Origin of the sequence: Flavobacterium ajazii, from assembly GCF_010614725.1 — a bacterium.
In the GTDB taxonomy this organism is placed as follows: domain Bacteria; phylum Bacteroidota; class Bacteroidia; order Flavobacteriales; family Flavobacteriaceae; genus Flavobacterium; species Flavobacterium ajazii.
Genome location: NZ_JAAEHL010000003.1, coordinates 461,374 through 519,044, shown reverse-complemented (window position 1 = coordinate 519,044; position 57,671 = coordinate 461,374). Strand labels below are relative to the sequence as shown.

Below are 57,671 nucleotides of genomic sequence, written 5' to 3'. Positions count from 1 at the left end.
GATTTTGTCTTCGACTAAAATGGCATCGGTAAAACTGGAACGAACGCCTTTTATTTTTGGCAGTTTGTAATTGACAGAAATCAGGGCGAATTCTTCTCCAAGATTTTTAGCATGGATTGTAAAAATGGTGTTTTTGTTTGAGATTCCGTTCCCGCGGTTAAATAAATACCAGTTTTCACCGTCAAAAATAGCGCCTTCGAGATTAAAGTCTTCCGGTTTTATTTCACCGAAATTTTGCATCAAGGCATACAAATCAACCAGATTGTTTTTCTGTAAAACCGTTTTCGATTTCAGATCGAACTCAATCATTTTGTTTCGGTTTTCTGTCGATCCGGAACCAAAAATATACAGCGTATCGTTGTGATGCGTGAGTGATTCAAAATCAGGTTTTAAGTTTTTTGGAATATTTTGCGTCGGATTGTCAATTAAAGCATGCTGGTTTAACTGCTGATTCGGTATATTGTATTCATATAAAAATCCGCTGTTGTCGCCAATGACATAAAGTGAATCATTGTTAAAAAATAATCCAGATGCAGAACCGATTCCGATGATTTGAAATAATATTTCTAATGTGAATTTTTCCATTGATATTAATTATAAGTTTACTTTTTATTACTTTTTTTTGATTCAATAAGTTTTGAAGTTTTTGTATTTACAATTTCCTTAATCTGTTCTAAACTGCTGGAAGAAACGCATTCGGCAATACTTATGTAAACTAAATTATTATCATCATTTAGATTTAGATTTTTTTGAAATGCTTTTTCAGAACTATTCATTCCACTTACTAAATAAACCGGAGTTCTCTGATTATAAAGTAAAAAAGCAATTTCCAATGCTCTTTTTAAAATTGCTTTTTGAATTTTTTCTTCATAATCTTCATAATCAACAAATTTTATACATTGATATAATGAGCAAAAAGAGATATTTTTTAATTCAGTTTTACTTTTAGTTTCTTGAAGTGGTTCTAATTGAGAAAAACATTTTCCAAATGTTTCGATATATGCTCTTTCTATAGTTTGCTCATCTTCGTCTTGACAATACAAAACATTAATTGATAGAAGGAAAAGAATTAAAATTTTTTTAGTCATTGAAATATTGAAGTTCAGATAAAAATAGAATGTTCTTTTGAAATTGAAAGTCTAGCCCTGATAGTAATGAAAATACTTTGAAAAGAAAATGCATTTTTTCCTGACAGAACGAAGCGACCAGCGGAAGCTTTGTTATGGCTTTGGAAAAAAGCAGTTTATTGATAAGTATTGCAATGAATAGCAGGAATATGCTTCGTAAAAATACTATATTTCGGAGGATAAAAAATTAGAAAATGAAGTAATTGGCTAATTCTATAAAAAACTAAACCCGACAGAGGGGAAATTCTGTCGGGTTCTACCAAAAAAAATAAAAATAAACCTGAATTTTAATTTTTATAACTCAAAACCATACGCTAAACGAAGCGCGATCTGGTTGGTATTGAATTTGTCATAATCTTCATATCGTACACTAATATCTAAGTGTTTTGTGGCATACCCGATACTTGGCGCCCATAATAATGAAGTATTATTGTATCCGTTGGTTACTGCAAAACCGGCACCAACTTCTCCCATAATATAAAACTGGTCTTCCCAAACGAATGCTTTAAAACCGGCTTTTGCAGGAATAAAACCTAAATCTGGAATATTATCTCCAACAAATAAATTAGTAAACCCTGTTGTTAAGGTTAGAGAAGTTCTTTTGGATAAATCATATTGAAGTCTTACGTCGCCACCTAGTGCCCAGTCATAATCGTCACTGTCTGTCGGAAGTCCACCGCTCACACCAAAACCTAATTTGAATTTTTGATCATAGTTTTGTATTTCATCATTCTGCTGTGCAGTCGAAGTTGTCGTGTACATCATTGCAATTGCTGCAATAAATAGAATTCGGAGGTTTTGTAAATTTTTCATGCGTGTATTTTTTTAATTACTATGTTGTAAAATTAGTTTTGAGGTGCTGCTGTATCGTTATATAATTTTTGAGATTCGTTACATAATGTGAATATTGTTAAAATTTTTGTTATTGTTCTAAAGATGTAAACCCTTGTATTTACTGGTTTTTTACTAAAAAAAAGACAAAATATGTCTCGGTCTTTTTATATTTAAGATTTGATTAAAATGTTAAAATAATGTAGGTATTTTATTTCTTTTTGTTGAAGGAATTCATTTAACTCAATATTTTTAAAGAATAGAAAGCAACTGATTATCTTTGCAGGCTAAAAAGAATACAAGTGAATTTAAAGCAGTACACAAAAGAGTTTTCATACAATTTAAGACTGGCATATCCTGTTATTTTAGGGATGGTAGGCCATAACTTAATAGGGATGGTTGATAATATAATGGTAGGCAAATTAGGAAGTACTGAGCTGGCGGCAGTTTCGTTGGGAAATAGTATGATTTTTATTGCGATGTCTTTGGGAATTGGTTTTTCTACAGCTATTACGCCTATTGTCGCAGAAGGTGATGCAGAGAAGAACGATGGTAAAATCCGTTCTGCCTTTCATCACGGATTGTTTTTGTGTACCATTTTAGGATTAGTGCTTTTTGGAACTATCGTTTTAGCAAAACCAATTATGGAAATGCTGCATCAGCCGAAAGAGGTTATTGCGCTTGCAAAACCCTATCTGGACTGGGTCGCTTTTTCTCTGATTCCACTAATTATGTATCAAGGGTACAAACAATTTGCTGATGGATTATCATTGACCAAATATTCAATGTATGCCATGGTGATGGCAAACGTATTGCATGTGGGTATGAACTATGTTTTGATTTACGGAATCTGGATTTTTCCGAAGATGGGAATCATTGGTGCAGCTTTAGGAACCGTAATTTCAAGAATATTCCTGGTGATGTTCATGCACATTATGCTTTCGCGAAGAAATGACTTAAAACAGTTTTTTAAAAATTTTAGTTTTGAGGAAATCAAAAAAGAAACGATAAAAAAAATAATCAATATAGGATTTCCTTCTGCAATGCAAATGCTTTTTGAAGTAGTATTGTTTACGGCTTCAATCTGGTTGTGCGGAAATATTGGCAGAACGAGTCAGGCAGCGAATCAAATTGCGCTGAGTCTGGCTTCGATGACTTTTATGTTTGCTATGGGGTTAAGCGTAACGTCTATGATCAGGGTGAGTAACCAGAGGGGACTTCAGGATTATAAAAAATTGGTGGTTGTGGCACGTTCTATTTTTTTACTGGCCATCATCATAGAAACTGTTTTTGCTGTTTTGTTTGTGGTTTTTCATCAGTTCATGCCTCATATCTTTTTGAATATGGAAAATACAATACAGCTTACAGACAATACAGAAGTTATTGAAATAGCTTCAAAACTATTACTGATTGCGGCTGTTTTTCAAATCTCTGATGGAATTCAGGTTGTGGTTTTAGGCGCATTACGTGGTTTGCAGGATGTAAAAATTCCCATGTACATTACCTTCGTGGCTTATTGGGTTATTGGTTTTCCGATTTCATATTATTTAGGCGAATACACTCAATTGAAAGCAGCTGGTGTATGGATTGGGCTTTTGGCAGGGTTAACGGCTGCGGCTTTATTTCTCTATTTTCGCTTTCATTACTTAACAAAAAAATTAATCAAAAATTAAGTTTCAAATACCTACATTTGAGCCATTAAAAAACATACTGAACATGGAACTACCTAAATTTTTACTTGGAGATAATACTGATTTTCCGGATGATATTTTCATCATTCATCTTGATTACCCTCGATTCATTATCAATTTAAAAGATGATGAGGTTGAGTTTTTGGAAGAAGCAGAAGATCTTGACGAAGCCGAATTAAATGCAGAAATGGAAGATTTAATTGAAAAGGCAAATGACTTTTATGACAGAGAAATAAATCGTTACGAAGAGTAGAGACGCACTGCAGTGCGTCTCTATCCGGCATCAATCAAAATTATCTAATGAAAAAATTAAGTTTTTTAAAACCCGTTTTTAATTTTATTTTAATCGGATTGCTAATCACTACTTTAAGTAGAATATTTTTATTTTTTATTTTTAAAGACAGAGTAGTCGAAACACCAAATTTCTGGTATATTTTTCCAATCGGTCTTCGAATGGATTTGATTTTACTGTGTTATCTGTCTTTCCTTCCGGCACTTTTGATTACTTTTTTACCTAATAAATGGCTGAAGTTTACCAATTCATTTCTGGTAATTTACAGTTTTTTATTTCTGTTTCTGATTCTTTTTGTAGAATTGGCTTCACCGGATTTTGTAAAACAATACGATACACGTCCGAATAAAATTTTCCTTGATTATCTGATTTATCCAAAGGAAGTTGTCGGAATGCTTTTGAAAGGGTATCTGACTTCTATCATTATCACTTTCCTTATTTTAGGAGTGGTTATTTATTTCGCTTTCAAAAAAGGGAAACAATTCTTTCATACAACCAGCACCGAATATAAATTTAAATTAATGGTTTTTCCATTAGTGGCTTTTTTATTGTTTTTCGGAGCACGTTCAAGTTTGACTTCAAAACGACCGATTAATGCAAGCAATGCTGTTTTCTCTACAGATCAGTTGACAAATTGTCTGGGGTTAAATTCTTTTTACACTGTTGCTTTTGCTGCTTATTCGATTAAAAACGAAGGAAACACTAAGATGTATGGCAAAATGGAAGAAGCAGAAGCCATTGCACGTGTAAAAAAGTATATGATTGCCGGGCCTAGTGATTTCACTGATGCTGAGATTCCGTTTCTGCATGTGCAGCAGCCTGATTCTGTTTTGAAGAAACCTTATAATTTGGTTATATTTCTTCAGGAAAGTTTAGGAGCAGAATATGTTGGAATCCTTGGCGGCAAACCTTTAACGCCGGAGTTTGATAAATTATCGAAAGAAGGTTTGTTGTTTACCAATTTATATTGCACTGGAACGAGAAGCGTTCGTGGAATTGAGGCGGTTGTAGCCGGATTTTTACCTTCTCCGTCTGAAAGTGTAGTAAAGTTAGGAAATTCCCAGCAAGGATTTTTTACACTTGCCGATGCCTTAAAACATAAAGGTTACGATACGAGTTTCATTTACGGAGGAATGGCCAATTTTGATAATATGGCTTCGTTTTTCAACGGAAATGGTTTTACAGATATCGTAGACCAAACCGATTTTGAATCAGACGGAAATAAATATGTTTTTAAAGGAACCTGGGGATACTCTGATGAAGATTTAGTAACCAAAGCCAATAATTATTTTAAATCAAAAGGAGACAAACCTTTCTTTTCTTTGATGTTTTCAACTTCAAATCATGAACCGTTTGAATATCCTGCGGGAAGAATCAAACCTTATGATAAAAAACCTGCAACGGTTAATAATGCGATGAAATATGCTGATTTTTCGATTGGAAAATTCTTCGAAATGGCTAAAAAAGAAGCATATTTCAAAAACACTATTTTTATCGTTATTGCTGATCATAATACCAGAACTTACGGAAAAAATTTAGTACCGATAAATAAATTTCATATTCCTGCCTTAATTATGGGGCCGGGAGTTCCGAAAGGAGTTTCATATAGCAAGTTGGCAAGTCAGATTGATATTCCGCCAACCTTATTGAGTTACTTGGGACTTTCGTTTGAAACGCCAATGGTAGGGCGAAATTTAAATCAGTTAGATGTAAAAACGCAGGGTAGATCTATTATGCAATTTAATGATATCAATGCGTTCAGAGTCGAAAATCAGGTTGTAATTATGCAGCCAAATTTGAAACCGCTGCAATTTGAAATCAAAAATGATACAACTTTGATTCCTGTAAAATTAAATGAAGAATTGGCAAAAGATGCTTTGGCGCATGTTATAACTGCGGGTAATTTGTATAAGGAGAATAAATATAAGCTAAGAGATGTAAAAAAATAATTTACAACTCATTTTGATAATGAAAAGCTGCTAAAGAAAAATACCTTCTTTAGCAGCTTTTTTGTTTAGTGTCTGAATTTTAAACAATAAGAAAATCACAATTTATATCAAATTGTCGTAACTTTAATGGTTTGATTTTTAGTTTCTTATAAAACGTTTGCCCTGTAAGTAAAATAAGGTAACAAAAAATAAGTTTTGTTTATCTGTTTATAAATGATTAAAACTAAATCGATATGAAAAATCTTAAAACAATCACTTTTACAGCAGCATTCCTAATATGTTGTTTAGCAAATGTAAAAGCACAGGAAGGTAAAGTTGTTAAAGAAAAAGCGATTAAATCCGGTCCGGTTTCAGAAAGCACTTTGGATGTATCTGCACAAAAAAGCAGTATAAATGGTATAAATAATGGAATGCCAAACAGAATTTCAATGAATGTTACAGTTGCCAAACAGACTCAGGGAGCAACTTTTGGAGAGAAAGTAAATTCAGGTAAAATAAATGTAGCATTAGTCGAAGGCGGATGTGTTGTTTTATTTTCTTCTAATGAAGGATACAGAGTCAATACGACAGACAAAAGTATTAAGGAACTGAGCAAAAATGAATCTGCTGCATTTGGTGAAAAAGTCAATCAGGGTCTACATGCGGCAGGTAGCGCAGTTTCTCAGGGAGCTTCTTTATTGGGCGGTGCTATGCCAGGCGGATCTATTGTTTCGGCTGCGGTTTCAAGTGTAGGCAATTTAGGAGGAGGAGGAAGTGGAGCTGCTTCAGCTTCTTATGCAGCTACTGGTAAAATGGCAAAACCTGATTCAGAAAATAAAGTTTTGAAAATTCAGGATAACCAAAATGAAACGGTGTTTGATTTGGCTGATGGAGAATATGAATTAAGTTTTGTTGTTGTCGAAAAAGCAACTTCAGGATTAAAAGATACTTTAAAAACTCAGGTCAGAATGGCTTTTACAATAGAAAAAGGCGTTTTGAAAACCAAACACGATACAGCTAAAAATTCCGTGGGCAATATTCGTTAAAACGCTTAAACATACAGAACTGTAAAAAGGTAAAATTTATCTTTTGCAGTTTTTTTGGGTTTAAAAATATTTTTTTAGTTCAAAAGGGTAACAAAAAACAAACCCTGTTTATCTATTGTTAAATATTAAAACTCAATCAATATGAAAAATTTAAAAAGAACAATGTTTACAACCGCATTTGTATTATGCTGCTTAACAAACGTAAAAGCTCAGGACACTAAAAATATAAAAGAAAAAACAGTTAAAACTACTTCGGTTTCAGAGTTGAAAGCTGCATTAGAAACACTGGCTCCAACTGTTGTTGCCTTAGATAAAAGACGTTTGAAAACCCGGCATGAAACGGCTAAAAACTCAATTAACAATGTTCGTTAAAATAAATAACAGAAAGATTATGCTTTAAAATACTTTTCTAATAATAACTGAGCGGCTGCAAAAGGTGATATTTCATTATTTTGCACCGCTTTTTTAATTTGCTCCAATTGCGAAACAATTTCAGGTCTATTGTAAAAGTTTGATTTCAATTGTTCGTTGATGGTTTCCATCATCCAAAACTGATTTTGTTCTGTTCTTTTTTCCTGAAAGAAGCCATTTTCATGAGTCATTTCAAAATATTTCAAAATCGTCTCCCAAACTTCTGGAATGCCTTCTTTGGTAACAGAGCTGCAAGTTGTGACTTTTGGCTGCCAGGTTGATTTTTTGGAAGGGAATAAATGCAAAGCTCTATTGAATTCGACTTTGGCTAAGTTTGCTTTTTTGATATTGTCTCCGTCAGCTTTGTTGATGACAATCGCATCTGCCATCTCCATAATACCGCGTTTGATACCCTGAAGTTCATCACCGGCACCTGAAATTTTGAGTAATAAAAAGAAGTCAACCATACTGTGAACGGCTGTTTCACTCTGACCTACACCAACGGTTTCAATGATAATGGTATCAAAACCTGCAGCTTCACAAAGGATAATCGATTCACGTGTTTTTCTTGCGACTCCTCCTAAAGTTTCACCGGAAGCACTTGGACGTATAAAAGCGTTTTCGTCTTTTACCAATTCTTCCATTCGGGTTTTATCTCCTAAAATACTCCCGTGAGAAAGTGAACTGCTGGGATCAACGGCAAGTACAGCAACTTTTTTTCCTAATTGGGTAAGGAAAGTTCCAAAAGCTTCAATAAAAGTGCTTTTTCCAACACCCGGAACACCAGTAATTCCTATTCGGATTGATTTATTGGCTTTAGGTAAACATTCTTTAATGATTTTATTTGCTTTTTCAGTATGCTCAGGATTTGTGCTTTCGATTAGAGTAATGGCACGGCTTAGGGCTGTTCGGTTTCCGGAAAGTAATCCTGAAACAAGTTCTTCAGCGGATGGTTGTTGCCTGCGTTTGTTTTTAATTTGGCAGATTGCCGATGCATTGGTGATTTCGGGAGATGAAATTCCAGCTTTTTCGTTTAAACTGCCGGCCTGCTTATTTGAACTTGACAAAACACATTTTTTAGAATTGTAAAAGTACTGAAAACAAAAACAGTTTCAAAAGCAGAAAATTGCCTTGGAAACTGTTTTTTGTTAAAACACGAATTAATTATCTCATCTTTAAATTCGTGCTAATTTGTGAAATCTGTCTTTGATTAGTATGCTGCAGTAAATCGTACCTGATGGTGTTTTGGAGTTTCTGTTTCATCAGCAATCACAACGGCTAAATCTTCTACAGACAAAATACTTCTTTGCTCTTCATTAAAAACAGGGTTTTCCAGACCTAAACGATATTTTCCGGTTCTTCCGGTTTTAGTTCCCTGATGCATTTCAAAAGCCGGGCTAAAAAATGCCCAGTCCAGTTCTTTTTCTTCCTTAATGATATTCAGATAATGCCTTGCTGCGTTGGCGCCCGGGTAAATTTCTTTTGGAAAATCAGGCGTATCTACAGCTTGTAAATCAGGAGCCACGAATAAACTTCCTGCGCCGCCAATAGTAATAAAACGTTTTACACCGGATTTCTTTACGGCTTCCTGAATAGCTTTTGAACCTGCTAAAAAGTCATCATAAATGTTCGGATTTGTCCAGCCTGGATTATAAGCATTAATAACGGTATCATGGCCTTTTAAAATTTCTGCCAATGCATCAACATTAAAAATATCAGCGGCAACCCAGGTCGCTTTTGAGTTGTCTTTTGGAGTTCTGGCAATAGCCGTGATTTCATGTTTTCTGTCTGCTAATTCGTTTAAAATAGCTGTTCCAACGAAGCCTGTAGCTCCAATAAGTGCGATTTTCATAAGATATAAATTTATTTAGTAATAAAAAAAGTTACAGTTTTGATTAAAAAAATAGTTTTAAAACTGAGCCGAAAAATCTTCCAATGTGACATCATTCAATTGTAAACTAACTTTTTGATTCATTTCAGCATATAATACAGCTAAATTTTCATTGATTTTTTTTCCAACCGGACAGTCAGGATTTGGCTGGTTTTTAGCATAACCAAGACCTATCTTTTCAAATGTCATTTCAAATACTTCTTTTAAAGTGAGTTTTGAAGCATCTACAGCCAGTTTAGTACCACCGTTTTTGCCTTCTTTGCTTTCTACAATATGATGTGCTTTTAGGTTTGCTATTTCTTTTCTTACCAAAACAGGATTAAGATTCATACTTCCGGCAATAAACTCTGATGACAAATAATCATTCGGGAATTTAGTGAGCAAAGTAAGAATGTGAACCGAGATGGCAAATTTACCTGAAAGCATACTGTAATAAATTATGTTACAAATATAAGGTGTTTTATAAAGCAAAAACTAATTTTAACGTTTTTTTTGATGAAAAGTAAAAAGTAACTAGTAATTAGTATTTTGATGTAAAAATGAATCTATTAAAGTGCTATGACTTTTCTTTGAAATATATCTGTTTTTGACGAATCATTTGGACTAATTACTATTCACTTTTCACTAATCACTAAGTAATAAATGCCTACTTTTGTACGCAACTCTTGATATGAACAACTTTATTTTAATATTCTTCTTTTTATTTTTAGGATTGCTTTTGCAAAAGGTGAAAGGTTTTCCGTCTAATACTTATAAGATTTTAAATAAGATTGTCATTTATTTATGTCTTCCCGCAATTACCTTATATCATATTCCGAAAATAAAATGGAGCAACGAATTGTTGTTTCCGATTGGAGCAGGCTGGATTACTTTTATTCTGGCATTTGTATTTTTTCATTTATTAGGAAAGAAGTTAAAATGGTCCAATAAACTGATTGGCTGTCTTATATTAACTGCAGGATTAAGCAATTCATCATTTTTGGGTTATCCTATAATTGAAGCTTTATTTGGGAAAAAAGGTTTAGAAACTGCTGTTTTGGTTGATCAGCCGGGAACATTTGTGGTGGTTTCAACATTAGGGGTTTTTGTTGCTGCGTTTTATTCTAAAGGAAGTCCGGATACGTTGAGCATCATTAGAAAGGTATTATTATTTCCTCCTTTTTTAATGTTCGTCCTGGCTTGTTTGATGAATGTCTATGACTACGATTTAGATTCAAATATTCAATCCATTTTATTAAAAGTAGGAAGCTTTGTAACACCACTTGCTTTATTATCCGTAGGATTACAGTTGAGTTTTGACAGAAAAAGCCAGCACTGGAAATTTTTAAGACTTGGACTTTTTTTTAAACTTATTCTGGTGCCATTTGTAATTTTAGTTTTATACGTCTTTATTTTCAATCAGCATTCTGAGGCTATCAAAATAACGATTATGGAAACCGCTATGGCACCGATGATTACGGGAGCAATTCTGGCTTCGACTTATGGTTTGAAGCCAAAATTAAGCAGTATGATGGTTGGTTTCGGAATTCCAATTTCCTTTTTAACTCTCGCAATATGGTACTTTATTGTGAGTTTTATTTAATTATGAATTAATTATATAGGGAAAATAGAATTTTAACTAATTTTTAAATTTTGATTGTCTTCTGAATGCATTTTTTAGTTAATTTTAGAGGAACTAAAAAATATAATTATGTCAACATTAAGATTAGGCGATATAGCTCCGGATTTTCAGGCCGAAACTACACAGGGAACAGTTAATTTTCATGAATGGTTAGGAGATTCATGGGGTGTTTTATTTTCGCATCCGGCAGATTTTACTCCGGTTTGTACAACTGAGTTAGGGACAGTGGCGAATTACGTTCCTGAATTTACCAAAAGAAATACTAAAGTTATTGCTTTGAGTGTTGATGGTTTAGATTCGCATAAAGAGTGGATAAAAGATATTAACGAAACTCAAAATACAGAGGTTAATTTTCCAATTATTGCAGACGAAGATAAAAAAGTAGCGAATTTGTATGATATGCTGCACCCAAATGCAAGCGACAAATTTACAGTTCGTTCTGTTTTTGTAATCGGACCTGATAAAAAAATAAAACTGACCTTGACGTATCCGGCTTCGACAGGAAGAAATTTTGACGAATTACTTCGTGTTATTGATAGTTTGCAGTTAACAGCAAATTATAGTGTCGCAACTCCTGCAAACTGGAAAGACGGACAAGATGTTGTAATCGCTCCTGCAATTCCGGATAGTGATATTCCGGCAAAATTCCCAAAAGGGCATACACCAATCAAACCATATTTACGTTTGACACCGCAGCCAAATAAATAAGTTTTTTTAGCTTCTAGATAATGAGGTGCTAAGTTTCTAAGATTATGATCTCGGGAAATTAGCACCTTAATCGTTTATATCTCCTTAGCGGCTTTTCAATAACTCAGCCATTTTTTTCTTTTCTCCAACGACCCATATAATATCATTTTGCTGTAAAATCAAACTAGACTCAGGATTTAGGATTCGGTTTCCGTTTCTTTCGATTCCAACCACCATTCCGCCGGTTTTTCCTCTAAACTGACCAATGCTTTTTTCTATAAAGGATTCATTAGAAACCTCCAACTGACGCAGTACGACTTCGGATTCTTCAATATTTTTAGCAGCTTCAATCTCATTCTGGTTTAAATATTTAGTAAATTCAGTAATTTGAGCATCAGTACCAATTACGCAAATTTCATCACCTGGAAATAAACGTTCAGTCTTAGTAGGAATTGGAATTGTGATTTCACCGCGTCTTATATAGGCAATATTGATACCCATTTGTTCACGGATATGTAGTTCTTCCAATGTTTTTCCGGCCAGATTCGATTCTTTTCCAATATCAAAAATAGACATGTGGCCGTCCCAGGGCATTAAATTGGCATATCTTCGGTCTATTTTTTTATTTTCACGATCGTTTAAATTCTTCAAAAAGTGATTTTCGATTTTATGATATTGTTCATTTAATTTTTTCGGAAAAATCTGGTATGCTCCAATAGCGATAATAAGTGCGATAAAAGCCACTAAAGGAGAGAAGAAAATATTCAGCAAGAATCCAACAAAAAATAATCCCAAACTCATTCTGATTAAGATAAGCATTAAAAGTGCTCCACGATATTTGCGTTCTTCCCAAAGTACTTCAACTTCATCAACTTTTACACGACGCAGCGAAAGTGCCCATAAAAAAGGCGCAATTACGATTAGAGTTATGAATGCTGCTAAAGTATTTCCAAATCTAGTATCGGCAACTAAAGGTGCTACAAATTTGGATGACAATAAAATAATTGCTGTAATAATTATAGTATGAAGGATAATTTGAGTTATTGAAGAACGCAGTACAATCTGCCAGGTACTTACCGATTTTATTGCCTGGGCATTTACACTATAACGGTTGATGTTTTTAACCCATTTTTTAGGTAATTTTTGTTCTAAAGCATGAGCAAACGATTCTGAATATTTAATTAAAAAAGGTGTTGTAAAGGTTGTAATGGCTGAAACTGCCACAATTATAGGGTAAAGGAATCCGCTTGTAACTTTTAGTGTCATGCCTAATGTGGCAATGATAAAAGAAAACTCCCCGATTTGCGCCAGACTCATTCCGGTTTGTACAGATTGTTTTAAAGGCTGACCTGATAATAAAGCTCCAAATGAAGAACTGAATGCTTTTCCAAAAATAGTTACTAAAGTGATAATCAAAACGGGAAGCGCAAAATCAACCAAGGTTATCGGATTAATTAACATTCCTACAGATACAAAGAAAACTGCTCCAAACAGGTCTTTTACCGGCTGAATCAAATGTTCAATTTTTTCTGCCTGAGTGGTTTCGGCAATAATTGACCCCATTATAAAAGCACCTAATGCAGGAGAAAAACCAACATTTGCAGCAAAAATTACCATCATCAGACACATGGCTAGTGAAATGATAAGCAGCATTTCATCTGTTAAAAGATGTTTGGCCTTTTTGAGAATGGTCGGAATAATAAAGATTCCACCCAAAAACCAGATAATTAAAAAGAAAATTAATTTTAAGACGGATTGTAATAATTCTCCGCCCGAAACTTCATTACTTACAGCAACGGTAGATAACAATACAAGCATCAAAATGGCCACGATATCTTCTACAATCAGAGCACCGAAAACAATTCCGACGAATTTTTTTCCTTTAACTCCCAATTCATCAAATGCCCGGATAATAATGGTTGTAGATGAAATAGAAAGTGTTGCCCCAAGAAAAATACTGTCCATTTTGCTCCAGCCCATCCATTGTCCTACGCAATACCCAATGAGTGTCATGAATACAATCTGGGTTATGGCAGTCACAGATGAGGTCCCGCCAACCTTCATTAGTTTCTTAAAACTGAATTCGAGTCCCAAACTAAAAAGTAAAAATATAACTCCAATTTCAGCCCAGACTTCAACACTCTTCATGTCGGTTATCGAAGGAAAAAAATCAAAATGGTTTCCGGCTAAAAAACCTGCAATCAGGTAGCCCAAAACCAAAGGCTGTTTCATTTTTTTAAAAATAAGTACAGCAATTCCGGCAGTCATCAGGATTAATCCCAGATCACTGATCAAAGGTTGTAAATGGTGTGTATTTTCAGCAGCGGCGGTTAAGGCAATCATATAAGGTGGTATTTTTTTTCAGGAGCTAATCCAGCTTTTCTTTTAAATGGAATTCGCGGAATTCCTATAAAAGGAAAAGTTAAGTAATCTGGTCTAATAACTCCGGGTTAAATAAAAAAAGCTATCCCGATAAAGATAGCTTTTTTTGACAAAATATTTTAGGTTTTCTTTAAATTCCTGTGTAATTGCTAGGGGTAATTGCTAATAACTCTGCTCTTACTGAATCAGAAACTTCTAAAGTTGCGATAAAATTATGAATGGCATTTTTATCAATTGCTTCATTTGTTCTTGTTAAACCTTTTAGAGCTTCATACGGATTTGGATATGCTTCGCGACGTAAAATAGTCTGAATTGCTTCTGCGACTACGGCCCAGTTTTTCTCTAAATCTTCAGCAAATTTAGCTTCATTCAAAAGTAATTTGTTCAAACCTTTCAAAGTAGCTTCAAAAGCAATTACAGTGTGGCCTATAGGAACTCCAACGTTTCTTAAGACAGTACTGTCAGTTAAATCACGCTGTAATCTTGAGATCGGTAATTTAGCAGCCAAGTGCTCAAAAATAGCATTAGCAATTCCTAAGTTTCCTTCTGAGTTTTCAAAGTCAATCGGGTTTACTTTATGTGGCATTGCTGATGAACCAATTTCACCCGCTTTGATTTTTTGTTTGAAATAATCCATTGAAACATACGTCCAGATATCACGGTCTAAATCTATAATGATATTGTTGATTCTTTTTAAACCATCAAAAAACGCAGCAAAATGATCGTAATGTTCTATTTGAGTAGTCGGAAACGAATGCTGTAAACCTAAACTCGTTTCAACAAATTTAGTTCCAAACTGCTTCCAGTCAATTTGTGGGTAAGCTACATGGTGTGCATTAAAATTTCCAGTTGCCCCGCCAAATTTACCTGCAAACGGAACATTGAATAACAAACGCATCTGCTCTTCTAAACGCTCTACAAAAACTAAAATTTCTTTTCCTAAGCGGGTAGGAGAAGCCGGTTGTCCGTGCGTACGTGCCAGCATTGGAATGTCTTTCCATTCCACACTTAATTCTTTCAATTTTGCAATTAAAGAAACTAAGGTTGGCATGTAAACCTGCTCAAAAGCTTCTTTAGTAGAAAGCGGAATGGCTGTATTGTTTATATCCTGAGAGGTTAATCCGAAATGAATGAATTCTTTGTGTTGAGATAAACCTAATTTTTCAAAAGCATCTTTAATGAAGTATTCAACCGCTTTTACATCATGGTTGGTTACTTTTTCAGTTTCCTTAATCCAAAGCGCATCTTCAGTAGAGAAATTTTTATAGATGTTTCGTAAACTGTCAAATAAATTTGAATCTACGTCTTTTAGCTGCGGTAAAGGAATTTCGCATAAAGCGATAAAGTATTCAACTTCAACTAATACACGATATTTTATTAAAGCTTCTTCAGAGAAGAAAGGTGCTAAATTTTTGGTTTTACTTCTATATCTTCCATCGATTGGCGATATAGCATTCAATTCGTTTAGAGTAGTCATCGTTATGTTGTTTTTCGAATGGTGCAAATATAAGGTATTGTTAAAACTTCTGAAAATTACTGAAGCTATATTATGCCTTAAATTATGGTTTTGAAAATTTTATCCCAAATCGTAAAGTAGAAACCATAATTACGAGATTCATTTTTGTGATGGTTGTTATGGAATTTTGTAGTTGAAATCCATTTGGTGAAATAATTTCTGTACCAAAAATCAGGAAAGATGTCTTTTTTTAAATGACCGAATATTCCGTATGATAAATTTAAGATGAGGTAAATAATGATACTCAAATAGTTAAATCTTAAAATCGTAATTAAAAAAAGCCAGATAAAGCCGAAGCCCAAAGTTTCAATCGGATGAAGCACATAAAGACTGTAAACATTAGTTTCAACATGTGTGTGGTGAAGCCGATGAATAGAGTTCAGCCATTTTATACGATGCGTCAGGAAGTGAAAGCAGAACATTAAAAAGTCCATCAAAATAATCAGCAGTAAAGTATCAAATAAGAAAGACACAATGGATGCTGAAAAATCTATTTTCAGGATTACCAGTCGATACAATTCGAAACCCGATATTGTTATAAATGTATTACAAATGAGAGTTGAAAATACCCATTTACGATCAGACTCTTTCAAAACAGTATTCTCAGGTTCAATTATTCGTCCGATTAAAACTGAAATATAAATTAAAACTAAGTTTTCAATCAGGAAGAAAAGAGCCAGATAACCCAGATTGAATTGCGATAACTGCTGTAGCCAGCTTTCAAAAATCATTTTGCCTTTTCTAAATTCAATAGTTTATCTCTCAAATCAGCTACTCCTTCTGAAGCAAATTTTGCAATCGTTTCAACCTTGTTTCTGATATTCGGAATTGAAATTGGTTTCGGATCAATATAAAAAACCGGTGTAATGCTATAGGTGTAACTGATTAATCCCGCAGCGGGATAAACTTGTAGGGAAGTTCCGATTACGGCGAAATAATCAGCGGTTTCTGTTATGGTAATCGCTTCTTCAAGTGCAGGAACATCTTCGCCAAACCAGACAATATGAGGCCGCAGCTGGTATCCGTTTTTATCCAGATCTCCGGTCGCTAAATCTTCGGTCCAGTCTAAAATCAAATCGCGATTTTTGGTACTTCTGACTTTCAGTAATTCTCCATGCAGATGTAAAACTTTAGTACTTCCGGCTCTTTCGTGCAAATCGTCAACATTTTGAGTGATGACGTAAACATCGAAATCTTTTTCTAATTCGGCTAAAATTTTATGTCCTAAATTCGGCTCAACCTCTTTAAGCTGTTGACGTCTTTTATTATAAAAGTCTAAAACAAGTTCCTGATTTTTATGCCAACCTTCTGGAGTTGCTACTTCCATTACGTCGTGGCCTTCCCATAATCCATCACTGTCACGAAAAGTTTTGATACCGCTTTCGGCACTTATTCCGGCTCCGGTTAAAACCACTAATTTCTTTTTCATTGTTTGAATTGTAATTATTTGGGTAATTGATTCACTTCTAATATGCGTACCATCGTAGGCTTTGATTTTGCCAGACCTTCACCGTCAACCTGATTTACATTTTGAAGAAAGATATGAAGTTTTTTTTGCTTTTCCCAAAGTGAAATGTCATAATTAGGTTCCCATTCGCCTATTGATGTTGTTGTTAAATCTGTTACTTTCCAATTGCTGTCTTTACTTAAATTCGTATAAGCCATTGAAACTTTGTTTTCTCTTTCACTGTCTCTAAAAAGAAGGTACAAATAGCGATTTTTTCCCTCTTCCTTAATTAATAAATCAGGTCTGGAAATCGGGATTTTTTTTGTGCCTCCGCCTCCTAAAGAAAAAGGTGTGTTTCGAAAACCTGTATTTGATTTTTTCCAGATGCCATTTTCTAAATAAACAATCTGAAACTGTGGTATATTATTTTCGCTCCAATAATTAGCGATATGAGGATTTCCGTTTTCATCAGCCGTCATCGAAGTTTGATTGATTAAACTCGATTTTTCTGGAATTTCCCATGCAATTTCTGCTGATGCAACAGTTATTGGTAAATTGTATTTTTCTCCGTTTGATTTTTCCCAAGTCAAACCGCCATCTAAAGAGCGGGCATAACAGATATCATGATTCGTCGAAACATCCCAGCTTTCTCTCCAAACCCAAGAAAGATGTATTGTGCCTTTTTTATCTACTTTTGCTTGCCAGTAGGCACTTCTTTTGTCTTCACCGTTTAATAGATTGCTTTGAATTTGCGACCATTTTTTATCTTTTACGGAATAGGAATTGATAATCATATTGCCTCTTCCCGAAGCACCGGAACGATAAAAGAATAATAAATTTCCGTTTGGTAAATTATAAAACTCAGGATATGTTACTTTTTGTTCGGCAACGCCGGTCATTGGTTCTTCTTTGTCCAAATCTAAACTTAATGATGATTTACTTTTTGCATATCGAAGTTTGGTGTCGTGATGATCCCAGCTTACATGAAGATATCCGTCTCCGTCTATAGTAATACTAATACTGTTATGAGCATCTTTTGAATTACCGGAGTAAGGTGTTTTTACGACTTCCCAGTTATCGGTATTTAGTTTTCTTTTGCCTAAAACTACTGTTCCATTTTCATCATAATAGGCAGTAAACTGAAATTCTTTGAAAGTAGTTACAGCATTTTTTCTGAATTTAACGGTATTGACAGAATTATTGCTCCATCCGTATCCAACAGGAATTTCTTTGGGAGTTTTTGTTGCACAGGCAAAAAGAGTTAGGCATAGAGTACACAAAATGCTTTTGTAAAAATGCTTCTTCATTAAGGTTAATTTTATGAGGTAGTTAGTAATTCGTAAAAATAACCGATTTTAAGAATAGTAGGAATTAAAACATACCAGTTTAGATTGATAAAGCTTTTGAGGTCTTTTGGTCATTTTGCCTGATATTATAAAATATTATTATTTTTGCCGCAAACAAAACCAAAATGATTGATTTAGATTACCTCGCTTTTCTTGAAAATATATTGACTGACAACCGAAAGGAACGATTTCTGCATGTTCTGGAAAATCGTACCAAACATTTTACAGTTGCAGTAGAAGATGTGTATCAAATGCATAATACAAGTGCGGTAATGCGCAGCTGTGAGGTTTTTGGAATTCAGGAATTGAATGTTATCGAACAGCGTTTTGGGAAACGAATTGATAAAGAAATTGCTCTTGGTGCCCAGAAATGGGTTGATATTAATCGATTTGATTCGGTTTCAGGATGTCTTTCAGATTTAAAAAGTAAAGGTTATCAGATTATCGCAACAACGCCTCATGAACAAGACTGCATGCTGGAGGATTTTGACATATCAAAACCAAGTGCATTATTTTTTGGAACAGAAAAAGAAGGATTGTCAAAAGAAATTATGGATAATGCCGATGGTTTTTTAAAAATACCAATGGTTGGTTTTACCGAAAGTCTGAATATTTCGGTTTCGGCAGCCATTATAATTCAAAACCTAACCAACAGACTACGAAGATCGGATATAAACTGGCAGTTGTCTGATGAAGAAATTTTAGCGAAACGTTTGGATTGGGCGAAAAACTCTATAAAAGATATTAAACGTATTGAAGCGCGATATTATCAGGAACATTAGAAATTTATCTGGCTTAGTGATTTCACATCTTTGATGTCATTAACATTTAATTCGTAATGATAAATTCCGTTATCGCCAATTGCAAACAAAGTATTGTTTTTAACGATTACATCAAAACATTCCTTGTCTATCGAATGAACTAATATTGGTTCAGCAGGATTTTGAATATTGAAAATTTTTATAACGTCATCGCACACCAATAAATAATCGGTATTAAAAAAGCCAATTCCTTTAGGGTGCATCAATGTTCTGCTGTGTATTAATTTTGGATTTGCAAGGTCTTTAGTGTCATAAACCTGTAATACGTTAATGTTATTTCCACAAAAGGTATTTGAATTTAGAGTTACAAAAGAGTGAGTTTCATTGGCAATTACCGGATCACAAGCTGTAAAATGTTGTACTGCGGATAATTTAGTGGGATTTTCAGGATTTTTGACAGAATAAATAAACATTCCGTTTCTCGATCCTATATATAGATTTTCTCCATAAGAGAACAAGGTCTCAATATTAAATCCAATTGAAATTTCATTTACTTTTACAGGCTTTTCTTTGTCAATTAAAGAAAAAACATTCAGTTTCATTTCATCCACACTATAAAGATAATGGCCTTTTATAGCAAAAACAGCTAATGAACCTCCTTGGCCAATATCTCCACTTCCTGATGAATCTGAATCGGAGCAACCGATTAAAAATAAAGTTGTTAGGACGTATATGAATTTTTTCATTGTAAATGCTGGTTTAAAAATGGGCTATTTTGAATTTCAGAATAGGGGTGATAGTAAATATTTAATGAATTGCTTTAAATTAAATATGAGTTAGAGTAAGTGTCGAAGGTGTATTATTTATATTTCCAGTCAATTACGATTTCGTTCCCCTTAGTTTCTGCAGAAAAACCATTTGGTGATTTCTTTTGAGGAAAGACATTTTTGTTTCTGTTCGTGATTTCAATTTTTTTTGTAGCAGCATTGTATGTTAGCGTTACCAGATCTACAGCCTGATTAATATAAATAACATCATCAATAATAGCCAGATCTGTTGCTCCCGGTGCTTTTATAAATTGTAAACGAACCGGATTTTTAGGATCTGAGTAGTCGTAGACATGAAATCCTTTGTTAACATCATTAATGAACATCAAGTCACCTTTTATATAAATTTTTCCTGACTTCATAATAGTTTGAGGATTTTCTAATACAATCGATTTTTCAAAACTGCTTCTTTCAACTATTACGGGTTTAAATTGATTGTCTTCCGGAGTATTGTCAAGACGTATACAAGAGCTAAAAGCATATGAAATTAATAGTAGAAGTAATGTTTTTTTCATATAAAATGTTTTGATAAAGATAACTACAATAAATTGTTTTTTTTTGAGTATTTTAAGTTTATTGATGGTTTTTTAATACTGATAATTAAAACATTAAAAAAGGAAATAATTCAATTGGATACTGTGATATCAAAATGCCAACTCCCGCAATCTTAAGAAAATCTGCAAGAGTTGGTATTTTGTTAGCTACTTTTGATTTTACTTCTTCAAAAACAAAATAAACCCAAGAACACTAACGATTAGAATCGTCAATGCAGCCAAAACCATTGTCAGGTCACGGATGTTTTTTCCAGCCCAGTCCATGAATAAGAATTTATGGAGAATGGCAAAAGAATAGCCTTCAACCCGGTCTGAATTATTGATAACCGCTGCTAATCTTGATGTTGAAGTTTCGATAAAGTAAGTTGTTTTTTCGGGTGTGTCATACGCTAATTTTACGACCGGAAGTCTTTTATTGACAAAGCCGTATTCTCTGCTTTCAAAGTCAGTCAAAACTTTTGATTCAAGTAATTTTATATTTTCAAACGAAGGCTGAGAATCATCTTCTGACGTATCAATCATTTCGCAGCACGAAGCTTTTGGTGCCCCATCGGTAAAATAATAAGCTAGAAATTCGGCATATTCTAAATCCAGGTTTGGCGCAATTTTATTTGTAGTCGCGTTGATATAAACGATTTCAGATTTTTGATCTTTATTTTTATTCCATTTAGAATCTGATTTTGGTTTTTTGAATCTTTTTGTTTCTTTTTCAGCCAACTGACAACGATAATAAGTCTTGTCGTTTAGTGTAATAATACTCATGTTTTGAAAACGATTCCAGTCTAAATCAAGCTTGTTATTGGCTTCGGGAATTTCTTTGATTTCAAAAGTAGGTTCGTAGATCATTTGTGATAAAGTATAAGGTTCCCATTTGGTAGTGGCATGATAAGCACCGCTGAAAGCAAATGTCAATGTAAAAAGCGAAACCCAGATCCCGATTTGGCGATGGTATTTTCGAAATCCTTTTTTGGGTTGTAAACTATCTGTTTTTTTGAATTGTTTCCAAAGAAAACCGTAAATTAAGATACCGCTCAGTGCAGAAAATCCAATGATTGATAACAGGAAAATCATGGTGATTATCCGGATACTGTTGTTCGAAATAGCATCTATAAATGACCAGTTATGGAATGTGTCGAAAAACCAGATAAACCATTGTCTTGAAGCTGGATTGTAAGTCGCCAGTTTACCTGATGAGGTTTCAACATAAATTTCCATTGTATCAGGACGCTCGAAAGTTAGCTTGTAGACTGGTAAATAGCGATTTACATATTTATATTGCGAAGTAAATTCGGTTACAATTTCACTCTTTTTGACTGAACTTTTTTGATCATCCAAAAAATATCTTGAAAGCCATTCTGCATATTTCTGGTCACCGTTTTTGAGTTTTTTAGCATTCGAAGTATCAAAATACAATAAACTGCCGGTAAGGGTTTTGACCTGATAAAAAGTAGTGTTCTTAAAAGAAACGATTCTAAAGTTTTTAAATTCAGTGATGTTGTTTTTTTCTAAAACTTCCTGAATAGATAGCTGCAGTTGATTTTTATTAATTATTTGTTGTTCCAGTTTCTCATGCGCAATTTCAGGCTTGAAAAAATGCGCCATAAACGGATGCATCAAACCTGATAATGTCCAGAAGATTACCGGAATAATTGTAATTAAACCAATAGCACGATGCCATTTGTACATGTGCTGTTTGATTTTTTTTACTATTTTGGAATCCTTCTTTTTGGACTTTTTGGCTGTTATTTCTTTGCTCATTGTTAGGGTTTTTAGCCCCGATCGAAGCGGCATCCTTTTGTGGCGGGGTTCGCCACAAAAGATACAGCGGAGAGCGGGATTAGCTTCTAATAATTATTTTTTCAGTGAAAAATTATATTGTATTCCGAATACGAAAGTTCTTGGTGCTGCAGCGGTATAGGTTGGCTGAGCGTTTGTGACATTTGTTCTCGAAACATTATAGGCGTATAATTTATCGGTAAGGTTCATTACATTTCCGTAAATCTCAATTTTTCTCCATTCATACCCAATTCGGGCATTGAACAAATTGTAACCGTCATATTTTACGGTATTAATCTGATCCTGATAATAACTGCCCACAAGCTGCCACTCGACAGAAGTCCTTAAATTAGGAAGCCAATCAGGATAATAACTTATCTCTGAATTTCCGGACCATCTTGGAGCAGCCGGCATTTCTTTTCCGTTTAAATTCTGTATTGGATCTGATGGTTTATCAGAAAGTTTAAAATCGATATAAGTGTGTTGTGCGTAAGTTCCGCCAAGACGAATATTCAGTTGTTTTGAAGGTCGATAGGAAGCTCCAAATTCAATTCCTTTATGACGTGTTTCTCCCGCAGAACGATAATCGGTTGAATTATCTGCAAGCTTAATGCTTAAAAGCTCATTTTTGCCTTCCATATAATAGAAAGCATAGTCAAAGTTTAATTTGTTTTGAAAGAAAGAAAGCCATCCGCCAATTTCATAGTTGTCAAAATCTGCCGGTTTTAAGTTGTAATAAAACTCGGCGGGAATGCCTGTTGTACCGCCGGTACCCGGTTTAGCTCTGAAGATAGAAGTAATTCCGGGAGGTGCAAAACCCTGAGAGTAATTGCCATAAAATCCTGCAAAATGAAAAGGATTGTAATTTGCACCGGCTTTGAAAGTCATTTTATCATAGACTTTACTTCCAGAAGAAAGATCGATTGCATTGTCATAATTCACTTTCATGTTGTCGTAACGCCCTCCAAAAGTAATTACTAATTTTTCGATTGGATTAAAACTGATTTGAGCATAACCGGCTGTGTTGAAGATGTCTGCCGTATAATCTGAAAGTTTTGAATCGGGATGTTCGGCAATGATTTCATAAGAATCTACAGTTTGTTTTCCTGCTTCTCCAGGATTTAAATCGGCTTTTAAATCAATTACATACGACCAATATGTAACGGGTGAGTAATCGTATAAAGCTCCCGCTACAATTTTAGTATTTAAGAAATCAAGTTTTTGAGTATGCTGTCCGATTGCACCGTAACTTTTGAAGTTGTTTGAATTTACTTCGCCTTTAGCAGTTGTAGGATTAACAGTTTGACTCCATTTAATTCCGTATGATGGATTTTGACCTAATTTGTTGTCACGTAAATAAGCTGTGATATAACTGCTTGAATTGCTGTTCCAATCGTGTTCTAAAGTTAAACGTGTTCTTAAAGCATCAGATTTTCTATAGGTGAAATCGGTTGTACTTTTATAGGTTCTGTTGTTAAAGGCTTCTTCATTTACACTTCCACTCATGTCAGAATAATATTTTCCGTACATGGTGTTGCTGATCAGTCGGGTAGAAGGAGAGATGTTGTAATCGATTCTTGCATTCAGATTATCTTTGTTATAATCTGAATAGGTCATCCAGCCGTTTTCCTGAAGGCTTGAAATTCCGGCAATATGAAAACCAACTTTGCCAATAGTTGCACCGCCGGCTGCCTGAAATCTTCTGTAACCGTAATTATCGGCCTGAATTCCAAATTTGAATTCAGGATCAACAGGCGGTTTAAGCGAAATTAAATTTATGGTTCCGCCAACAGCTTCGGGACCATATAAAGAAGAAACCGGCCCCTTTACAACTTCAATACTTTGGAGGTTAAATTGATTGATCTCTAGCAAAGCATTATGGTTAAAGATTCCCATTGGGCGAATTGGCAAACCATCTTCAAGGTATAAATAATAGGCATTTGTGGTCATAGGCTGACGGATCGACATCATATGCTGTTCATTTCCTAAATTGACCATTAAAACACCTGGCGTTTTATTTATGATTTCATAAACGGCTGTAGCCTTTGCCTCATTAATAGTTTTGGCGGTTAATTTACTGATTGCAACCGGAGTTTCTTTTCTTAAAGTTGCGGTACGGTTGGCCGTTATATAAACATTTTCGAGTTCCTGAGATTTAGTTGTGTCCTGCTCCGTTTTGTTCTGCGCAAAGACACATTGCCCTATGATTAACAGGGTAAAGTATATTTTTTTCATTTTAAATTATATAAATTAAGGGTAACCAGTTCTTTTTGGCTTGTGCCTAAAAAAAACAGGGTTTCAGTTTTGGCGAAATGCCATCAGAATTTATATAAAATAGGATGGAGGGTGAAAAATTGAATTTGAAACGGAGATAGGCTTCTCGTTTAAAGAATTGAAAATTCTAACTTCAGATTCGATTAGTGTTACTAATTTAAAATTTGCTGTAGGTGTATTTTGAATGTAAACAACTTCTACTTTTTCTTTTAGATTATTTTGCATTCTTTTTTCGTTGTCAGCGTATTTTTTTAAGCTTTTTTGAAGTTCACAACGACCATTACAGGTATTGAAAACCATTTTACGCTGCACACAGATTGTTTTTGAAATTTCTTCCTGATTTAATTTGAATGAGGTATAAACAAAGAAACTGCCAAAAGAAGGAACTAATAGCATGCAGGAAAGAAATATGACGAAAAGTCGTTTCAAAGTGTGTTTCGTTGTTTTCGAGTGCAAAAATACATTTTAAAAATTATTTGAAAGAATCATTTTAGTCATTTTCTAAAAAAAAACAGCTGTAATAACTAAATTACAGCTGTTTTAAATATTTGATAAAAAGATCTTTTTAGAGACCTCTTTTGGAATTTTATTCGTTAACCAAAACCCAAGTTCCGGCTGCTAATAAACTTTCAGCTTTTTTGTACTTCATCGTTTCTGTTTTACCGGTTGAAACTTCCTGAACTGTTACAGTGTCATTTCTGTTGATTTTTGGCATATCTCTTACGATAGTTTCGGTAACCTGACGCTGTTGTGTTTCTCCGGCTTCACGATTGATGTTTTCGCTGTTAGGAATTTCGTCTTTGCTTAATTGTAAATTTTCTTTTGGACGAACTTCTCTTGCTTCTTGAATTTCAGGAGCGTTCTGAGCAGGTAAATCACCTTTGAATAAGAATGAAATAACTTCTTTATTCACGTTGTCTAACATTCCTCTAAACAAGTTGAAAGCTTCTAATTTGTAAATAAGCAATGGGTCTTTTTGCTCGTGAACAGCTAATTGAACAGATTGTTTCAATTCGTCCATTTTACGTAAATGTTTTTTCCAAGCTTCATCCACAATAGAAAGCGTGATATTTTTCTCGAAATCAGCAATTAGTTGAGCACCTTCGCTATCGTAAGCTTTTTTCAGGTCAGTTACAACATTCAAAGTTTTGATTCCGTCTGTAAACGGAACTACAATTCTTTCGAAATGATTGTTTGGCTCTTCAAAAACTCCTTTAATAATTGGGAAAGCTTCTCTCGCGCTTCTTTCTGTTTTTTCTGTATAGAATGCTAAAGCTTCTTTGTATACTTTTCCTGTAACTTCAATGTCAGATAATTTTAAGAAATCTGCCTCAGAGATTGGAGATGTAATTCCGAAATAACGAATTAAATCAAATTCATATCCTTTGAAATCATTTGCTACTTTATTATTGCTTACGATTAATTCGCAAGTATCATAAAGCATATTCGCGATATCTAGTTTCAAACGCTCTCCAAACAATGCGTGACGACGACGTTTGTAAACTACTTCACGTTGAGAGTTCATTACGTCATCATATTCTAATAAACGTTTACGAACACCAAAGTTGTTTTCTTCTACTTTTTTCTGAGCACGTTCGATAGATTTAGTCATCATAGAATGCTGAATAACTTCACCTTCTTTCAGTCCCATTCTGTCCATTACTTTCGCAACTCTTTCAGAACCGAACAAACGCATTAAATTATCTTCAAGAGAAACATAGAACTGAGAACTTCCCGGATCTCCCTGACGACCAGAACGCCCACGTAACTGTCTGTCTACACGACGAGAATCATGACGTTCTGTACCAACGATTGCTAAACCTCCGGCAGCTTTTACTTCTGGAGATAATTTAATATCGGTACCACGACCAGCCATGTTTGTTGCAATTGTTACAACTCCGGCTTTACCGGCTTCTTCAACGATTTGTGCTTCTTGCTTGTGCATTTTAGCATTCAATACATTGTGTGTGATTCCTCTCATTTTAAGCATACGGCTTAATAACTCTGAAATCTCTACAGAAGTTGTTCCAATCAATACTGGTCTTCCAGCGTTTGATAATTCAGTAACGTCTTCAATTACGGCATTGAATTTCTCACGTGTTGTTTTGTAGATGTAATCTTCTTTGTCAATTCTTGCAATTCCACGGTTTGTTGGAATTTCAACAACATCTAATTTATAGATTTGCCATAACTCACCCGCTTCTGTAACCGCAGTACCCGTCATACCAGCTAATTTGCTGTACATTCTGAAGTAATTCTGTAAAGTTACAGTTGCAAAAGTTTGCGTTGCAGCTTCGATTTTTACGTTTTCTTTAGCCTCAATCGCCTGGTGGAGACCGTCAGAGTAACGACGTCCGTCCATGATACGACCAGTTTGCTCATCGACAATCATAATTTTGTTGTCCATGATTACGTATTCTACATCTTTTTCAAAAAGAGCATACGCTTTTAAAAGCTGTGTCAAAGTGTGAATACGCTCGCTTTTTACTCCAAAATCCTGGAATAATCTTTCTTTAGCTTCTGCTTCAGCGTCTTTGTCAAGTTTTTGTTTTTCGATAGCAGCAATTTCAGTTCCAATGTCTGGTAAGATGAAGAAATCTGAATCTGTATCTCCGGAAAGGTATTTAATACCGTTATCTGTTAATTCAACCTGATTGTTTTTTTCTTCAATCACAAAATACAAAGCTTCGTCCACTTTATGCATTTCGCGATTGTTGTCCTGCATGTATTGGTTTTCAGTTTTTTGAAGCAATTGTTTAATTCCTTCTTCACTCAAAAACTTAATTAATGCTTTATTTTTAGGTAAACTTCTGTAAGCTCTTAGTAATTGGAAACCTCCGTCTTTAGTATTTCCTTCTTTGATTAGTTTTTTAGCTTCTGCTAAGAAACCATTTGCTAACTGACGCTGTTGTGCAACTAAGTTTTCGATTTTTGGTTTCAGTTCGTTGAATTCGTGACGATCTCCCTGCGGAACCGGTCCTGAAATGATAAGTGGCGTTCTGGCATCATCAATTAATACAGAGTCAACCTCGTCGACAATTGCAAAATTGTGTTTTCTTTGAACTAAATCGCTAGGCGAGTGCGCCATGTTATCTCTTAGGTAATCGAAACCAAACTCGTTGTTTGTTCCGTAAGTGATGTCAGCGTCGTATGCTTTTTTTCTTTGTTCTGTGCTTGGCTGGTGATTGTCGATACAGTCAACAGATAAACCGTGGAATTCGAATAAAGGAGCTTTCCAAGTACTGTCACGTTTTGCTAAGTAGTCATTCACTGTTACTAAGTGAACTCCGTTTCCTGTCAAAGCGTTTAAGTAAAGAGGAAGAGTAGCAACTAAAGTTTTACCTTCTCCCGTTTGCATTTCGGCAACTTTACCTTCGTGTAGAACCATACCACCAATCAGCTGAACATCATAGTGAATCATGTCCCAAGTGATGTCTTTTCCGGCGGCATTCCATTTGTTAGCCCAGATTGCTTTATCGCCTTCAATAGTAATATAAGATTTTGCAGCTGAGAATTCACGGTCTTTTGCAGTTGCAGTAACTTCAACATGTGAGTTTTCTTTGAAACGACGAGCCGTTTCTTTTACAACAGAAAATGCTTCCGGAAGAATTTCTAATAAAGTTTTTTCTGAGATTTCATAAGCTTCTTTTTCAAGCGAATCAATAGCGTCATAAAGATCTTCTCTTTTGTCTATGTCTTCGATGTTTTCTACTTCTGCTTTAAGCGAAGCAATTTTAGCATCTTTGTCAGCTCTGGCTTCTTTTATTCTGTCTTTAAAATAAACAGTTCTTCCTCTCAATTCGTCATTAGTCAGACTCATTAAGGGAGCTTCGAATGTTTTAATTTTATTTAAGTAAGGTTGTAAAGCTTTGACATCTTTCTGTGATTTATCACCCACAAAGACTTTAATAATACTGTTTATGAAACTCATGATTTATTGTATTTCTTTATTATTTATATGTATTTGAACCAAAAAAAAAGCCTCTGTGATGAGACTTTTTCCTTTGGTTTATTTTTTTAATATTCATCCTCATTCCAAAGATAATCTTCGTCTGTTGGATAATCAGGCCAAATTTCTTCCATTGATTCGTATATCTCCCCCTCGTCTTCAATCGACTGTAGGTTTTCTACTACTTCCAAAGGAGCTCCTGCTCTAATGGCGTAGTCAATAAGTTCGTCTTTGTTAGCAGGCCACGGTGCATCACTTAAATAGGATGCTAATTCTAATGTCCAATACATCTTTTGTCGATTTAGTTTGTGCAAAAATAAATTTTTTACTGAAAAAGACAAGTAAAAATTGATTTATTTTAATAAAATTTAAGAACGTCTCTTTTTAAAATCCAATTTTTAAATTTCAAATTCCAAAATTGAAGCTAAAACCTCCAGTTTTAAAGCTTTTTATGTAAAAATTAAATTTGAAAGATTTTAATTTTTTGTTTGGAATTTGGGATTTAAAAGTTTGAAATTTTCAGAAAATTTATTTTCTGGGAATCCATTTTACTTCCTCCGCTTTTAGATCAGACGACAACTTCCGTGCCAAGACAAAAAGGTAGTCAGAAAGTCGGTTTAAGTACATAATTGCGATTTCTGGAACGCGTTCGTTATGGCTTAAATGTACTGCTAAGCGTTCTGCCCGACGGCAAATACACCTTGCGATATGACAATGTGACACGGTTGGATGGCCGCCCGGTAAAACAAAATGAGTCATTGGTGAGAGGCTTTCCTCCATTCTATCTATTTCATTTTCCAATAATTCAATATCAGAATCAATTATTCCGAGATTTTCTAATCTGAGTTTGCCGTTTTTTAAAACTTCTTTTTCCTGCGGAGTTGCCAAAATGGCACCGACAGTAAAAAGACGATCCTGAACTTCTATTAAAATGGACTTATAATGAGAATTGATTTCCTGATCACGAATTAGTCCTATGTATGAGTTTAGTTCGTCAACAGTTCCGTAACTGTCAATTCTGATGTGATCTTTTGGTACGCGGATCCCTCCAAAAAGAGCCGTTGTTCCTTTGTCTCCGGTTTTAGTATATACTTTCATTTTTTAAAGATGCTAAGTTTCTAAGGTGCTGGGATGCTGAGTTTTTTAGTTTTCTTTGAAACCGAGTTCGCTGTTTAGTTTTTTGAATTCTAATTGGGCTTTGTCGTTAAAATCGCCATTTGTACCTGCAGTTTCTGCAGATGACTGAAATCGTGAACAGCCTATGCAGACTATGGTCTGGCAAATCACTTCGCTATTTTTAAAGTAAACAAATCCAAGTCGGGGTTCATAACAGCCGGCAATGTTCGGATTCTCGAACATTTTTTTATTACTGAAAATAGAATTTAATCTTGAAACCTGTTCTTTGCTGAGTTTTTGTTTTTTAAGAATAGTGTTTATGTGCTGTCCTTTTTCATTAATAGGAGGGTAGAAATTTTCTCCGGAAAATCCAATATAATCAATTCCGATGACTGAATCACAATCAAAACCTTTCAGATAAGATAAATGACCATTGGCTTTTATTTTAACCGTGTTTTCCGTCAGCCATTTTATTTCTGTTTTCGGCGGTTTTGGCGGCAGGGGCTGAGGCTGGGAATTTTTATGTTCTGCCTCCTTTTTGCAGGAAGCCAATGCCAGAAGAAGAAACACAAAATAAAATGGACGCATTTTTATATTTTAGAGTTTATATTTTTGATTTTAGATTGGAATACTATAATCGTAAATTTTAGATTTAGAAAATAATCTATAATCAAAAATCTAAAATTATTTAGTCGTATCACTTTCAATTAAACCATCACGTAAACGAATAACTCGATGCGCATAGGCAGCAATATCTTCTTCGTGAGTTACCAGAATAACAGTGTTTCCTTGTGCGTGAATATCACCAAAAAGCTTCATGATTTCTACAGAAGTTTTACTGTCTAAGTTTCCTGTAGGTTCATCGGCTAAAATAATCGACGGTTTGTTTACCAAAGCTCTGGCAACAGCAACACGCTGGCGCTGTCCTCCGGAAAGCTGATTCGGCTGGTGATCCATTCTGTCGGCAAGGTTTACTTGTTTTAAAACTTGGGTTGCACGGGCAATTCTTTCAGATTTTCCATAACCTGCATAAATCATAGGAAGAGCTACATTGTCTAAAGCAGTTGTTCTCGGTAAAAGATTAAAAGTCTGGAAAACGAAACCAATTTCTTTATTTCTGATTTCAGCCAATTCATCATCTCTCATTTGGCTGACATCTTTTCCGTTTAAAACATAACGTCCGGAAGTGGGAGTGTCTAAACAGCCTAATAAATTCATTAAAGTAGATTTTCCAGATCCGGAAGGTCCCATTAAAGCAACGTATTCGCCTTTTTGTATTTCGAGATTTATTCCTTTTAAAACATAAACGATTTCGTTACCCAGAACAAAATTTCGTCTGATGTCGGTTATTTTAATTAATGGTTCAGCCATTTCTTCTTATAATTTTGGATTTAAAAGTACAAAACACTTTTCAATAAAAATGATAAGTAGTTTAGAATTGGATTTTGTTACAAAAGGTCTTTCGTAAATAAGCTTTTATATATTATATTTTTAAAATAGATTAATGTTATATTTTTTTAAATTGATTTTGCATGATTATCATTATTTTATAGGTTTTACAGATTTAAACTATTTTTAATTTTAAAAACATGATAATAATGTAATTTATTAGGTTGGGCGTTTAGTAAATTTGATTAATCAATTAATTAAAAATCAAGATTATGAAAAATATAAAGATAGTTGCAGGAATTACATTATTAGTATTAGGGTTAACATCATGCAAAGACGAAAAACAAGAAAAAGCTCAGAAAACAGTTGAAAACTATGTAATTTATGTTGACTCTGTTAAAAATGTAGCCGCTGCAGATTTGAAAGATAATTGGAAAAACGTAGAAGCCGAATATGACAGAAGATCTGAAGAAGCCCAGGCAGCTTTGGCTGATGTTAAAGACAATACTGCTGCGACTGAAAAAATAAATGCAAGTAAAATTAAATATGAGGAATTCAAAAACGAAATGGAGGCACAATTTGCTCCTCCGGCTTCTAATCCTAAACAACAATTAAGAGATGCTTTGTTTGGTGCAGGAAAACTTGGTGATGATATGAGTTTTAGCTGGGTAAATGCTCAAAATATTCATAGTGTTTATCAGCAGTTTGTTCATACTGTAGAAAATAATAAAGACAGGTATTCAAGAGAAGACTGGGACGAAATCAAGCTGATGTATGAAGCTCTTGACAGCCGTAAAAATACTGTTGAAAAAGAAGGTCTTACAGCTGAAGATAATAGAAAAATTGCCGGATTGAAAATCAAATTTGCACCTATGTATAAAATAAACAGAATGGGAGCTAAATCTGAAGAAAATAAAGAAGCAAAAAAATAAATAGATTAGTTAGTTTAGATTATTTTGAAAAATGGCAATCAGGAATGGTTGTCATTTTTTTATATCCGAATTACAAAATGTTCTTTTGGCTGTTCGTGTCTGAAAAATACAAATCCCCATTGGAAAGTGTCAATTGTGACTTTTACTTTTGAGTGGTTTTTAATAATTTCCCAGGCTTCTTCCATGTCTTCTGACCAATGAATATCATCAAAAATCCAAACAGAATCATTGTCAATTGTTGGTAGTAAAAGCTCAAAATAAGCTAAGGTTGCTTTTTTAGAATGATTACCATCAAAGTATATTAGGTTGTAATTTGTCGATTGAATGTTTTCGGAAATTAAAAAAGATTCAAACTCAGAAATTACATTTTCAACATTATTACAATCAAATTCAGCCAATTGATTTTGGGCAACATTTGCAGTATTTGGGCAGCCTTCAATTGTGATTACTTTTGCTTTAGGATTTCCCAAGGCTAGAGCCGATGTTGCTAAGCCTAAAGATGTTCCTATTTCCAGTATATTTTCTGGCTGAAAATAATTTGTAACCCGAAATAATAATTCTGCTCGTTTTGTCGAAATTCCAGCTGTCTGTGCAATTTTAGAAATTTGTCTTTTATTGGACTTGAAAACTTTTGAACCTGCTCCAAAATCGGTTACTTCAATAAAGTTTTTATTCTCTAAAAGTGATTTTCTGTGTTTTTTTAGAGTTGTATATTCCGGCTTGGTTTTCTTATCATAAAAACATTTTGTCAGCAAACTAAAAACAAATGGAGAATGAACCGCATGTTCATTTTTAGAATGCCAAAGAAATGTTAGATAAGATTTTATTTGAAACAGCATGTCGGATATCGAAAATGAAATAAATTTAGTTAATAGATAATAATTTTACTTCAAATATCAATACAGAGCCTCCAGGGATAACTTTGTTGCTTTTACTGCCATAACCTAAATGAGAAGGAATCAAAAGTAATCCGCTTCCCCCTGGTTTAAAAAAAGGGATTCCTTCCTGCCATCCAACAATTACTCTGCTTAAAGGAAAAGAAACTCCCTCGGCATCACTTTGATCAAATACTTTTCCGTTGGTAAAACTGCCTTTGTATGCTACAGTTACATTTGATGTTATGAAAGGGTTGTTTCCTTCGCCTTCTTCATTAATAATATAATATAAGCCAGAATTGGTTCTTTGTGCAGTTAGATTATTCTTCGCTAAATATTCTGTGATTTCTTTTTCATTTTGTGCAGTATAATCTTTGGTTTCGTTTTTATCATTTGAACACGAAATAAAAAGCGTTACAGCAAATAAAGTGTAGATAAGTTGTTTCATGGATTGTTTATTGTATGAGTATTTTTTTAAAAGATTTAGAAAGGAATTACTGTATAATAAGTTATCCTTCCAGTTTAGCAGAAAGTTCAAACCAGCGTTCTTCTTTTGCATCAATTTTATTGATTATATTTTGAAGTTCGTTAGCTTTTTTCTCGATATCTCCATCAGCAACTTTTCCGTCAGAGAATAATTGTTCGATTTTAGCTTTTTCAGCTTCAAGATCTTTAATTTCTCTTTCGATTTTTTGATATTCCTTTTGTTCGTTAAAACTCAAATTTCCAGTTGGATTGTTTTGTTTCCAGTCTTTTTTCTCGGCTTTGTTTTCTTCTTTTTGAGCGACATCAGCGCTGTCTTCGTAGGCTCTGAAATCAGAGTAGTTTCCTGGGAAATTTTCGATTTCGCCCTGTCCTCTAAAAACAAATAAGTGATCTACAATTTTATCCATAAAATAACGGTCGTGCGAAACTACCAATAAGCATCCAGGATAATCTAAAAGGAAGCTTTCTAAAACGTTCAAAGTCACAATATCCAAATCATTTGTTGGTTCATCGAGAATCAGGAAGTTTGGATTCTGAATTAAAACCGTACACAAATACAAACGTTTTAATTCTCCACCGCTTAATTTCTCAACGTAATCGTATTGTTTTTTAGCATCAAAAAGAAAACGCTCTAATAATTGCGAAGCCGAAATAATTTTTCCTTTTGCTAACGGAATATATTCTCCGTATTCTTTAATTATATCAATAACACGCTGACCCGGTTTTGGATTAATTCCGGATTGCGTGTAATATCCAATTTTTATGGTATCTCCCTTAACTACGCGTCCGCTGTCTGGAGGAATTGTTCCTGTCAAAAGGTTCAAGAAAGTCGATTTTCCAGTTCCGTTTTTACCAATAATTCCGATTCTTTCGCCACGTTGGAAATCAAAACTGAAATTGTCCAGAATAACACGGTCTTTGAATTTTTTAGAAAGTTTGTGAAGCTCAATAATTTTGCTTCCCATTCTTTCCATATTAATTTCAAGTTCAACTACATTTTCTTTTCGTCGACTTTGTGCTTTTTCTTTAATAATGTAAAAATCGTCCTGACGAGATTTAGACTTGGTTGTTCTCGCTTTTGGCTGGCGGCGCATCCATTCTAATTCCTTTACAAATAAGTTTTTAGCCTTGTCAATACTTGCATTTTCAGAAGTGATTCTTTCTTCTTTTTTCTGTAAATAATAAGAATAATTTCCTTTGTATTGGTAAAGTTTTCCGTTGTCTAATTCGATAATTTCATTGCAAACGCGTTCCAGAAAGAAACGATCGTGCGTTACCATAAACAGCGTGATGTTTTCTTTCGCAAAATAACTTTCCAGCCATTCGATCATTTCAAGATCTAAGTGATTGGTTGGCTCATCAAGAATCAATAAATCTGGACGGTTAATTAAGATAATAGCTAATGAAAGACGTTTTTTCTGTCCTCCGGAAAGATTTTTTACTTTAAGTTTAAAATCTTCCAGTTTTAATTTAAATAAAATCTGTTTGTATTGTGTTTCAAAATCCCACGCATTATGCTGATCCATTGCATCAAAAGCTTTTTGGTAAGTTTCTTCATCTGAAGGATTTTCTAAAGCTTTTTCATAAGCTTCGATAACTTTAAGCGTTTCATTATCAGAAGCGAAAATACTTTCCTCAATCGTAAGTTCATCTTGAAGGTTATTGTCTTGCGAAAGAAACGCCATTCTGATTCCTTTTCTTAGAACAACTTGTCCGGTATCTGGTTCTTCCAAACCATTAATAATGCTCATTATGGTTGTTTTTCCAGAACCATTTTTTGCAATAAAAGCGATTTTTTGATCTTTATTAATTCCAAAAGAAATGTTGTCAAAAAGGATTCTTTCTCCAAATGACTTTGATATATTTTCGACTGATAAGTAATTCACTTTGTAAATTCTAAGTTATAATTATGAGTTATGAATGTTTTCTAAAACATAACTTTTTGCAAAAGTAAACTATTATCTCGCATTTGCGAATTATTTATGGAGATACGAACCCAGAGCGGCGCTCAAATCTAAATAATGAATTTGCTGAGTAACATTTATTACTGGTTTTCGAATCAGCGATTGCCTGCTTCCTTTCGTTTAGTGGTATACTTTGAAAATTACGTAAAAAGAGCCGTTTGCAAAGCTTTTCATTACAAGATTTTGGAGGAGTGGGGTACGAGATTTTTTCATGCATTATTCATGCACTATCTATGCTTTATCCATACTTTATCTATGCACTATGACCCGTCCTTGACCCGTCCTAAAATAACTATACAGATTAGATAAAGTTGAGTATCTGGAAAAATTACTAAAAAAATAGAATATACTTTTATTATAAAAATTACTCAAAAAAAGCTGCAAAATATTCTTGCAGCTTTTTTTTGTTTTATGTCCACTCATTGATTTGCTCACTTCGTAACGTTGTCTTGTTTTAAATAATAGTAAACGAGCGCCCAATTTCATTAAATTAAGTGACGGCTGAAAAATTGTTAACTTAATGATATTGTGTCTGCGTCAGGGAAATTGTTTATGGAGATAGGGATTCAATATTATGCTCAAATCCAAATAATGGATTTGCTGCCGGATATTTAAAACAGGTTTCCGAACCAAAGATTCATTCGTAATAAAATAATGAAGTCCGTCTTTCGTAGCAATTCCTTCAATTTGATGAAAGGGAAGTTTTAAATCGATTCTTCGTTTATTTCCAGATAAAAAATCATAATCTTTAAAATCATAGAGCAGATACAAAAAAGGTTTTCCAACTTTGGTATAGCCACACAAAACAATTAGTTTTTTGTTTTCCAAATAAGTTGCGCCAGTGACCAAACCTTTTGTGTCTAATGTAGATTTTAATTTCGCAATCTGAGTTCCAGATCCTTTCGAGAGTGCATAAATATTGGTTTTAGACGTTTTCCATTGTTTGGTAAAGAAATAAATACTGTCTTTGGAAACAACAAAAGCTTCGCAGTCAAAATTGGTTTTGTTAGGTTTTGATGGAGAAAAATCAGTTTGATCGGAATAAGTGAATGAAATGGTTTCAATTTTCGGATTTTCTTCTAAAAAAGATCTTTTTTCAATTTTAAGGATTTTCAGATCAGTTCTGTTTCCATAATAATTATTGCCAAAATCTCCAATGTAAATATTTGTACTGTCCTGCGAGATTTCTTCCCAATCATTATTGATAACTTCAGGAAGAATGATTTTCTTTTTAATTTTTCCTAAAGAATCCAGTCCATAAATGGTTTTGTCATGATCATCATTATGAGTCCACAAGAGCTGGTTGAAATGAATGAGTCCTGAACTTTCTTTTAAAGAGTCACTAAGCTTTATTGAATATTCAGCTTTTATTTTCGTGCTTTCATATTCGTAGCTTCCATCATTTATAATAGTATTGGGGTTGTGTTTTTTTGCAAGCGAGTCTGTACATCCGGAAACCTGGCTGTAACCGACGGTAATAAAAAAAAAGAAAAACAATAAATATTCCTTCATAAGCATAATGCAATAAACAGAAAAAATAGCAGTTATGTTTAAATATTTGATGATAGTTTTAGCGAATGTATATAAAATATGCCTAAAAAGTAGGCATATTTTTTTGCAGAATTTCTTAATTGCAGGAATTTTATTGTTTAAGAAAAAGATTATTCTTATTTAAATGGCGTTAAATTAAATTATGTTTATTTTTTTATCACAATTTTAATAATAGATGTAATTTGTTGATAAGGTTATGTGGTTGGTAATGAGATTAATGTATTTTTGTTTGTGTTTTATTAGCGCTACAGAGCTACTTTTAAGTGTATAATCTAAAAAATGTCAATACATTTGCGCAGACTTTAAATTTATTCTAAAACCTCATAAAATGGGAGTTAGAAATGCGTAGCTGTGTTTGGACTAAACTACTCTAATGAATTTAAGAAGAAAAAGACTGTTATTGATTTATGAAATTACAAATAAAATTTAACATATAGGTTAATTTCATTCAAAGTAACTGAATAATGACAAAAAAGAAAAATGGCTTACGCCTGTAAAATGTAATTCTTAATTTTTTTATTAATGTTTAAAATAACAAAACCCCAAAATTACCTACTTATGAAAAAAATGTTTTTTGCTTTGTTTTTAGTAGCAACAGTTTCACAAGCTCAATACAGATTTAGATATGATAAGCTTTTTATGGAAGCAGGAGTTGGAATGGCTATTCCTTTATCTCTTACTTCGGCTTCTGGTGAAGGCAGACCATTAGGACTAGTTCACGGTCAGGGAGCTTTACGTTATATGTTTAGTGAAGATGTTGGTGTAATGGGATCTTTAAGTTTTGATCAGTTTAATCATGGAATTCAAAAAAGTGATCAATTAGTGGCTGGTTTAGAGCTTTGCTATAATTTAGGTAATTTGATTGAATTGTCAAGAAACACAGGTGGTCAATTTGGTTTATTGGTTCACGCTGGTGGAGGAGCCGGGGTAATGTCCAGCCAATATTTCAATCGTGATAAAATTGGTGTTTTAATGATAGGTGCTAAACCGTATGTTTTTATAAATGAAAAAGTTTCTTTTTTTGCAGATTTGACCTATAAATCTACATTGTCACAAAAATTATATTATAATGGAGATTTAGTTGGGAATGATTTAACAGGCAGTAATCTGGCACTTACTTTTGGTTTTATTGTAGCTTTGGGACAAAATCGTTTCCACGCAGATTCAGCGTATTAACTGAAAGAATTTTTAATACATTTTTTATATAAAAAGATAATAATGAAGATAGGAATTACTTTTAGCGCCTTCGATTTACTTCATGCAGGACACATTACAATGCTGGAAGAAGCCAAACGCCAATGTGATTATTTAATTTGTGCCTTGCAGACTGATCCGACATTGGATCGCCCTGAAAAAAACAGACCGACACAGACCGTTGTAGAACGTTATATCCAATTAAAAGGATGCAAATTTGTAGACGAAATTGTTCCTTATGCAACAGAACAGGATTTAGAAGATATTTTGAGATCGTTTAAAATTGATGTTCGAATTTTAGGTGATGAATATCGTGAAAAAAACTTCACCGGACGTGAGTATTGTGAGTCTAAAGGAATTGAACTGTATTTTAATACAAGGGATCATCGTTTTTCAAGCAGCGGGTTAAGAAAAGTAGTAGCTGAAAAAGAAGCATTAAAAGTAATTTAAATAAAAATGGAAAGTACAGCAAAAATATACATTGCGGGACACAAGGGCATGGTTGGGAGCGCAATTTGGAGAACACTATCTGAAAAGGGATTTACAAATTTGATTGGCAAGTCTAGTAAGGAACTTGATCTTCGTAATCAACAAGCTGTTAGGGATTTTATTGCTAATGAAAAACCCGATGTTATTATTGATGCAGCTGCCCGTGTAGGAGGTATTTTAGCCAATAATGATTATCCATATCAGTTTATTATGGAAAATATGCAAATTCAGAATAATCTGATTGATTCGGCTTTACAAAATGATGTAGCGAAATTTATTTTTCTTGGAAGTTCCTGTATTTATCCAAAATTAGCTCCACAGCCGTTAAAAGAAGATTATCTGTTGACAGATACTTTAGAGCCAACGAACGAGTGGTATGCCATTGCTAAAATTACAGGTGTAAAGTCTTGTCAGGCTATTCGAAATCAATTTGGAAAAGATTACGTGAGCTTGATGCCGACAAACTTGTATGGAACACATGATAATTTTGATTTGAATACTTCTCATGTTTTACCGGCAATGATCCGGAAATTTCATGAAGCAAAAGAAAATAATCATGCACCTGTAACACTTTGGGGTAGCGGTACTCCAATGCGTGAATTTTTATTCGTAGATGATATGGCTCAGGCAGTCGTTTTTGCTTTAGAAAATAAATTACCTGATTATTTGTATAATGTAGGAACGGGTGAGGATTTAACAATTAAACATCTTGCAGAAACCATTCAACAGATTACAGGTCATAAAGGAGAAATTATTTGGGATTCTTCTAAACCTGATGGAACGCCAAGAAAATTAATGGACGTTACCAAAATGCATGATTTAGGCTGGAAACATAAAATAGAACTTACAGAAGGAATTCAAAAAACTTACGAATGGTTTTTAGAAAATATTGAAGCCTTTAAACAAGTAAAAATGTAGATTTTTTATCTAATTAGTAAAAAGTGAAAAGTAAGAAGTGAAAAGTGAGAAGATAAGTGAATTCTGAACTTAGAAAAATCGAGCAAAGCGAGAGACAACTCACAACTTACAACTTACAACTCATAACCCATAACCCATAACTCAAACCCATGAGCACACAAAAAGTAGCCCTTATAACAGGAATCACAGGTCAGGACGGATCTTATTTAGCCGAATTATTATTAGAAAAAGGATATCAGGTACACGGAGTAAAAAGACGTGCATCTTCTTTTAACACACAACGAATCGATCATATTTATCAGGATCAGCACGAAGTACATGTTAATTTTAAATTGCATTATGGTGATTTGACTGATTCAACTAATATTATTAGAATAATTCAGGAAGTTCAGCCGGATGAAATTTATAATTTGGGAGCGATGTCTCATGTGAAAGTGTCTTTTGATTCTCCTGAATATGTAGCGAATGTGGACGGAATAGGGACTTTGAGAATATTAGAAGCTGTTAGAATTTTGGGATTATGTGAAAAAACCAGAGTTTACCAGGCTTCGACCTCTGAGCTTTACGGAGGTATGGTTGAAAATAAAAACGAAAAAGGTTTTTATGATGAAAACTCTCCATTTTATCCTCGTTCCCCATACGGTGCTGCTAAAATTTACGGTTTTTGGATCACAAAAAATTACCGTGAGGCTTATAATATGTTTGCCTGTAATGGTATCTTGTTCAATCATGAGTCTCCAAGACGTGGTGAAACTTTTGTTACCCGAAAGATTACTATGGCAACGGCTGCTATTGCAAAAGGAAAACAGGAATGTCTTTACTTAGGAAACCTTAACTCGCAAAGAGATTGGGGACATGCTAAAGATTACGTAGAAGCGATGTGGAGAATTTTACAGCAGGACACTCCAGAAGATTATGTGATTGCTACAGGAGTTACAACTTATATCAGGGATTTTGTAATTATGGCTTTTGCAGAAATAGGGATAACATTGACTTTTGAAGGAGAAAATGAAAATGAAGTGGCTAAAGTGGCAGCTTGTAACAACCCACTATACCAATTGGAAATAGGTAAAGTAGTGGTACGTGTTGACCCGGAATATTACCGTCCAACTGAAGTAGATTTGCTAATTGGAGATCCTACAAAATCGAAAACCAAACTAGGTTGGAAACCTCAATACGATTTAGCGGCTTTGGTAAAAGAGATGGTAGCAAGTGATTTGAAATTGTTTTAAAAGCTATTATTTAAAAGCATCTCGTTTTTAATTATAGAGTTTAAATTATTTTGGTCGTTGTAAAATAAAACATTGAAAGAACGATATATTTACATTGATAGACTAAAGGGATTCACTATTTTTTTAGTAGTGTTAGGACATATTATTCCTGTTTTAATTGAAGATAAAGGAGCACATAAGAATGAATTATTCTTATTTATTTATTCTTTTCATATGCCTTTGTTTTTTTTCTTAAGCGGTTATATTGTTTATAAAACCATAAAAATTGACTCCTTAAAAGAATATCTTCAATTTGTTAAAAACAAAGGTATTAATTTGTTAATTCCGATGTTATCTTGGCCATTACTGGAGCAATATTGTTTTACATCAAAAACAGACTTTAGTTTTGAGACTTTTCTTGGTGTCATTCTGGAAGAAATTAAAAATCCAGGGTTATGGTTTTTAAGAATGCTGTTCTTTTTTCTAATTGTTTATTCCATTTTTCATATTGTATCTGAACGTTTTAATAAAAGAAAGTTGTTCATCTATGATTTAGTAATACTCATTATTGATATAGCTTTATTTCTTATACTTTGTTATTTACTCCAGTTAGAAGCCATTTTTCATCATTTGTTTTATTTTATTTTTTTGATGATTGGTGTTTTTTTATCAAAATATGATCTTCTAAAAACAATAATTGCTAACAAGGTAATTCTTTCATTATCATTACTTTTTTTTATTGTCAGTGTCGGTCATTATAATGATTTAATATATCTTATAGACTCTTCACAGATTAAAATTTTAAAGTTTTTTATATCTGTCTTTGCAATAATTATTTTTTATCATATAGCAAAGAATATTAGTTTATCTAACTGGTTTGATAATTCTATTTGTTTCTTAGGAAGAAAATCGCTAGTGATTTATGTAACTCATTTTATGTTTCTTACCATTTTCTCAAAGTCAATGTTACTTCCTGTTGATATAAGTTTTTTCTTTTTAGCATTAATAGCAGTTCCTCTTAGTTTGATAATGATTTATTTTTGCCTTTTAATTAGTAAAATAGTTGAGTTGTTTCCAATTTTTAATTTTTTACTTTATGGGGTAAGAATAAAAAAATGATAGCTAATTAAAATAATCTTAAGAAGGCTTTAGTAAACTATTTGGTTACCTAATAATATTTCTTTTCTAAGTTTAATAAAGAATGATAGAATTGCAAAGGAATAATTTATGAAAAAAGAAAAAAAAATAATTCAAAATATTTTATGAGTAAAAGGGAAAGATATCAAGAACTTGATTGTCTAAGAGGATTGGCCGCCATAGCTGTAGTACTCTTTCATTTTACATTTGGATATGATAATGGATTACATATCTTATCAGAAGATAAATTTTATTTTAGATATGGCAATTTTGGTGTCTATTTATTTTTTATTATAAGTGGATTTGTAATTTTCATGACATTAGAAAATACTACACGAGTAAAAGATTTTATAATATCCAGATTTTCAAGATTATATCCGGCATATTGGGCAGCAATTTTTTTGTCTGTAACTATTACAACATTATTAGGAGCACCTTTTCAAAGAGGAATTTTTTCGTTAAAACAGATTTTGATTAACCTGACAATGTTTCAACATTGGTTTAAAGTTAAAGATGTTGATGGTGCATTTTGGACATTGGCAATAGAATTAGCTTTTTATTTTATCATGGCTTTTGTTTTTTTTCTCGGAAAACAAAAGCAAATTATTACCATTTGTATCTTATGGTTGTTTTTGTCAATTATATTTACTGTTTTTGATTTACCATTTGAACGATATATAACAGCAATTTTAATATTAAAATTTGCTCCCTTCTTTATAGCAGGAATTTTCTTTTATCTAATTAAACACAGACCAGAAAATAAATTTTATCATTTATTGATATTTGTTAGCTTGTTTTCTGAACTAATTATATTCTATGAAATTGATTCTTCTATAATAGAATACGTGATTGTTATTTTTCTGTATGTTGTTTTTTATTTGTTTATATATAGCTATCTAAAATTTTTAACTCATAAAATCTTAGTTTTTTTTGGAACAATTTCTTATTCTTTATATCTAATACATGAAAATATTGGTTATGGAATAATATATTGGTTGAAAAAAATTCATGACTATCAGATTTTTTATATACCCATAACTTTTTTTATGATTTTTTCACTAGCTATTTTTATTACTTTTTGCATTGAAAGACCAGCAATGAAATACCTTCGAAATCATCTTAATGAAAAAAGATAATAAATATGTTATTATGAATTACGTTCTATGAAAAATAAGTTAACTCGACTGAAAAGGCATCCAAAATATAATAATTGGATGCATTGGGGAAAGTTGATAAGTATTACTGGTGGGGCTCAGATTTTAATTCAGATTATTGGTTTTGGTTGTGGTATTTTTATAATTAGAAATTTTTCGATTGCTGAATATGCTATTTATACACTTGCTAATACTATGTTGGGAACCATGAATATATTAGCAGATGGAGGTATTGTTTCTGGAGTAATTGCAGAAGGTGGAAAAGTTTGGCAGGATAAAGAAAAATTAGGCGCGGTTATTTCTACGGGAATGAACCTAAGAAAAAAAATTGCTATTGGAAGTATTTTAATCGCAGGTTCGGTGTTGATTTATTTATTGATGCATAATAATGCTAGTTGGTATTACTCTATTTTAATATTACTCTCATTAATTCCTGTTTTTTATGCCAATCTTTCAGATTCTTTACTCGAGGTTGCTCCTAAATTACATCAGGATATAAAGCCTTTACAAAAAAACCTGGTAATGGCTAACATAGGAAGATTATTGTTGACAATTCCTTCTGTTTTTTTTATTGCATTTACACCAATTGCAATAATTGCTACTGGCATACCTCGAATAATAGCAAATTTTAAGCTAAAAAAAATATCCAATAAGTTTGCTACTTTAAACCAAAAAGAGGATGCTCAAATCAAAAAGAATATTTTGCATATGGTCAGGCGTATTTTGCCTGTAGAGGTATATAATATTTTTTCAACTAATATAACTGTCTGGATTTTGTCAATTATTGGCGCAACTAGTTCTATAGCACAGGTAGGGGCTTTATTTAGAATTGGAGCCGTTTTATCATTGTTTACTATTGTCTTTAATACTATAATAGTACCTCGATATTCAAGATTGAATGAAGTAAAAAAAGAATTACAAGAAAAAATGATAAAAATTCAATTGCTTTTATTTAGTGTCAGCTTCGTTATTGTGTTTTTTACATGGTTTTTTTCAGCTCAAATTATTTGGCTTTTAGGTAACAATTATGAAAATTTAGATTCTGAATTAGTTTTAACAGTAATTATTTTTTGTCTCAACATAATATCAACTGTAATCTATACACTTTGTAGGAGTAGAGGTTGGGTAATAAGCCCTGTTTTAAATATAAGTATTAATTTGTTATCAATAGTTTTGGGTGCTTTTATTTTTGACATTACAAGTTTAAAAGGAATTTTAATATTTAATATCGTTACATCAGCAGTTTTGGTAGTAATGCATGGAGGATATTCTTATTTTAGATTATATCAGCTAAAAAATATGGAAAACATTTATGAGTAGAACAAAATATGAATTAGATATTCAAAATAGATCCTTGTTTCGTTATTATTTAGGGATAGGAGCAAGGTTGAAAAGATATTTTTATTATTCGTATTCCAGATATGTTGCAAGGAAAAAAGGAGCAATTATTGGAGAGAACGTGGTTTTGCCGCTTTCATTAGCAAAAAATGCAAATAAGAATCTTATAATTGGTGAGAATAGTTCTATACAGACAGATTTAATAGATTTAAGAGCAAAAGTTACTATTGGTAGTAATGTAATAATAGGTTCAGGAGTTGAAATTCTAACTTGCAGTCATCTGATTGACTCCCCTGACTGGGAATTTAAGTCGTATGGAATAATAATTGAAGACTATGTTTGGGTAGCAACACGTGCATTTGTTCTGCCAAGCTGTAGAAAAATAGGCTATGGTGCAGTTTGTGCAGCAGGTGCTTTAGTGACTAAAGATGTAGAGACAATGAGTGTTATTAGCGGTAGTCCGGCATTACATTTAAAAACAAGAGGGCAAGTTCATTCCAATTTAATTGTACCATCTCTTTTAGGAGGAGATTTAAAGATTTATATTAGAACTTGGAATAAAAGAAAAAAATAAAAATTTGATGAGAATAAACATAGGAGCATCACATCGATTTCATTTATTAGATTTAGCTAAAGAATTAGAGACATTAGGACATGACGTCCGTTTTTATTCATATGTACCTACAAAAAGGGCTATTAAATATGGCTTAAAAAAGGAATCAAGTTTTTCATTGTTTTTTATAATGTTACCTTTTTTAGGATTAATAAAATTATCAAAAAAACCTTCATTTTCGTTAAAATTAATTAATTGGGCATTAGATAGTTATTTGTCATTTTTTATGAAGCCATGTGATGTATATATTGCTTTAGGTACTGTTTATAAAAAATCATTTGTAAGTGCTAAAAAAAAATATAACGCTATTACCATATTAGAATGGGGAAGCAAGCATATTGAAGAACAACAAAGAATTTTATCGCTTATTCCTAACGTAGTGCAACAGGATAAGTATTTTATAAATCGTTCTTTGACAGGCTATAAACTCGCTGATTATATAGCTATAGCATCTGATCATGTTAAACAAAGCTTTATTGAACGAGGTATTTCTGAACATAAACTAATTCAAAATCCATATGGTGTAGATTTGTCAATGTTTGCCCCTACAGAATTATCGTCTGAAAAAAATTACGATATTATTATGGTAGGAGGTTGGAGTTATCGAAAAGGATGTGACTTATTGATAGAGTATTTTAAAGAGACTGAATTGACTTTTCTGCATGTTGGACCTATTGTTGACTTGTCATTTCCTGATCGTAATAATATGACACATGTTGATAGTGTTGACCAAAAAAAATTAATAGATTACTATAAAAAAGCTAAAATATTTGTTTTGGTTTCAAGAGAGGAAGGACTGGCTATGGTTCAGTCACAAGCTTTAGTTTGCGGTTTGCCAATAGTTTGTACAAAAGATACTGGGGGAAGAGATTTAAGAAATATATTAAAAGATAAAAAATGGATTATTGAGATGGAAAATTTTACATTTCAAGATTTAGACAAAGGTATAAAAGAGGCATTATCCTTAGCACAAAATCAAACGGGATTTAGATCATATTCTACAGGTGTAAGTAGCTATTTGAACTGGAAAGCATATGGAGAGCGCTATAATAAAAATTTAGAGCAAATTTTTAAATTAAATTAAATGAACTTTTCCAAATTAGGAAAATATACCGTTATCTTATCAACAATTCCTGCATTGTATGTTAGTATTTATCCAGGTAAAATTGTATTAATTACTATGTTATGTTCATATATTCTTTTAATAGGAATGCTGATTATAGTAGCAAAACTGCAGGTAATAAATGAAAAAATAAATATAAACTTTGATAGCGTACTGTATGTAAAGTTTTTTTTATTTTATAATCTTTTAGTATTAATTAGAGGAATATATGATGCAAAATCTGATCAAGATTGGATAGCTATGTTTTCAGCAACAATCCCATTATTTTTAGTAATTCATTTTTCTATTTATTTGGCAGCATATAACACATCAATTAATAGTCTTATTAAATCATTTATGACCTATGGGGTTGTTTTGTCAATCTTTATTTTTTTCTTTGAGCCCCCTTTATCAATTGATTTTACTAAATCTATATCGCCAATATATTTAATGATATTTTTGATACCTTTTGTTAATAAAATCAATCGTATTTTTATTATTTTTTTAACGTTAATATCATTTTTTAGTGATTTTTCAAATCGCTCAAATCTTATTAATATTTGTATAGCATCCGTTATAACACTTAGCTTTTTTTGGAAAAAAAGGATGTGGGTATTAAGCTTAATAAAGGGTACGAGAATTTTCTTGCTATCATCTCCAATTGTTTTTTTAATATTAGGTTTGTCAGGAGTATTTAATGTTTTTTTAATTGGAGACATGATGCAAACTTATAGTATTGAAACTAGTAACGGTAATAAGCAAGATCTTTTAATAGATTCCAGAACATCCATTTATTCAGATGTTTTTTCTGAATTAAAGAGACAAGAAGCTTTTGTTTTTGGACTTGGAGCATCAGGAAAAACAAAAACATCACTAACGGAAGTATCATATGCCGATTTTGATAAAATATATAAAGAAGGTCGTAGAAGAACAGAATCAGGAATGCTTAATTATATACAATGGGGAGGAATGATTGGTGGATTGGTTTATTTTTTACTTTTTGTTAAGGCATCTTTTTTAGGGATTTATAGATCCCGAAACTGGTTTTGTGTAATGTTGGGGGTCTGGGTAGCATTTAAAGGCCTTTTTTCATTTATAGAAGATGCAACATATTTTTCAGTAAGTTCAATATTTATTTTTTTTGCAATTGGAATTTGCATGAGTAAAAAAATTAGACAGTTAGATGATTTGGAAATAAAAGTGTTCTTTAAAAAAACTTTAAAATTTAATTAAAATCTATTTAAACAAAACTGGATGAATATAAAAGATATAAGTGTTAGAGTTCTTAAAAAAGCATATAGGTTTTTTTTAATTAAAAAATTTGAAAACCCATATTGTGACATAAATAGGCAATCAGCAAATGATCAAATTTATGATTTATTAAACGATAACAAACCTTGTATGATTGCAAGATTTGGCACAACAGAGTTAATTGCGATTAATAATTACTTATGCATCACTAGTAACGAAAAATATTATAAAAAGATCTGGAATTATATTACAGATAAAACCCATTTGCCATGGTGGGATGAAAAACATTTTAAGTACATGGATGTGTTTTCAGGGATTTTTCCTCCTACAAAAGAAACTGCAGAAGAGTTTTCTGAACTTTATCTTTCGGATACACCTCAAATAGATTTATTAGGATCATTTCAATATTATGAAAAATTCATGCCATTGCGTTCTGATGTAAAATATGTTCATTTAGAATGTCTATATCCTTTTTTTGTAGAAAAACCATGGACAAGAGTTTTAAAAGGAAAAAAAGTATTGGTTGTTCATCCTTTCGAAGAAACGATACAGGAACAATATAAATTAAGGGATAAACTTTTTGAAAATCCTGATCTACTTCCTGAATTTGAATTAATAACCTACAAAGCGATACAGTCTGCTGCTGGCATTGAAGTCCCATATAAAGATTGGTTTGAAGCATTAAAATTGATGAAGGATCAAATTTCAGAAATTGATTTTGATATTTGTATTTTAGGTTGTGGAGCTTATGGTTTGCCATTAGCAGCTCATATAAAAAGGATAGGTAAAAAAGCTTTTCATATGGGTGGAGGGGTTCAGTTACTATTTGGCATCAAAGGCAAACGATGGGATACTCCTAGTTATGGACGTGAATATGGAATACCTGAATTATTTGTAGAGCCGTATTGCAATTTATATAATGAGTATTGGACAAAACCATTAAAAATTAATACACCAGATAAGGCTTCAGCTATTGATGGAGCTACTTATTGGTAGTTAAATTGTTTATATATGGATAGTATAAATAAAATTTTTGCGCATAATTTTTTAGCCATCATCTATTTTAATTTTAAAATGCTACCTTTTTCACAGGCCATCAAACTTCCTTTTGATTTTTATTATAAAATAAGATTTGAAAATTTATCAGGTAAAGTTTTTTTAAATAGTGAGAAAATAACTAGAGGAATGATTAAAATTGGGGGTAGAGGTTCAGAAATGTTTTCACGTACTACAACTATTATAGATTTAAAAGGTATTTTTAAAATAAATGGTACTCTTGAAATTGGTCATGGCTGTTTAATACGAGTTGAAAAAAAAGGCATTTTGTCTACAGGCAAGAATGTACGTATTGGAGCTTTAAGTAAGGTTTTTTGCGAAAATAATATTTTGTTTAAGGATGAAATTGATTTTAGCTGGGAATGTCAAATCTTTGATACTAATTTCCATTATATTAGAAATGTTTTAGATAATTCAATAGATGATAAGGTTGGTTCTGTTGAAATAGGATCTTATAATTGGTTTGGTAATAGAATAACTGTTATGAAAGGAACTAAAACACCTGATTTTTTTATAGTAGCTTCTAATAGTTTATGCAATAAAAGCTACTATAATTTTCCTCAAAACTCAGTAGTTGGTGGTTTCCCTGTAAAACTAATAGGTGAAAATAAAAAAAGAATATTTGAGAATTTAGAAGATACTTCAAAATTTGATCATGAATAAATGGATTCAATGCATAATATAGCTGTTTTATTAACTTGTTTTAATAGGAAAGAAAAAACAATAAATTGTTTAAGCCAACTTTTTAAGCTTAAAAGTGATTTAGATGTATATTTAGTTGATGACGGTTCAACTGATGAAACTAGTAAGGCAGTTGTAGAAGGATTCCCTCAGGTAAATTTGATCTCAGGATCAGGTAATCTTTTTTGGAATAAAGGCATGTATTTAGCTTGGGAATATGCAGCTAAAAAAGATTATGATTATTATCTATGGTTAAATGATGATGTCGTTATTTATGAAAATTGTTTTGATGAACTTTATTCATGTATAGATTTGACAGAAGATAAAGCAATTATATCAGGAATAATAGAAACTTCAGATAAAAAAGATACTTTATATGGTGGTTTTGATGCTAATAAGAAATTAATTAAACCAAATGGGGAATTAAACCTTATTAGGAATATGAATGGAAATGTTGTTATTGTGCCTAAAGAAGTTTATAAAATTTTAGGCAATTTAGATATTCATTATCATCATGATTTAGGTGATGTAGATTATGGATTACGTGCACAAAACAATGGTATTGCCGTTTTTACTACAAGAGTTGCTATTGCAAGTGGTGAAAAAAATGATATTTGCCGGGTAAGACAAAACAACACTAATATTATTCAAAGGTTCAAAAAATTATATTCACCTTTAGGTGCAAATCCTAAAATTATATTTTATTTTAGGAACAAATATTTTGGTTTTATAAATGCGGTATTCTATTTTGTTTTTTTGCATTTTATAAATTTTATTCCAGATAAGTTAAATAAATTAATTTTTGGGACTCGTTACCTTTAGTTTATTAAATAATAAATGAATACAATGAAAATTCTTCGTGTTATTTCATCAATGCATCCAAGTAATGGAGGTCCTTGTCAGGGAATTCGTAATGCTATACCTTATTTTAAAAGAGTAGGAATAACAACAGAAGTAGTTTGTATGGATGACAAGAATAGTAATTATCCTGTACTTGATGATTTTACTATTTATAAAGTTGGTAGCGGGATAACTTCTTATAAATATCAACCGGAATTATCAAGGTGGCTAAAAGAACATATTCAAAAATATGATGTTGTAATTGTTCATGGGATTTGGCAGTATCATAATTTAGCGGTTTATAAAGCAATTAAATTCTTAAAAAAGAAACAGCAATATGCTCCTAAGATAGTAGTTATGCCCCATGGCATGCTGGATCCTTATTTTCAAAAAGCAGTAGACAGAAAGTGGAAAGCTTTGCGAAATAAATTAGTTTGGTCATTAATTGAAAAAAAATGTATTAATCATGCTGATGCTGTCTTTTTTACTTGTGAGGAAGAAATGTTATTAGCTGCTACTACTTTTAAAAATTATAATCCTAAAAGAATATTTAATGTAGGATATGGTATTCAGATGCCTCCAGAAAACAGTAAGCAACTGGAAGAAGAGTTTCATAAAAGCTGCCTATCTGTTAAGGATAAAAAATATTTTCTTTTTTTAAGTCGTATTCATGAAAAAAAAGGAGTCGACTTATTGATAAATGCATATAATGAAATATCTCAGGAGAATTTAGATTTGCCGGATTTGGTTATTGCCGGGCCATTAGAATCTAATTATGCAAATGAAATGATACAACTAGCATTAAATAATAAAAAAATACATTTTCCAGGAATGTTATCTGGTAAAGCGAAATGGGGTGCATTTTATAATTGTACAGCTTATTTTTTACCAAGCCATCAGGAAAATTTTGGTATTGCGATTGTCGAAGCTATGGCTTGTAAAAAACCTGTTTTAATAACTAAAAATATCAATATTTGGCGCGAAATTATTGATGGAGGAGGTGGCTGGTTAGTTGATTTAAAAAAAAAGAAAGAATTAATGAATATTCTTTTAGCTATAATTGAAGAGTCAGAACAAAGTTTAGTAAAAAAAGGTAAAAATGCCTTTGAAACTTATCAAAATAATTTTGATGTCAAAATTTGTACAGATAAGTATGTTAAAACTTTAAAAAGTATATAATTATTTTTAAAATTAAATCGCTTTTCAAAATTAGAATATGGAAAAAAGAATAAAAAATCTGGATTTATTTCGCTTTTTAGCAATACTATTAGTTGTCTACCTTCATATAGGAACCCGATTTTTATCTAATATAATAAAATATGATGTATTGCTTAAAGTTGGGAAATATGGGGTTGAAATGTTTTTTCTTTTGAGTGGTTTTTTGATTTCAAATATTTATTTTAAAAAGAAGAATGTTAGTTTATTAAAGTTTTGGCTAGGACGTTTTTTGAGAACATATCCCCCTTATATAATTACATTAATAATTTCATATGCAGCTGTATATTTTTTCAAGAAACAATCTTTCGATTGGGGATATATATTATTTTTTCAAAATTTTTACCAAACGATACCTTTTTTTTTGGCATCATGGTCTTTATGTGTTGAAGAACATTTTTATTTGGTTTTCCCCTTTATAGTTCTGTTTTTATCATTACTTAAGAACAAGTATTTACAGCTTTTCGTTTGGATTACTTTAGTTTTGGCACCCTCATTTATTAGACTTTATTTTGGAAATTATCTTAACATGAATTGGGGATATTATACCACAGCAAGTATTTTTAGATTTGATGGTATAGCCTTAGGGTGTTTAATTTCATTTTTAATTAATCATTATAATTTTTCGTTTAAAGTAAATCCATATTTTAGTTTATTCATGTTTATGGTCTTTTTACTATTCGGTAGCTATCTTTCAAATTTTCAAACTGTTTTTACTTATAGTTTTGGTTATTTAATATTGGTCATTATTATTGGTTTAACATTTTTGTCATTTTATTTTGCAGATGAATTTTTCATTTCTCGATTTAATTTTATAAAGGAAGGTGCTTATATGGCTTATTCAATCTATCTTACACATAATTTAGTGATAAATTTTATAGAAATGATAGTTCAAAAAAATAATATATCTAATGAGGGTATTATATCTTTATTGACATTGTTTGTATGTATTGTAATAGGAAAAATATTTTACATTTTGGTTGAAAAAAAAGCGATCGAGAAGCGTAATTTACTTTTAAAAAATATATAGTCATGATAAGTCATAATAAAAATGATAAAGATGCTTATAAAAGACCTATTTTTTCAAAATGGAATAAAGTTAAAAGGTTGATATGGCAGATATCGTGGTTTGTCTTATGTAGATATACTCCTGCACCTTTTCATGGTTGGAGGAGTTTTGTGTTAAAATTTTTTGGGGCTAAACTCGGTAAAAATAATTTTATATATCCTACCTGTAAAATTTGGGCTCCCTGGCTTTTAGAAACAGAAGAAGTAGTTACAATTGGTCCAGGGGTAGAAATTTATAATCCCGAGAGAGTTTTTTTGGGACATCATTCTATCTTGTCGCAAGATTCTTATTTATGTGGTGCAACTCATGATTATAACACCATTATGTTCACTTATATGAAAAAGGAAATCATTATTGAACCTTATGTTTGGATTTGTGCTAAAGCTGTTGTTTTACCTGGGGTTATATGCCATGAAGGAAGTGTTTTAGGAGCGCTTTCTATTACTTCTAAAAATCTGGAGCATTGGTCAGTATATGCCGGTAATCCATGTAAATTGATAAAAAAGCGTAATAATTTTCTAGTTGAAAAAAAAAATTGAATGGAAATTAAAAATATAACTGAAACTCTTTATGATTTATGTATTGTTGGTAGTGGCCCTGCTGGTATGATTGTAGCAATGGAATACTCTAAATTAAATCCTGAGAGAAAAGTTTTATTGATAGAGTATGGTGTAAAAGATCAGATGTTTGAAAAAAATAATTTGGACGAGACCATAATAAACACAAACCCCGTTAATCATCACAATCCTTATGAATGTACCAACAAAGGTCTTGGTGGTTCTTCTGCAACCTGGGGGGGGCGATGCGTTATGTTTGATGAGATAGATTTTATGCAACGTCCTGTTTTAAAAGGACAATGTACTTGGGATTTAGATTTGTTTAATGAAGTAAAACATTTTCTTTCAAATACGACGGAATATTTTGAGTGTGGTGAACCAATGTTTGATTTAAGTAACTCAATAGATTTTAAAGTTACCTCTATTTCAGAAAAATTTAAAAAGGGGATAGTTACGGATTCAGTTTTGGAACGTTATAGTATGCCAACCCGATTTGGGAAACGTTTTTTAAATGATATAAAAGCCTTAAAAAACCTTGAAGTAATTGAAGGTTATGAAGCAAGAGATTTTGAGGCTCCTAATGATAATGGAAGTGTTAATTCTTTAAAAATTAGATGTGTTTCAAGTTTAGAAAATTTTACAATAAAAGCAAAATCTTTTGTTCTAGCAGCAGGAACTCAGGAAACAACTAGGATTTTACTTCGCAATAAGCAATTATTTAATTTACTTAAAAAAGTTCCTCAGGCATTAGGTAAATATTATCAAGGGCATTTGTCTGGTAAAATTGCTTCGGTTCATTTTATTGGCGATCCAAAAAAAACAGATTATGGTTTTCTAAAAGATAAAGATGGTGTTTATACTCGTAGACGATTTCAGTTTACAAAGGATTTACTTTTGGAAAAAAAACTTTTAAATACTGCAATTTGGCTTGATAATCCTTTATATTTTGATCCAAAACATCGCAGTGGACCAATGTCTGTGATGTATTTAATGATGTTACTACCGGTTATAGGAAGAAAACTTGCTCCTCCTGCTATTGCACACTCAATAACAAAAGGGAAAGTCACAGGGATCAAAAAGCATATTTGGAATGTAATAAAAGATTTGCCAGGTTCCTTAATAATTCCAGGCTCAATTTTTATTAAACGTTACTTAATGAAACGTAAACTTCCGGGAGTTTTTCTTTATAGTCCTAAAAATCATTATGCACTTCATTTTCATACTGAACAAATTCCTTTTGAAGAGAATAGAATGGAATTGGATACTGATGGAGAAACTTTAAAAATATATTATAAATTAACTGATGTAGATATAGATTCCATAATAAAGACTCATGAAATATTAGATGATTGGCTCAAAGAAACTGGTGCTGGGAAATTAGAATATTGGTATGAACAAAAAGAATTACAAGAGAAAATAAAGGAAATGTCGTGTGATGGTATTCATCAGTCGGGAACTACAAGAATTGCCAATAGTAGTGAGGAAGGTGTTGTAGACAGAGATTTAAAACTATGGGGTACAGAAAATGTTTTTATCTGTAGCAGTTCTGTTTTTCCAACATCAAGCCAGGCAAATCCAACATTTTTTTTAGGAGCTTTTGCTGTTCGCTTGGCAAATCATTTAACAAAAAAATATGAGAAAAATTGAATTGATAAAAGGCATTGAATCTTCTGCTTTAGGTTTTGGATGTGCCCCAATAATGGGTTCCGTTGATTCAAAAAAAGCTAAGTATGCAATAGAATGTGCATTAGATAATGGTATAAATCATTTTGATTTAGCACGTTCTTATGGATATGGTGAGGCGGAAAAATTTGTTGGTAAAATTGTCAAATATAAACGAGATAAGGTTGTGCTGGCAAGTAAATTTGGTATTTATGCAAATTGGAAAGCTAATTTACTTAAACCTGTTAAACCTTTAGTTAGATATGCTCGTGAAAATTTAAAAAAAGAACATAATAAAGAAACTCAAAGTAGCCAAATTCCTAAAATTGCAGATCATTTTCATAATCGTTTAGTACTTCGCAAAACCGAAATGCTTAAAAGTGTAGAAAAAAGTCTAAGAGAATTGAATACTGATTATTTAGATTATCTATTTATTCATGAGCCACTTGATACTTTAGTATATTTTGATGAATTAGCAGAATTGGCAGAAATTTTCAAGAAAGAAGGTAAAATAAGAGGCTGGGGTTTAGCTTACATGCAATCACAGCAATCTTTACATGACACTTATTTAAACAAATTCGATGTTTTACAATTTAATAATTCATCAGGAACTTTTGAATATGACGATGTAGTTAAAGGCAGAGGATTAATGTCAAATATAATTTTTTCACCATTAAACGGAGGTGATAAAAATAAGAGCCCAAAAGAAAAATTTAATAAAATTTTTGAAGATTTTCCAAATAGTGTCGTTTTATGTTCGATGTTTGACGAAAAACATATTATTGAAAATGTTAAACTAGCTTATTAGATGTTATTTTTAATTTATAAAATATATGATTTCAATATTAATACTCACTAAAAACGAAGAGCAAGATTTACCTGGCTGTTTAGCATCGGTTACTTGGAGTGATGATATCCATGTATTTGATTCTTTTAGTGATGATCGAACGTTGGAAATTGCTAAGGATGCAGGAGCAACCATTACGCAACGAGTTTTTGATAATTGGTCAGCGCATCAAAACTGGGGCTTGACTAATATAAAATTCAAATATCGATGGGTACTTTATATTGATGCTGATGAAAGGGTTTCGGAATCATTATTAAACGCCATAATAGAACTTAAACCAGATAATAATTCAGAATTTGTTGCATACGAATTGAGAAGAAGAGATTTTGCATGGAATGGGAAATGGCTTAAACATGCTCAAATGTCACCTTTTTACCTAAGACTGTTTCGTCCTGACAAGATGCGTTATGAGAGATTGGTAAATCCGGTTTCAATTCCTGATGGTCCGACAGGTAAAATCGAAGGTTTCTTAGATCATTATCCATTTAGTAAAGGATTTAGATTCTGGATTCAGAGACATTTAAGTTACGCAGATATGGAAGCTTTGACAAGGGTTAAAGATTTAAATCAGGGCGTTACTTTTTCTTTCAGAAAGGCTTTGTTTGGTAAAGATTTTACAGAAAAAAGATATCATCAAAAAGGATTGTTTTACAAATTACCCGGACGTCCTTTAATAAAATGGTTTTATATGGTAATTGTAAGAAGGGCATTTTTAGATGGCAGTGCTGGTATGACTTATGCTACTTTACAATCTATTTATGAGTATTTTATTGTTTTGAAAAGCAAAGAATTACTCAGCCAAAAAAAGAAATAAAATAATTTTCTTAGTTAATCATAATTTATGAAGGTCTCCGTTATTACAGTTTGTTACAATAGAAAATCAACTATTGAACAATCCATAAAGAGTGTTTTGGATCAGGACTATCAGGATATTGAATATATAGTTGTCGATGGTAATTCATCAGATGGGACTCAGGATATTATTAGAAAATATTCGGATAAAATTGCCAAATATATTTCAGAACCTGATAAAGGAATGTATGATGCAATAAATAAAGGATTAGCGATGGCTACCGGGGATATTATAGGATTAATGCACTCTGACGACGTTTTTTATGATGAGAAAGTAATTTCTAAAATAGTAGATACTTTTAAAAATAATCCGGATTCAGACGGAATTTACGGAAACGGCATTTATGTTACCAACGATGAAGAGCAGAGAATAGTAAGAAATAGGATTGGAGGGGAATATGATTATAAAAAACTGAAGTCGGGGTGGCTGCCTTTGCACCCTACAGTTTATATCAAAAAAAATATTATTGACAGGTATGGCAATTATGATTTGAAATTTAAAATTGCTTCGGACACCGAGTTTTTGTTGCGTTATCTTTTTAAGAATAAAATAAAGATGAGTTATCTAAATGCTTATATAGTAAAAATGCGAATGGGCGGTCTAAGTACCGATTATAAAAGAGTCTTTAAGGTGTTAAAAGAGGATTGCCAGATATATAATTATCACAATATGTCAGGTATAAAGGTAGTTTTTCAAAAAAAAATAATCGCCTTGATGCAATATATAAAAAAATGAGTTATGCTAAAGATGTATTATAAACAGAGGTTTACGATTTTATGAAAATTTTAGATATTCTTTCCCGTCACCGTTTCTCCCGCTATTTTAAACTTTTGTTTGTAGTATGGGATGTGATACTTTTAAATTTTTCCATTGTATTATCCTCCTGGGTACGTTTTGGGAATCTTGACAAGCTCTTTCTTAAAGAAGTACAAACGGTGTCTTTTTTGTCCAATTTAATATGGATTGCACTGTTATTACGAAATGATTCTTATCGTATAGTAAGAATTGAACCCTTAGAATCTATTTTAAAGCGTACAACAAAAAAATTTGTATTTCATATTGCCTTAATCGCTTTTTTTGTGCTCTTTTTAAAGTATTCACAAATCTCAAGACTTCGGTTACTTTATTTTTATTTCTTTTTCTTCTGTTTGCTCATGCTCTCCAGGTTTTTGTCAATGGAACTTTTAAAATACATACGAGCCAAAGGATATAATTTTAAAAGTGTAATTATTATTGGTGCTAACGATGCTGGCGAACGTATACGAAAAACCCTGTCTAAAGATTTAACGTATGGGTATCGCTTTTTAGGTTTTTTTGATGAAAAAATAGATCCTTTCGCCTTTATTTCAGGACCCATATTAGGTGGGTTTGAAGAAGTAGAAAAATATGTAATTGCCCATCAGGTAGATGAAATGTATGTGGCATTACATATTGACAATATAAATATCATAAATAAATTAATAAAAATATGCGAGCATCATATGGTTCGTGTTAAATTTATTCCCGATTTTCAATTGTATACTAAATCCAGTAAGGTGGAGATTTCATTTTATGAAAATACCCCTGTCTTAATGTTCCGTACAGAACCGCTAGAATATACTGTAAATAGGTTGTCAAAAAAGGCATTTGATATCGTTTTTTCACTGGGAGTCATATTGCTGATTTTTCCATGGCTGTTTCCAATAATTATAATTTTTATTAAAATAGAATCACCTGGGCCTGTTTTTTTTAGACAGGAGCGTTCCGGAAGAGATAATGAATCTTTTTTCTGCTGGAAATTTAGAAGTATGCGGGTAAACAAACAGTCAGACAAA

General features: G+C 32.4%; 55 protein-coding genes (2 of these 55 only partly in view). 30 read left to right on the top strand and 25 right to left on the bottom strand.

The window, feature by feature from the left end:
• The 3 genes from GWR14_RS07700 to GWR14_RS07690 form a co-directional block, all read right to left on the bottom strand.
• On the bottom strand, nt 1-585 hold the 5' portion of the coding sequence (locus GWR14_RS07700) for a DUF6929 family protein (protein WP_163408443.1). Its footprint begins 252 nt before the window's first position; 585 of the gene's 837 nt are visible here — the first part of the coding sequence; it begins with the start codon at nt 583-585; its stop codon lies off the left edge, out of view.
• 17 nt (nt 586-602) lie between these two features.
• Nucleotides 603-1,088, bottom strand: coding sequence for a hypothetical protein (locus GWR14_RS07695; RefSeq protein ID WP_163408442.1), 486 nt, complete (start codon nt 1,086-1,088; stop codon nt 603-605).
• Nucleotides 1,089-1,421: 333 nt separating this feature from the next.
• Complete coding sequence (locus GWR14_RS07690) at nt 1,422-1,940, bottom strand: hypothetical protein (protein ID WP_163408441.1); 519 nt, start codon at nt 1,938-1,940, stop codon at nt 1,422-1,424.
• A 320-nt stretch (nt 1,941-2,260) separates the two neighbouring features.
• Between GWR14_RS07690 and GWR14_RS07685 the strand changes: the two genes are divergently transcribed.
• The 5 genes from GWR14_RS07685 (at nt 2,261) to GWR14_RS07665 (ending at nt 7,287) form a co-directional block, all read left to right on the top strand.
• Nucleotides 2,261-3,631, top strand: coding sequence for an MATE family efflux transporter (locus tag GWR14_RS07685; protein WP_163408440.1), 1,371 nt, complete (start codon nt 2,261-2,263; stop codon nt 3,629-3,631).
• A 43-nt stretch (nt 3,632-3,674) separates the two neighbouring features.
• On the top strand, nt 3,675-3,902 hold the full coding sequence (locus GWR14_RS07680) for a hypothetical protein (protein WP_163408439.1): 228 nt from the start codon (nt 3,675-3,677) through the stop codon (nt 3,900-3,902).
• A gap of 47 nt (nt 3,903-3,949) precedes the next feature.
• On the top strand, nt 3,950-5,890 hold the full coding sequence (locus tag GWR14_RS07675; protein WP_163408438.1) for an LTA synthase family protein: 1,941 nt from the start codon (nt 3,950-3,952) through the stop codon (nt 5,888-5,890).
• 233 nt (nt 5,891-6,123) lie between these two features.
• The gene (locus tag GWR14_RS07670; RefSeq protein WP_163408437.1) at nt 6,124-6,915 is read left to right on the top strand and encodes a hypothetical protein; all 792 of its coding nucleotides are present in this window, start codon (nt 6,124-6,126) and stop codon (nt 6,913-6,915) included.
• Between the two features lie 141 nt (nt 6,916-7,056).
• Nucleotides 7,057-7,287, top strand: a complete 231-nt coding sequence (locus GWR14_RS07665) for a hypothetical protein (RefSeq protein ID WP_163408436.1) — start codon at nt 7,057-7,059, stop codon at nt 7,285-7,287.
• Nucleotides 7,288-7,304: 17 nt separating this feature from the next.
• On the opposite strand, the gene meaB is transcribed toward GWR14_RS07665, so the two are convergent.
• The 3 genes from meaB to GWR14_RS07650 all read right to left on the bottom strand — a co-directional run bounded on the left by meaB (nt 7,305) and on the right by GWR14_RS07650 (nt 9,643).
• Nucleotides 7,305-8,393 (bottom strand): methylmalonyl Co-A mutase-associated GTPase MeaB, encoded by a 1,089-nt coding sequence (gene meaB, locus GWR14_RS07660; RefSeq protein ID WP_163408435.1) that lies wholly within the window; start codon nt 8,391-8,393, stop codon nt 7,305-7,307.
• 143 nt (nt 8,394-8,536) lie between these two features.
• Complete coding sequence (locus tag GWR14_RS07655; protein ID WP_163408434.1) at nt 8,537-9,178, bottom strand: NAD(P)-dependent oxidoreductase; 642 nt, start codon at nt 9,176-9,178, stop codon at nt 8,537-8,539.
• A gap of 57 nt (nt 9,179-9,235) precedes the next feature.
• Nucleotides 9,236-9,643, bottom strand: a complete 408-nt coding sequence (locus GWR14_RS07650) for an Rrf2 family transcriptional regulator (protein WP_163408433.1) — start codon at nt 9,641-9,643, stop codon at nt 9,236-9,238.
• Between the two features lie 226 nt (nt 9,644-9,869).
• Here GWR14_RS07650 and GWR14_RS07645 point away from each other — a divergent pair, with 226 nt between their 5' ends.
• Nucleotides 9,870-10,799 carry an AEC family transporter gene (locus GWR14_RS07645; protein ID WP_317165157.1) on the top strand — a complete coding sequence of 310 codons (930 nt, stop codon included), beginning with the start codon at nt 9,870-9,872 and terminating at the stop codon, nt 10,797-10,799.
• Nucleotides 10,800-10,907: 108 nt separating this feature from the next.
• Entirely contained in the window at nt 10,908-11,546 is a 639-nt protein-coding gene (locus GWR14_RS07640; protein ID WP_163408432.1) for a peroxiredoxin, read from the top strand.
• Nucleotides 11,547-11,630: 84 nt separating this feature from the next.
• Here GWR14_RS07640 and GWR14_RS07635 read toward each other — a convergent pair whose 3' ends face one another.
• The 5 genes from GWR14_RS07635 to GWR14_RS07615 all read right to left on the bottom strand — a co-directional run bounded on the left by GWR14_RS07635 (nt 11,631) and on the right by GWR14_RS07615 (nt 18,177).
• On the bottom strand, nt 11,631-13,868 hold the full coding sequence (locus GWR14_RS07635) for a cation:proton antiporter domain-containing protein (RefSeq protein WP_163408431.1): 2,238 nt from the start codon (nt 13,866-13,868) through the stop codon (nt 11,631-11,633).
• Between the two features lie 169 nt (nt 13,869-14,037).
• Nucleotides 14,038-15,384 (bottom strand): adenylosuccinate lyase, encoded by a 1,347-nt coding sequence (gene purB, locus GWR14_RS07630; protein ID WP_163408430.1) that lies wholly within the window; start codon nt 15,382-15,384, stop codon nt 14,038-14,040.
• A gap of 77 nt (nt 15,385-15,461) precedes the next feature.
• On the bottom strand, nt 15,462-16,154 hold the full coding sequence (locus GWR14_RS07625) for a sterol desaturase family protein (protein ID WP_163408429.1): 693 nt from the start codon (nt 16,152-16,154) through the stop codon (nt 15,462-15,464).
• Complete coding sequence (locus GWR14_RS07620; RefSeq protein ID WP_163408428.1) at nt 16,151-16,852, bottom strand: SIR2 family NAD-dependent protein deacylase; 702 nt, start codon at nt 16,850-16,852, stop codon at nt 16,151-16,153. The genes GWR14_RS07625 and GWR14_RS07620 overlap by 4 nt, the downstream gene beginning before the upstream one ends.
• Nucleotides 16,853-16,866: 14 nt before the next feature.
• Entirely contained in the window at nt 16,867-18,177 is a 1,311-nt protein-coding gene (locus GWR14_RS07615) for a BNR repeat-containing protein (RefSeq protein ID WP_163408427.1), read from the bottom strand.
• Between the two features lie 164 nt (nt 18,178-18,341).
• Between GWR14_RS07615 and GWR14_RS07610 the strand changes: the two genes are divergently transcribed.
• On the top strand, nt 18,342-18,998 hold the full coding sequence (locus GWR14_RS07610) for a TrmH family RNA methyltransferase (protein ID WP_163408426.1): 657 nt from the start codon (nt 18,342-18,344) through the stop codon (nt 18,996-18,998).
• Here the strand turns inward: GWR14_RS07610 and GWR14_RS07605 are convergent.
• The 10 genes from GWR14_RS07605 to GWR14_RS07560 form a co-directional block, all read right to left on the bottom strand.
• Nucleotides 18,995-19,723 (bottom strand): LVIVD repeat-containing protein, encoded by a 729-nt coding sequence (locus GWR14_RS07605; RefSeq protein WP_163408425.1) that lies wholly within the window; start codon nt 19,721-19,723, stop codon nt 18,995-18,997. The genes GWR14_RS07610 and GWR14_RS07605 overlap by 4 nt on opposite strands.
• A gap of 113 nt (nt 19,724-19,836) precedes the next feature.
• Nucleotides 19,837-20,319 carry a hypothetical protein gene (locus GWR14_RS07600; RefSeq protein WP_163408424.1) on the bottom strand — a complete coding sequence of 161 codons (483 nt, stop codon included), beginning with the start codon at nt 20,317-20,319 and terminating at the stop codon, nt 19,837-19,839.
• A 198-nt stretch (nt 20,320-20,517) separates the two neighbouring features.
• On the bottom strand, nt 20,518-22,116 hold the full coding sequence (locus tag GWR14_RS07595; RefSeq protein WP_163408423.1) for a PepSY-associated TM helix domain-containing protein: 1,599 nt from the start codon (nt 22,114-22,116) through the stop codon (nt 20,518-20,520).
• Between the two features lie 93 nt (nt 22,117-22,209).
• Complete coding sequence (locus GWR14_RS07590) at nt 22,210-24,369, bottom strand: TonB-dependent receptor (RefSeq protein ID WP_163408422.1); 2,160 nt, start codon at nt 24,367-24,369, stop codon at nt 22,210-22,212.
• Nucleotides 24,370-24,459: 90 nt separating this feature from the next.
• The gene (locus tag GWR14_RS07585; RefSeq protein WP_246236300.1) at nt 24,460-24,837 is read right to left on the bottom strand and encodes a hypothetical protein; all 378 of its coding nucleotides are present in this window, start codon (nt 24,835-24,837) and stop codon (nt 24,460-24,462) included.
• 157 nt (nt 24,838-24,994) lie between these two features.
• Complete coding sequence (secA, locus tag GWR14_RS07580; RefSeq protein ID WP_163408421.1) at nt 24,995-28,339, bottom strand: preprotein translocase subunit SecA; 3,345 nt, start codon at nt 28,337-28,339, stop codon at nt 24,995-24,997.
• 86 nt (nt 28,340-28,425) lie between these two features.
• On the bottom strand, nt 28,426-28,647 hold the full coding sequence (locus GWR14_RS07575; protein ID WP_007138072.1) for a DUF2795 domain-containing protein: 222 nt from the start codon (nt 28,645-28,647) through the stop codon (nt 28,426-28,428).
• 238 nt (nt 28,648-28,885) lie between these two features.
• Nucleotides 28,886-29,455 carry a cob(I)yrinic acid a,c-diamide adenosyltransferase gene (locus GWR14_RS07570; RefSeq protein WP_163408420.1) on the bottom strand — a complete coding sequence of 190 codons (570 nt, stop codon included), beginning with the start codon at nt 29,453-29,455 and terminating at the stop codon, nt 28,886-28,888.
• Between the two features lie 45 nt (nt 29,456-29,500).
• Nucleotides 29,501-30,061 carry a hypothetical protein gene (locus GWR14_RS07565; protein WP_163408419.1) on the bottom strand — a complete coding sequence of 187 codons (561 nt, stop codon included), beginning with the start codon at nt 30,059-30,061 and terminating at the stop codon, nt 29,501-29,503.
• Between the two features lie 96 nt (nt 30,062-30,157).
• Entirely contained in the window at nt 30,158-30,844 is a 687-nt protein-coding gene (locus GWR14_RS07560; protein ID WP_163408418.1) for an ABC transporter ATP-binding protein, read from the bottom strand.
• A 290-nt stretch (nt 30,845-31,134) separates the two neighbouring features.
• Between GWR14_RS07560 and GWR14_RS07555 the strand changes: the two genes are divergently transcribed.
• Entirely contained in the window at nt 31,135-31,794 is a 660-nt protein-coding gene (locus GWR14_RS07555) for a DUF6565 domain-containing protein (RefSeq protein ID WP_163408417.1), read from the top strand.
• A gap of 59 nt (nt 31,795-31,853) precedes the next feature.
• Here the strand turns inward: GWR14_RS07555 and GWR14_RS07550 are convergent, their stop codons facing one another.
• The 4 genes from GWR14_RS07550 to GWR14_RS07535 form a co-directional block, all read right to left on the bottom strand.
• On the bottom strand, nt 31,854-32,633 hold the full coding sequence (locus tag GWR14_RS07550) for an O-methyltransferase (protein ID WP_163408416.1): 780 nt from the start codon (nt 32,631-32,633) through the stop codon (nt 31,854-31,856).
• Nucleotides 32,634-32,658: 25 nt separating this feature from the next.
• On the bottom strand, nt 32,659-33,117 hold the full coding sequence (locus tag GWR14_RS07545; RefSeq protein WP_163408415.1) for an FKBP-type peptidyl-prolyl cis-trans isomerase: 459 nt from the start codon (nt 33,115-33,117) through the stop codon (nt 32,659-32,661).
• Nucleotides 33,118-33,178: 61 nt separating this feature from the next.
• Nucleotides 33,179-35,041: an ABC-F family ATP-binding cassette domain-containing protein gene (locus tag GWR14_RS07540; RefSeq protein ID WP_163408414.1), complete on the bottom strand. Its 1,863-nt coding sequence runs from the start codon at nt 35,039-35,041 to the stop codon at nt 33,179-33,181.
• A 615-nt stretch (nt 35,042-35,656) separates the two neighbouring features.
• Nucleotides 35,657-36,631, bottom strand: a complete 975-nt coding sequence (locus tag GWR14_RS07535; RefSeq protein WP_163408413.1) for a T9SS C-terminal target domain-containing protein — start codon at nt 36,629-36,631, stop codon at nt 35,657-35,659.
• Between the two features lie 597 nt (nt 36,632-37,228).
• On the opposite strand from GWR14_RS07535, the gene GWR14_RS07530 reads away from it, so the two are divergent.
• The 21 genes from GWR14_RS07530 to GWR14_RS07430 all read left to right on the top strand — a co-directional run.
• On the top strand, nt 37,229-37,846 hold the full coding sequence (locus tag GWR14_RS07530; protein ID WP_163408412.1) for a hypothetical protein: 618 nt from the start codon (nt 37,229-37,231) through the stop codon (nt 37,844-37,846).
• A gap of 42 nt (nt 37,847-37,888) precedes the next feature.
• Nucleotides 37,889-38,314 carry an adenylyltransferase/cytidyltransferase family protein gene (locus GWR14_RS07525; protein WP_163400491.1) on the top strand — a complete coding sequence of 142 codons (426 nt, stop codon included), beginning with the start codon at nt 37,889-37,891 and terminating at the stop codon, nt 38,312-38,314.
• A gap of 6 nt (nt 38,315-38,320) precedes the next feature.
• Nucleotides 38,321-39,271, top strand: coding sequence for a GDP-L-fucose synthase family protein (locus GWR14_RS07520; protein ID WP_163408411.1), 951 nt, complete (start codon nt 38,321-38,323; stop codon nt 39,269-39,271).
• A gap of 149 nt (nt 39,272-39,420) precedes the next feature.
• A complete protein-coding gene (gene gmd, locus GWR14_RS07515) occupies nt 39,421-40,503 on the top strand; it encodes a GDP-mannose 4,6-dehydratase (protein ID WP_163408410.1) in 1,083 nt (360 codons plus the stop codon).
• A gap of 72 nt (nt 40,504-40,575) precedes the next feature.
• The gene (locus GWR14_RS07510) at nt 40,576-41,601 is read left to right on the top strand and encodes an acyltransferase family protein (protein WP_163408409.1); all 1,026 of its coding nucleotides are present in this window, start codon (nt 40,576-40,578) and stop codon (nt 41,599-41,601) included.
• Between the two features lie 143 nt (nt 41,602-41,744).
• Nucleotides 41,745-42,755 (top strand): acyltransferase family protein, encoded by a 1,011-nt coding sequence (locus GWR14_RS07505; RefSeq protein ID WP_163408408.1) that lies wholly within the window; start codon nt 41,745-41,747, stop codon nt 42,753-42,755.
• A 27-nt stretch (nt 42,756-42,782) separates the two neighbouring features.
• Entirely contained in the window at nt 42,783-44,093 is a 1,311-nt protein-coding gene (locus GWR14_RS07500; RefSeq protein ID WP_163408407.1) for an MATE family efflux transporter, read from the top strand.
• Nucleotides 44,086-44,685 carry an acyltransferase gene (locus tag GWR14_RS07495; RefSeq protein WP_163408406.1) on the top strand — a complete coding sequence of 200 codons (600 nt, stop codon included), beginning with the start codon at nt 44,086-44,088 and terminating at the stop codon, nt 44,683-44,685. The genes GWR14_RS07500 and GWR14_RS07495 overlap by 8 nt, the downstream gene beginning before the upstream one ends.
• Nucleotides 44,686-44,692: 7 nt before the next feature.
• Nucleotides 44,693-45,808, top strand: a complete 1,116-nt coding sequence (locus tag GWR14_RS07490) for a glycosyltransferase family 4 protein (RefSeq protein WP_163408405.1) — start codon at nt 44,693-44,695, stop codon at nt 45,806-45,808.
• Nucleotides 45,809-47,059, top strand: coding sequence for a hypothetical protein (locus GWR14_RS07485; protein WP_163408404.1), 1,251 nt, complete (start codon nt 45,809-45,811; stop codon nt 47,057-47,059).
• Nucleotides 47,060-47,080: 21 nt separating this feature from the next.
• A complete protein-coding gene (locus GWR14_RS07480) occupies nt 47,081-48,073 on the top strand; it encodes a hypothetical protein (RefSeq protein WP_163408403.1) in 993 nt (330 codons plus the stop codon).
• Nucleotides 48,074-48,088: 15 nt separating this feature from the next.
• The gene (locus tag GWR14_RS07475) at nt 48,089-48,796 is read left to right on the top strand and encodes an LbetaH domain-containing protein (protein ID WP_163408402.1); all 708 of its coding nucleotides are present in this window, start codon (nt 48,089-48,091) and stop codon (nt 48,794-48,796) included.
• Nucleotides 48,797-49,636, top strand: coding sequence for a glycosyltransferase family 2 protein (locus tag GWR14_RS07470; protein WP_246236299.1), 840 nt, complete (start codon nt 48,797-48,799; stop codon nt 49,634-49,636).
• Nucleotides 49,637-49,660: 24 nt separating this feature from the next.
• Entirely contained in the window at nt 49,661-50,833 is a 1,173-nt protein-coding gene (locus GWR14_RS07465) for a glycosyltransferase (protein WP_163408401.1), read from the top strand.
• Between the two features lie 37 nt (nt 50,834-50,870).
• Nucleotides 50,871-51,899, top strand: coding sequence for an acyltransferase family protein (locus GWR14_RS07460; RefSeq protein ID WP_163408400.1), 1,029 nt, complete (start codon nt 50,871-50,873; stop codon nt 51,897-51,899).
• Nucleotides 51,900-51,901: 2 nt separating this feature from the next.
• A complete protein-coding gene (locus GWR14_RS07455; protein WP_163408399.1) occupies nt 51,902-52,477 on the top strand; it encodes an LbetaH domain-containing protein in 576 nt (191 codons plus the stop codon).
• A complete protein-coding gene (locus tag GWR14_RS07450) occupies nt 52,478-54,142 on the top strand; it encodes a GMC oxidoreductase (RefSeq protein ID WP_163408398.1) in 1,665 nt (554 codons plus the stop codon).
• A complete protein-coding gene (locus GWR14_RS07445; protein WP_163408397.1) occupies nt 54,129-54,965 on the top strand; it encodes an aldo/keto reductase in 837 nt (278 codons plus the stop codon). The genes GWR14_RS07450 and GWR14_RS07445 overlap by 14 nt, the downstream gene beginning before the upstream one ends.
• Before the next feature lie 25 nt (nt 54,966-54,990).
• A complete protein-coding gene (locus tag GWR14_RS07440) occupies nt 54,991-55,818 on the top strand; it encodes a glycosyltransferase family 2 protein (protein ID WP_163408396.1) in 828 nt (275 codons plus the stop codon).
• Nucleotides 55,819-55,845: 27 nt separating this feature from the next.
• Nucleotides 55,846-56,592 carry a glycosyltransferase family 2 protein gene (locus GWR14_RS07435; protein WP_163408395.1) on the top strand — a complete coding sequence of 249 codons (747 nt, stop codon included), beginning with the start codon at nt 55,846-55,848 and terminating at the stop codon, nt 56,590-56,592.
• 41 nt (nt 56,593-56,633) lie between these two features.
• Nucleotides 56,634-57,671 carry the 5' portion of an undecaprenyl-phosphate glucose phosphotransferase gene (locus GWR14_RS07430; protein ID WP_163408394.1) on the top strand. 381 nt of this gene lie beyond the right edge of the window, so only the first 1,038 of its 1,419 coding nucleotides appear in the window; it begins with the start codon at nt 56,634-56,636; its stop codon lies beyond the right edge, outside the window.

Bases quoted from the DNA above. Each gene is read 5' to 3' on its own strand.
- GWR14_RS07505 (WP_163408408.1), top strand. From the start codon at position 41,745: ATGAGTAAAAGGGAAAGATATCAAGAACTTGATTGTCTAAGAGGATTG.
- GWR14_RS07465 (WP_163408401.1), top strand. From the start codon at position 49,661: ATGAAAATTCTTCGTGTTATTTCATCAATGCATCCAAGTAATGGAGGT.
- GWR14_RS07460 (WP_163408400.1), top strand. From the start codon at position 50,871: ATGGAAAAAAGAATAAAAAATCTGGATTTATTTCGCTTTTTAGCAATA.
- GWR14_RS07555 (WP_163408417.1), top strand. From the start codon at position 31,135: ATGAAAAATATAAAGATAGTTGCAGGAATTACATTATTAGTATTAGGG.
- GWR14_RS07550 (WP_163408416.1), bottom strand. From the start codon at position 32,633: ATGCTGTTTCAAATAAAATCTTATCTAACATTTCTTTGGCATTCTAAA.
- GWR14_RS07475 (WP_163408402.1), top strand. From the start codon at position 48,089: ATGGATAGTATAAATAAAATTTTTGCGCATAATTTTTTAGCCATCATC.
- GWR14_RS07640 (WP_163408432.1), top strand. From the start codon at position 10,908: ATGTCAACATTAAGATTAGGCGATATAGCTCCGGATTTTCAGGCCGAA.
- GWR14_RS07445 (WP_163408397.1), top strand. From the start codon at position 54,129: ATGAGAAAAATTGAATTGATAAAAGGCATTGAATCTTCTGCTTTAGGT.
- GWR14_RS07485 (WP_163408404.1), top strand. From the start codon at position 45,809: ATGAACTTTTCCAAATTAGGAAAATATACCGTTATCTTATCAACAATT.
- GWR14_RS07650 (WP_163408433.1), bottom strand. From the start codon at position 9,643: ATGCTTTCAGGTAAATTTGCCATCTCGGTTCACATTCTTACTTTGCTC.
- GWR14_RS07665 (WP_163408436.1), top strand. From the start codon at position 7,057: ATGAAAAATTTAAAAAGAACAATGTTTACAACCGCATTTGTATTATGC.
- GWR14_RS07490 (WP_163408405.1), top strand. From the start codon at position 44,693: ATGAGAATAAACATAGGAGCATCACATCGATTTCATTTATTAGATTTA.
- GWR14_RS07695 (WP_163408442.1), bottom strand. From the start codon at position 1,088: ATGACTAAAAAAATTTTAATTCTTTTCCTTCTATCAATTAATGTTTTG.
- GWR14_RS07595 (WP_163408423.1), bottom strand. From the start codon at position 22,116: ATGAGCAAAGAAATAACAGCCAAAAAGTCCAAAAAGAAGGATTCCAAA.
- GWR14_RS07590 (WP_163408422.1), bottom strand. From the start codon at position 24,369: ATGAAAAAAATATACTTTACCCTGTTAATCATAGGGCAATGTGTCTTT.
- GWR14_RS07450 (WP_163408398.1), top strand. From the start codon at position 52,478: ATGGAAATTAAAAATATAACTGAAACTCTTTATGATTTATGTATTGTT.
- gmd (WP_163408410.1), top strand. From the start codon at position 39,421: ATGAGCACACAAAAAGTAGCCCTTATAACAGGAATCACAGGTCAGGAC.
- GWR14_RS07615 (WP_163408427.1), bottom strand. From the start codon at position 18,177: ATGAAGAAGCATTTTTACAAAAGCATTTTGTGTACTCTATGCCTAACT.
- GWR14_RS07435 (WP_163408395.1), top strand. From the start codon at position 55,846: ATGAAGGTCTCCGTTATTACAGTTTGTTACAATAGAAAATCAACTATT.
- GWR14_RS07670 (WP_163408437.1), top strand. From the start codon at position 6,124: ATGAAAAATCTTAAAACAATCACTTTTACAGCAGCATTCCTAATATGT.
- GWR14_RS07565 (WP_163408419.1), bottom strand. From the start codon at position 30,061: ATGCGTCCATTTTATTTTGTGTTTCTTCTTCTGGCATTGGCTTCCTGC.
- GWR14_RS07480 (WP_163408403.1), top strand. From the start codon at position 47,081: ATGAATATAAAAGATATAAGTGTTAGAGTTCTTAAAAAAGCATATAGG.
- GWR14_RS07520 (WP_163408411.1), top strand. From the start codon at position 38,321: ATGGAAAGTACAGCAAAAATATACATTGCGGGACACAAGGGCATGGTT.
- GWR14_RS07525 (WP_163400491.1), top strand. From the start codon at position 37,889: ATGAAGATAGGAATTACTTTTAGCGCCTTCGATTTACTTCATGCAGGA.
- GWR14_RS07635 (WP_163408431.1), bottom strand. From the start codon at position 13,868: ATGATTGCCTTAACCGCCGCTGCTGAAAATACACACCATTTACAACCT.
- purB (WP_163408430.1), bottom strand. From the start codon at position 15,384: ATGACTACTCTAAACGAATTGAATGCTATATCGCCAATCGATGGAAGA.
- GWR14_RS07600 (WP_163408424.1), bottom strand. From the start codon at position 20,319: ATGAAAAAAACATTACTTCTACTATTAATTTCATATGCTTTTAGCTCT.
- GWR14_RS07690 (WP_163408441.1), bottom strand. From the start codon at position 1,940: ATGAAAAATTTACAAAACCTCCGAATTCTATTTATTGCAGCAATTGCA.
- GWR14_RS07560 (WP_163408418.1), bottom strand. From the start codon at position 30,844: ATGGCTGAACCATTAATTAAAATAACCGACATCAGACGAAATTTTGTT.
- GWR14_RS07470 (WP_246236299.1), top strand. From the start codon at position 48,797: ATGGATTCAATGCATAATATAGCTGTTTTATTAACTTGTTTTAATAGG.
- GWR14_RS07570 (WP_163408420.1), bottom strand. From the start codon at position 29,455: ATGAAAGTATATACTAAAACCGGAGACAAAGGAACAACGGCTCTTTTT.
- GWR14_RS07500 (WP_163408407.1), top strand. From the start codon at position 42,783: ATGAAAAATAAGTTAACTCGACTGAAAAGGCATCCAAAATATAATAAT.
- GWR14_RS07535 (WP_163408413.1), bottom strand. From the start codon at position 36,631: ATGAAGGAATATTTATTGTTTTTCTTTTTTTTTATTACCGTCGGTTAC.
- GWR14_RS07455 (WP_163408399.1), top strand. From the start codon at position 51,902: ATGATAAGTCATAATAAAAATGATAAAGATGCTTATAAAAGACCTATT.
- GWR14_RS07530 (WP_163408412.1), top strand. From the start codon at position 37,229: ATGAAAAAAATGTTTTTTGCTTTGTTTTTAGTAGCAACAGTTTCACAA.
- GWR14_RS07495 (WP_163408406.1), top strand. From the start codon at position 44,086: ATGAGTAGAACAAAATATGAATTAGATATTCAAAATAGATCCTTGTTT.
- GWR14_RS07620 (WP_163408428.1), bottom strand. From the start codon at position 16,852: ATGAAAAAGAAATTAGTGGTTTTAACCGGAGCCGGAATAAGTGCCGAA.
- GWR14_RS07655 (WP_163408434.1), bottom strand. From the start codon at position 9,178: ATGAAAATCGCACTTATTGGAGCTACAGGCTTCGTTGGAACAGCTATT.
- GWR14_RS07610 (WP_163408426.1), top strand. From the start codon at position 18,342: ATGATTGATTTAGATTACCTCGCTTTTCTTGAAAATATATTGACTGAC.
- GWR14_RS07680 (WP_163408439.1), top strand. From the start codon at position 3,675: ATGGAACTACCTAAATTTTTACTTGGAGATAATACTGATTTTCCGGAT.
- GWR14_RS07545 (WP_163408415.1), bottom strand. From the start codon at position 33,117: ATGAAACAACTTATCTACACTTTATTTGCTGTAACGCTTTTTATTTCG.
- GWR14_RS07675 (WP_163408438.1), top strand. From the start codon at position 3,950: ATGAAAAAATTAAGTTTTTTAAAACCCGTTTTTAATTTTATTTTAATC.
- GWR14_RS07605 (WP_163408425.1), bottom strand. From the start codon at position 19,723: ATGAAAAAATTCATATACGTCCTAACAACTTTATTTTTAATCGGTTGC.
- GWR14_RS07440 (WP_163408396.1), top strand. From the start codon at position 54,991: ATGATTTCAATATTAATACTCACTAAAAACGAAGAGCAAGATTTACCT.
- GWR14_RS07625 (WP_163408429.1), bottom strand. From the start codon at position 16,154: ATGATTTTTGAAAGCTGGCTACAGCAGTTATCGCAATTCAATCTGGGT.
- GWR14_RS07575 (WP_007138072.1), bottom strand. From the start codon at position 28,647: ATGTATTGGACATTAGAATTAGCATCCTATTTAAGTGATGCACCGTGG.
- secA (WP_163408421.1), bottom strand. From the start codon at position 28,339: ATGAGTTTCATAAACAGTATTATTAAAGTCTTTGTGGGTGATAAATCA.